Source organism: Gammaproteobacteria bacterium (genome assembly GCA_029882975.1).
In the GTDB taxonomy this organism is placed as follows: Bacteria; Pseudomonadota; Gammaproteobacteria; order SZUA-152; family SZUA-152; genus JAJDNG01.
In genome coordinates this window covers 1-52,487 of sequence record JAOUJW010000036.1, presented here as the reverse complement: position 1 = coordinate 52,487, position 52,487 = coordinate 1, and the positions used below count along the sequence as shown (strand labels likewise).

Here is a 52,487-nt window from a genome sequence, read left to right as displayed (position 1 = left end):
TGATCCGCCCGCCCGGTGTTCGTCCCGCCCGGTGATCCGCCCGCCCCCTGGTATCCGCCCCCGCTAAGATTTATCCACGGTTTCCACAGATCCGCACGCAGTGCGGGCCGAGACGACCGAAGCCCTTACAAAAGGGCGTAGGCCAAGCGAGGTGAAATCTGTGGTAACAGTGGGTAAATCGTTTTTCCAGCAATGGTCAACTAAAAAACCAGGACTTGCCTCAAAATCGCCCCCATGCCAAAATCCGAAAAGAGAGCAGAGAAAGAACGAAGGCGGGATAGGGATCGTGTCGTGCAAATGCTTCGCATTTCCCCTCACAATCCCCTCCCGGTCCTGCGGACACCCCAGCCTACGGCTGGCCTCGCTCCGCTCGGATGTTAACGGCAGCGGTTCAGACAGCGATCCGGTGCCAAATGACGGGAGAACACATTGAACAAATCCAGCGCCCTCTACGTGCGCATCACCGAAGAAGAGGCCGAACTGTTTTCACAGTACGCCGAATCCGTAGGCGAAACCCGCTCGCGCATACTGCGCAAAATCGTTCGCGAATTGATCACCGAACAGCCCGACCTGGTGTCGGCTGAATTGGCCGTATTCAAAACCGCCCTGCGTCAGCTTTCCGGTGCCACTACCAATTTGAACCAGCTCACCCGTGCGGTGAACTCAGGCAAGGTGCCCAAACGAATGACCGAAGAAAGTTATTGGAAAGGATTACGGGCGGAGGTCAAATCTTTATCAAAAACGCTACGTCAGGTCATGGATGCGACTGCTACCCGTTGGGTGCCCAAAAAGGATGATGCGTGAAAATAGAACAATCACTCGCTGCACTTGAACAAGCGCTGATTGATGAACATCGCAAACCCAAGCGAGGCAAGGACGACCGCGCTCCCCGATCTCGCGAAGGTGCTCAACGATTAACCAACAAAGCACGCACTGCTTACCACACCATTAATGGGACACCACAGGCCATTCTTCGTATCACCTCATACGGTCGAAACAGGGAGCACGTCACTGAACATGCACTCTATATTTTCCGCCGCGCTGGCGAACTTGAGAACGAACTGGGTGAGCGCATCACCGATCCGGGCCATGTCCGGGATGTTATCAACGAGTGGTCTACCGACTTTGAGGTGTCTGGCGAAGATCAGCAATTGAAATACAAGATCGCGTTTAAGATCAAATTGGGCCAAAACGTTGCTGCATTAAAAGACGAGGTGCGTGAATTTATGCAGGCGAATTACCCCGATCTTGCCGTTCGCCTGGATAGAGGCCGCAGCAAAAACACCAAAAATACGTTGTACGCCACCGTGCGTTGCCGGGAGCCAGACGGGCACTTACCCAATAAGAAGGCAATGGGTGATCAGGTTGCAGAACGATTTCCAAAATCCAAGACCGAGATCACCACCGTTAAACCCAAGGAGCTGCGTGAATCCCTTAACATGATATTGAGCACACCGGAGGGCACCGATCCGGAAGTGCTGAGAGTTGTGGCGCGCGAATTTGCGCGTGAGACCTTTGGTGAGGACCATCGTTATGTGATGGCGCTGCATACCAATACGGCGCACCCGCATGTGCATTTGTGCGTGAAATTGCGCAATGAACAAGGCATTAAACTGGACCCTAAAAAAGCACAGCTTCAACGCTGGCGACTGCGTTACGCCGCTCTGGCCAGGGAACATGGCATTGAGATGGAGGCCAGTTATCGTTCGGAGCGAGGTATTGGTATGAAAGCCCAAAAGTCGCCGCTAGTGCAGGCCCGCCGACGGCTGCGACCGAAGTTGGTAGTCCATATAGAGACGGCACCTGGAGACGATCACCGTACCCTCAATACACTAATCCGGGGGGTATTTCGTCGCCAACATCCGGAACTCACGGTTCAGATCGATCAGGGGCAATACAAAAGCAATCAAAACCAACTCACTGTTTCCTTGCGTACCCAGGAAGCCAATGGCGTTTTGCCGGACGAAAAAATGATCCAGTCATTGTTTCGCGAACGGCTCCCCGGTTTGCCTGTCCGGGTAAAAACCGTGAATCCTAAGGAGCAGCTACAGGGGAATGAGAAAGCCGAAATTATGGTGGATCGCCTGCTGCGTCAGGAAGTGAAACGGGAGTTACAAGGACAAGGCGAGAGTGCGCGCAATCTCCAGCCCTGGAAAGTGGCCATGGTGAAAAAAAATCTCAAGGAAAAGGCGGAGTTTGAGGCTGCTGCGAAAATCCTGCGAAATCTTGCCCACGGCCACAGTGACGACCCGAATAAACAAAAAGAGTATATCGCCTTGGCCGTGATTTCTGAAAAACACGCTCGAACATTACCTGAGCCGAAAACACGAATGGAGAAAATCGTCGAAACGGTGCGCACAAAAAACCGTGGCCAGGAAAGAGATAGCGGTCCTGAATTGGAAAGATAGTTTAGAAGTAGATGGTCACTTAATCCATACTATTCCAGGTACGTATGGCGGCACATATTGCGTCTAGTCGCGATGATAAATCGAATGTCTCGGCGATGTTATCTTTTGATAAATGGGGAATCACTCGCTCTGCTAGTAAGGGTTTTTTCTTTTCGTAATGCTTACCTTTACCCTCTTCCATGCTATCTAAGTAGTCGAAGAAATTCTCGTACAGTTCAACCTGCTGGGGTGTCTGATCTAATCCAAGCAGCTTTTCAACGGCTTTGGCGGGAATATAGTTTTCGATTTCTTTACCAATCGTAACCCATGCTGTACCGTTGTTTTTAGTGACTTCTTCAACAATGCGGCTCTTAGTATCATTTATATCGTCAGCTTCGGTTCTTTTGTCACTGTCTATAATGACAATGGCATTTGAGTTCACGTTTAATATCGACACACTGTCTTTAGCTAATTCTGGTTCATCGCTAGACAGGTGGGATAATAATCGACCGCCGTAAAATACACATTGATAGTGCGTTCCTTCCGACAGTTGGCCGTCTGACCATTGTTCTATCCATCTGTTAAGGTAGATTCGGTCAGAAGGGCCTTCTACCCAAATAACGCCATTGGACTGTAGTATATCGCTGGCTCGAATGTCTAAATCGTCGAGTATGCCCTTATTTTCCACATACGTTTTTACAGATTTACACTTTGCCTGTTTACCATCACGCGTAACGTGAAGAATTTGAGCGTCTTGGTGTTTACTAAACATATCGATTTCGATATTCGAATGTGTCGTCAGGAAAATAGTGCAACCTTGTTCTGTTGCTTTTTTTGAGAGATAGCTGAGTAGCCGCCTTAATAAAGCAGGGTGGAGGTTATTTTCCAGCTCTTCGAAACCGAAAACGTAATCAGATAGATCTTTTTTTTCGACTTCGGGGACAAGGTGAATGTACACAAGGACTAGTATAATCGTTTTTAGACCGCTTCCCTGTTGGGATAGTGGAACTCTTCCGTTCTCTTGGTCAAGGAAAACTTCCCACGAGCCATTACCCCATCGTTGAGAGGTTATGTTGATAAATTTGGCATCTGGTTGAAGTATTTGATTTAGATCGTTAAGCAGATGGACTTGGACAAATTCATGCGGTTGTTCCTGGAGATTGATAAATCCTTGAATTATTCTCGTTGCATTATTTCCATGACCATCAACATCAAATGTATTGGAGTCGGTCTCAGGTATAATATTCCGTTCCGCATATATTCGTTTAAAACTTTTCGAATGAAAAGGATTTGTTATATTTTCTGTGAGCCTAGATAGTAGATTTCCTGCGGTTTTTAAGGAGATTAAAGGTTGATAACGTCCGTTCTGTTCTCCTATATTTATAAATCGGTCATCTTGATTAGTGTGTAAATACCATTTTAGTTTTACCCCAATGTAGCAGCTGCCGTAATTCCAATCGTTACCCGTTGGTATTGAGTCTGAATTACGGCCTGGTACAAATACATTCTTCAACTCAGCTTCTTTAAGTGGTCCCTCTGCAATGATTTCGGGTGATTTGTGGTTGTTCCAAAATGTCTGAGGAAAATCCAATTTGTTGTTTGTTATACGTTCGATGAGATCTAATAAGGTAGATTTACCGGAGTTATTCCGACCAATGATCAAATTATCGTCAAATGACCGTATACATTATGTGAAGGCCAAAATAGCACAAATGTATTTTGTGGAACTGAAATCGCAAAAAGAAATTGCCAACTTAGTTAATAAATCTAAAAGTGCGGTGAATCGAATTATCAATGACTTTAAATCTGGGCAAGATGAAATGGTGACAATTTATATAAATACGCCCAAATGTATTGATTTAGAGCACCAGGTGATGGAGAAGCTAGGTTATCATGTAGAGAAGGTTCGAATTTCAAGTGGAGTTGGGATACGCAAGAATTTGCATAATGTTTCCGTTGTAGGTGCTGAGGCGTTTATAGATGCGTTGCTGGACATGGATAAAGGTGAAGTAATTGATATATATGTCAGTTGTGGATCAACTACACGCGCACTGATTGACTGCTTTTTAATGCATTTGCAGCATGATGATAAATTGAAAAAATCTCTTAAAGACACAAACATCAATATATATCCGACAGCGATTTTTGCTGGGTTTAAAGTTAGCCAGGCCATGCCTATTTACAGTTCGTTAAAATTAGCTAAGGGTATGGAAAGAATATTGAAAAACGATAAGGTTTCAACGTTTCTTTCCGCTTTACCAAATAATTTTGCAACAGCTACCGAGCATGAAAAAAGCATTCTATTGAGGTATCTGGGATACAAAGTATTTGAGCCTAAGCTGAGTAACAATAATATATTCTTATTGGGTGTAGGGTCAGCTAGAGGAAAAGACTACGTAGAACTTGCGACCAGAACGGGCATTTTACCCAAGCAGAATAACATTTTTTCTGAAAAACAAGCCGAAATTAATTACCAACCATTTTTAGAGAACGGTGACTTGTGCGAATACTCTGGAAAAATTGAAGGATTAAGGATGGATCAATTGCGCGAATTTGCAAAGCATGGAAACAGCAAGGTGATTTTGGTGTTTGGCGGAAAAAATAAGAGTATATTAACGCGAAGCGCGTTAGGCCGAAGTGACTTTTACAATGTGTTATGTACAGATATGGATATTGTTCAAGAAATAGTGAATTTTGATGATTCACGAAATCGAATAGAGCGCGTGACTCACTTGTCGTCTGCTTAATATGTATGTTTGGAGGTTCCAATGGAACCTCTTTACTTGCTGCCAATTGGTCCTTCCTTATTTAACTTCTGACTGAATCGACAGGCTACAACCACATATCACTTAAAGTATATTTGAGGTTTTCTTAACCTCTCTAGGCAATATGGTACTAAAAAACACAATATATATTGTATCGTATTACAATATAATATATATTGAGTTTTTTCGTATCGCATATTGAAGAGGTTGTAGAAATAATGATGGCTGATCAAAGACTTGGGCAGCTCATCGAAATGGAAACGTTAAATCAAAGAGAAGTGGCCGCATTGGCCAAAGCGGGTTTGGCTATAAAGGTATATTTAAAGCCAATAAAGAAACGAAGTAAAACATGGTACTGTTGTCATTTTGTGGTTGAGTCTATTCGTTATAAGAACAACAAGCAGACTCAGTTGGTCACAATGAGAGGGGATACCTGGATGATGTTCGATTTGAATCGAGCTATCCAACATATAATGAAGATATTTCCGACAACGGACTCAATTGAGTTGCAATTGCCTCGCAATATGGAAACAGGAGACGGGAAAGAAGAATGAAAAAGGCCATAATAACAACAATATTAACCACAGCCGTGTTGTCGCAAAACGCGTTTAGTGCGCAACCGCAAAGCACGCGATTTGGCGTGGGTGTCAGTGCTGCTAATTTTACCGTTAACGATCCTGACGGTTCCACGGGGGATACTAGTTTGGGATATTTGAGCGGCTTGATGGTTACACCGCTCAGTCGTAACCATCCCTACATCCGAGTATTTAGCGAGTTAAGCTACCGTCGTTTTACTCTAGAGCCTGGCGTTAATACCGTGGGCCAGCAAGTCACCAGCTTGTCACTGAGTGGTATTGCTCAGCACGCCTTTAACGTTTCGCAGACGTATCGACCCTGGGTCGGTCTCGGTTTTCAGGCGGGTCTCAATGATTATAAAAACCGCCACACGGTCGATGGCGGTGGTTTTTTGGATCAGCAATACGCTGATCGCAGTCAGACCTCATTCAACATCCTGTTGAATGCCGGTTTATCGTTCAAGCATGTTGCTTTCAATATCACATACCATTCGCCGCTCGATGACGGCATTGAGGGCGTTCAATTACAAATGTTCTATCTGTTTAAAGGGGAGATGTTTCGATGAGTGTACGGTCGCAGTTATTGTTGTTGAGCCTTCTATTGATCCTGCCGCAGTTTGCTTTTGCGGCGGATGTAATCAGCAGTTTTTTGGATCGCATCGTGGAGTGGTTGACCGGCACACCCGGTAAGGCCTTAGCTACCATCGCACTGGGGGCGGTGTTTATTGTCACCATGTTTACTCAGCATTTGGATTGGCGCAAAGCGTTGTGGGTTTGTGTTGGTGTGGTGGGATTGATCGGTTCGGCACAAATGTATAAGTGGACCGTTGGATGAAATCGGATCCACTGTTCAAAGGTCTGACACGCCCGGCGCTACTGTTCGGCATGCCGTTTCAGTTTGCCCTTACGGGTGTGTTTCTAAGCATCGCGATTGGGGTCATCAGTGGTTATCTTATTTTTCTGCCCGTTGGCTTGGGACTTACTTGGCTGATAGGCACAGACTTGGGTTCACGCGATAAGGATTTGATCAATATTGTGTTGGTCAAGATAAGCAAGACCGAGCGTGGCGTTTTTTCGGGCCATTCTTCTTATAAGCCGGATTAAAGAGGGTTTTCATTTTTTGCAACGGGGGCTGTATGTTGTTTCACAAGACACGTCAAAGCAAAACTAAGAATTACGAAATTGACCAATCAGAGAAAACTGCTTCGACCCATATTCCTTATACCCACCACTATGACCCCTACACAATACAGGCGACAGGGGGTCAGTTGATCCAGTTCATTCGAGTCCAGGGTATTCCTACGGATACCCTGGATGATGAATCGATTGAGCAGAAAAAGGATTTTCGCAGCACCTTACTGCAAAACATTGCAGATGATTCTATTGCGGTTTACAGTCATTGTGTACGGTCACGTTCGGATGAATATCCCGATGGCAACTATACACCTGGCTCTTTTTCAGATCGACTCAATGACAATTGGCAACAACGCTTAAGGGATCGTACCAATTACGTCAATGAATACACCCTGAGTATTGTGATAAAAAACGACAGAGGCTTTGTTTCGCGTGCCCTGTCTTTTGGTAAAGATCGTAAGAGCCGACGTGAACACTATCAACGCTTGGCCAAGAAGCTGGATAACGTGACTCAACTGTTGGTTTCCGGGTTGCAGAGTTATGGCGCTGAACGCCTTAAAGTCGTTGGTGATCCGATTAGCGATAACACCTCTGAGCCTTTGGCGTTCCTGCATACATTGATCAACGGTTATTCCTGGCCGCTGGCTCTGCCACACATGGCATTGAGTCAATACCTGCCTACGTCCCGATTGTTCTTCCAGGGTGAAACCATGGTGTTTCGCTCTCCGGTGCAGGATCGCTACGGCGCACTTCTTTCGGTGAAAGAGTACAGCGAAAAGACATTCCCAACGATGATGGATCAATTGTTGCGCATTAAGCACGAATACATTCTGTGCCATAGCTTCCAGTTCATTGAGCGCCAAAAAGCGCTAAAGATGATGGATGAGCAGCAAACGTTTTTCGAGCAAGCCGAGGATTACTCCGAATCCCAAAAAGAAGAAATTTCCCTGGCCATGGACGATGTACAGTCGGGCCGTGTGGGGTTGGGATACCAACAATTTTCGATTCTGGTCTTAGCAGACAACGAACAAGGCCTGAGCGATGCGATCACAGAGGTACAAAAGTCTCTGGCTGGGTTGGCGTTGGTGCGCGAGGATATGAATTTAGAGGCCGCGTTTTGGGCGCAATTACCGGGCAACGCTTCGTACCTGGCCAGACGTAATCCAGTGACTACCAATAACTTTTCCAGTTTTGTGTCCTTGCATAATCAGCCCATTGGGCGCTTGGACGGTAATTTTTGGGGTGCGGCAGTGTGCCAGTTAGAAAGCATCAGCGGTGCGCCGTACTACTTTAATTTTCACGAGAAAAGCAGTTCATCGTATCAACCGGGCGAACACCTGATTGGCCCGCCCAAAGCGAACACCAATATCTTTGGGCAATCCGGTGGTGGTAAAACCTTGTTGATGAATTTCTTGGTCGCCATGAGCCAGAAATACAAACCTCGCACTATTTACTTTGATAAAGATCGAGGCGTGCAATTGCTGATCGAAGCCATGGGCGGCGATTACCATATTATCAACCCAGACCAACCCGGTTTTATGAATCCGTTGCAATTGCCCGATACGCCGTATCACCGGCAGTTTTTAGCTCAATGGTTAGCGACCCTTTTGACCAGCAACGGGGAAACATTAGGGGCAACCGACGTGGATCGAATCCACAACGCCGTGGAAGGCAGCTATAAAATGCCATTGGAAAAACGGCGTTTGAGTTTGGTCGCGCCTCTGTTTGGCACAGGCACCGCCGAGTCGTTGGCCGGTCGGTTACGGCCTTGGTACGGCAATGGACCCAAAGCTTACTTGTTCGATAATGCCACCAACCACGTGTCCATGGATGGTTGCGTGGGTTTTGATATGACCTATCTATTGGAGGACGCCAGCGTGCGTTTGCCGGTGAATCAATATTTACTGCACCTAGTCAAACACAGCTTGGACGGTTCACCGACGATCATTCCAATCGATGAAGGTTGGGCGCACTTGAAAGATCCGTATTTCGCGCAAAATCTGGAAGACGATTTAAAAACCATCCGTAAAAAAAACGGCATGATTATATTCACGACTCAAGACCCGGACGACGCAGCCGGATCAGGGATATTACGCACCGTCATTCAGCAGACGGCGACGAATATATTTCTACCCAATAACCGGGCGAACGAACAGACCTATAAAGCGTTTGGTTTGACCGATCACGAAGTGGCGTTAATTAAGCAGCTCAACCCCGAAGAACGCACGTTCCTGATTAAGCACGGTAACGATTCGGTGATTGCCAAGCTGGATCTAACAGGGATGGAAGAGGTGATTTCTATCCTCAGCGCCAGCGAACAGAATCTTCGCAAGTTAAAACAACAGGAGAAAACCCCATGCGTGGTTTAGTTTTATTATTTTGTTTGATGTCGATGTCGGCTCAAGCGGGCGGTATGCCGGTTTTTGATCCATTGAATTGGATTCAAAACAAATTGAACGCATTAGAGAACACGTTAACTCAAATGAATACACGAATAAACAATCAGACTCAAATTATACAGATCCGCCAAAAAATACGTCAGTTGGAACAAATGGAACGCCAGTGGAAACAGGTTCAGCGCCAGTATGAAGCGCTTTCTGGGAAAAACGGTTACGGCCAATGGCTGAATGGTCCAGCGCGTCTGCTAGACCCTAGTTATAAACCAAAAGACATCAACGATTGGCGACGTATCTTATCTACTGGTAAAACCCACAGTAAGATTACCAAAGGTAATTCCGATAATGATTGGAATGGACCGGCCTACACTAACCCTTACTCGGTGCTCCCCAGAGACAAAGCGTATCCACGCAACCCAAATTCGCGCCGTGCCTGGCAAGAGGAACAACACGCTTACAAAACCGGCGCGGTGAATATGACGGCGCGACAAATCTACGCAACAATAGAAGATCGGCAAGAAGCGATTGACGAGATATTGAAGCTGGCAGATAACGCTGAGACCATGAAACAGGCGATGGACATCAATAACGTATTTTTGTCCGAACTCAACCGCAACATGATTGAAATTCTGCATTTGCAAGCGACTTTGGCGCAAATGCAGTCGGCGGGACAGCAGGGACAAGTGGAGCGGGAGCGTGGTGATGCGTTGTTTAATCGTTATTAGTCTTGTAGCGAGCGTACTCTACGGTTGCGGTTTTCAGGATTTGAAATCACCGGAGTTGAGCGGTCCTCTGGTCCCTGTCAATGATCCTTGGGAGCCGGTACATAAGCCACAACGTCCCAATTCTTTGCAACCGGGCGGTCACTCATGACCAAGGACGGTCAATATTTAGCGAACGTCAAAGCTGCCGAAGGCCCATTGCAAGCCGTGTTGAACGATCTGGACGAAGGATTGCACGAATACGTATTCAACGTGTTTACGAATCTTGTTAACACCTATGACGGTGTGATCACCGCTTGCGGTATATTGTATTTAGCTTTTTACTTTGCCGGTATCATGCGGGGTGTCATTCAGCCGTCTGTTAATGCAGCCACCATACATATTGTCAAATTCATTCTGATATTTAGCGTGCTCCAATACTGGGAAGATTGGACCGAAGAGTTGTATTTGTTGTTCACCAACGGACCTGGTCAAGTGATTTCTGCCATCACAAGTTCTATCGGGTTTCGTTTTCAGGGTACGTCCAACATCAATGCCGGAGCCGATATTCTTGCCGTAAAAGGTTTTCGTACCTCTACCATATTGTTCGAAAAAAGCGGATTTACCCCCTTGTTAATGGGGGCCGTGGTGGCTGGTTTTACGGTCGTTGTCGTTGGGTATTCGGCGTTACTGATCGTGTCTGCTAAATTGGTTGTTGCCGTACTGTTGGGTACAACACCTATATTTATGCTTTTTTTGTTATTTGAGAATACGCGAGGATTTTTCGAGGGTTGGTTACGGAATTTGATGACCTATATATTCATTCCCATACTGCTTTATGCGTTGCTGGCCGTGTCGTTGCTTCTTATGGAGCGTCCATTAGATGCAATTCAAAACGATGTTAATGCATCGGCACTGACGTTTGGGTCACTGTTAGGGTTTGTTTTTGTGGCATTTATCACTATTGGTTTGATTCGACAAATTAAGGGTATTGCTTCATCTATTGGCGGCGGTTTTGTTATGGGTTCCATGAACCTCAGAGAATATACCAGCGGTTCGGCTCACGGCATTACTAAAACTTACAATCGGTGGAGAGCCAAAAAAGATCAAAAAAAGGATAACTAATGAGTAAATCATCTCCCTATTATAAAACAGCAAACGACTGGAATTATGATGTTTATGAATCGGCGTTGGTTACACGTAATCGATACTATTTTCTCTCCATCCTTTTCGGTCTCATTGCCTTGGCCTCTGTGTTGGCTGTGGCCGCCTTGTTACCGTTAAAAGAGAAAGAACCGTATCTTCTGGAACGCGATAGTTCTGGCATGGTAAGAGAGGTGCGACCACTCGACATGACCCAGTACACGCCAAACGAAGCGATGATTGAATATTTTGTGTCTCGATACATACTGGCCCGCGAGCGCGTGGATGCACGCGACCTGGAATCCAGGCACAAAGAAGTCCAAGCGTTGAGCGACGTTGAGGCATCGAACGAATACGTACATTGGATAAAGAAATCACCACGCAGCCCATTGCGAACGTATAAACAGGGCGAAACACGGACCGTGTATATCACCGCCTTGAACCATTTGAACAAAAAAGCGGTGCATGTGGAGTTTGAGACAACGGACAATCTTCACAAAACCACTAAAAAACGCTATTGGGCCGCGGTATTGGACTTTGAATTTGTGAACTTGCCGGACGACAGCGAGTTTCGGTTTGATAACCCTTTGGGTTTTCAAGTCACCAAGTATCGGAAAAATCAGAAAGTAATTAAAGGTAGGGAGATAGAACAATGATAAGCAACACAACGTGGAAATACCTGTTATTACTGGTTTCCATTACTTTGGCCTTACCCGTTTACTCGGGCAGTGATCCTATAGCGGGAGGGGCAGATCACCGTGTGAAAATAGTTCCCTATCACCCCACTGATGTGACCCATTTGCTAGGACATTACAATTACAACATCATTATCGAGTACGCCCCGGATGAATTGATAACAAAGGTCGCTGTGGGTGATTCGACCGGTTGGCATGCCGAACCGCTGGGCCATAGGTTGTCACTTAAGCCTTCAAGACCGGATAATACGACCAATATGTTTGTTGCAACAAATAAACGCAATTACAACTATGAACTTATTGCTCGCAAGACAACAAATCCTCGTGATAAGCGCATTACGTATTCAGTGAAATACACTTACCCGGAAGAACAGTTGGCCAAAGCATCTAGGCAACAACAATTATTACTCCAACAGCAAAAACGCCAGAAAGTTAGACATACTAAGCAAGGCCTTTCCGCAACGAATCTTAATTTCAATTACCATTTTAGTGGTGATCAAGAAACCGCACCGATTCAAGCATTCGATGATGGTACATTCACCTATTTTAAATTTGCCAAGAACAAGCCGTTACCCGCCGTGCTTACTGTCGATAAACAACGCAATGAAGAGGTGCTTAACTTTCGCATGGAAGGGGGTTACATGGTGGTCGAACGATTAAGTGATCGATTTTCGTTGCGTCATGGAAATTTACAAACGTCAATTGTCAAATTGGATGCGTCTACACAGAGACCACCACCTTCGGTATCTCGTAAGCGCAAAGAAACGTCCACCGCTTCTGGCGAACCTTGGCAAGAACAGTGGGCCGGTTGGTGAACGCTATGGACGAACAGGACATCCCTATATTAACAGAGCGCACCATTTCGCCGGTAACGTCCAACAGTGCAAACAATGTTGCGAGGCCAGTGGGCATACTGGGCGTCGTTGTTGTTGTCGCTATCGTATTACTGTTTATTTTCGATGAAGAGAAAACAGAACAAGTTAAGGAGGCTAAAAACTACGGAACCGGTTTTGAATCAACGCCCAAGATAGCGCCGGACTCAGAAATACATGTACCGTTTTATACGGTTGTGGATGAGGAAGCGTCAGTAAGTAACAAACCTAAGCGAACAGCAAAACCACGTAAGCTCGATACTCTGGATGCTATTGATCAGTCGGGCAGTCAGAGCGCTATTGGTCTTAACACCGTAAAGACCGGTTTCGGAGCGCCGGGTGGCGTCAACGGTGCGCATAATACCGGTGTTAACGGACACCGTAGTCCTTATCAAGGGCCGCCAAGCTATGGACGAGCACGGCCCTATGGCGGTGTTGACCCCGCCATGCGACCTGGCCAATCAAACGAAGATCGTGAACAATTGGAGCGCTGGGCTGCATCGCCGGTTATCTATGATTCGAATTCATCAAAAAGTACGGCGCCAGCATCTAACGGATATTCAGATGAATTTGCGATGGCCATGATGCAGCAGCAAATGGCGGGACAGCAAGGCGCTGTCCCTGGTTTAATGGCGGAGATGATGGGACAAAGTGGTCCTTCTAACCCGAATCTTAAATTTGCTGAACAACAAAAACGTGAATCGGTACAGACGGTGCGAGCGATGCCCACTGGCAATACGGATTATCGAATCGCGCAAGGCAAAATAATTACCGCGACTTTAGAGACCGGTATCAACACCACATTACCGGGTATGATCCGCGCCGTAGTGAGTTATCCGGTCTACGCGGAAACCGGTCGCAATGTATTGTTACCTCCCGGCTCTCGGTTAATCGGTGTTTACAACTCCGATGTGCAAAACGGCCAAGCGCGGGTATATGTTATTTGGCAGCGAGCCATTCGTCCGGATGGCATTGATATTGAGCTAGGTTCGCCCGGTATTGACGGTTTGGGCCGCGCCGGTGTGGCCGGACAGATGGATAAGCATTTTATTGACCGTTTCAGTAATGCCGCTTTACTGAGTTTGATTGGTGCCGGTGTCAGTAACCTAAATCCGGGTGAAGGGGCTACCGCCAGTGAGTCGTACAAAGAACGCATGGCCATGGCGTTTCAGAATCAAGCCTCCGCCGACTTAGCCCAAGGAACGGATATACAGCCCACCAACTTCATTGACCAAGGGAGTTTGATCAAGGTGTTTTGTTCACGCGACATGGATTTTTACTCTGCGTTAGCGAATGCGGAGCTGGGTTCATGAACCACGACGTTCTCAATGTTTATCTGGAACCGATCCGGCATTTGTTAACGGATGAGTCGGTTAATGAAATCATTGTGAATCGACCGGGTGAGGTGTGGGTGGAGTGGGATCGCAAGTTTGAACGAATAGACAGCGATGAGTTCTCTGCGGAACATTTACGCACCCTGGCCGACCTGGTGGCCAGCAGTACTCATCAAACCGTGGACGAATCCACACCGTTGTTGTCGGCCACGTTGCCCGACGGTTGCCGGGCGCAGTTCGTGTTACCGCCGGCGTGCCCATCGGATGCGTTTGTCATGGCGGTGCGCCGACACCGACCATTGAACTTTACTTTGGAAGATTACGAAGCGGCGGGTGCGTTTGATTCTGTGGGTAAACGCACTGCCAAAGAAAACGACGTACATGGCCATCTGAGTACGTTATACAAGGCCGGTAATATCAGTGGCTTTATTCGATGTGCTATTGAAAATCGGGTCTCTTGTCTCATTTCGGGCGGCACAAGCACGGGTAAAACGACCTTTCTACGCACCTGCTTGTCATTGATTCCGTCTAAAGAGCGTTTGGTCTTAATAGAGGACGTGCCCGAGATATTTATTGAGCATGATAATGTGGCCAGTTTATTGTACTCGCGCAATGACCAGGGTGTGGCCAATGTGACTCCACAGCAGTTGCTTGAGGCATCACTACGTTTACGTCCTGATCGGATTATACTCGGTGAGCTGCGCGGCAACGAGGCCGCAGCGTATTTGAGTGCGATCAATTCAGGGCATTCCGGTTCCATAACCAGTGTCCATGCAGACAATCCTTATATGGCGTATGACAAGGTTGCCCAGCTCGTGATGCAGTCGGGAATGCTCATGAGTAAAGCTGAAATCATCGAGTACGTAAAAAATATCATCCCCGTGGTGATCCAGTGGGATCGCGAAGATGACCGTCTGTATGTGCAGGATATATATCATGCCTATGCCTGATGTTAGAAAGTGGCTGATATTGGTATTTCTCGGAATAGGGATTTATCTGTATTTGTGGGGTGTTGTCTATTATGGCTGGTTTACCCATTCACTGGAGGCGTTCGAGCAAGCACCTTGGTTCATACTACAAGTACTTTTTGAAGGTAACGATAGCAGTAAGATCCCACTGTTTAACACAGGTCTAATCACATTATTGTCTATGGCCGTTATCGTTATTTCAGCCTTGCATGCTAAATCACAACGAAACTTATACGGTGATGCGCATTTTGCGCGAGAAAACGAAATACAAACCGCCGGACTTCGTGCCAAGCAAGGTATTTTGTTGGGTAAATACCGATGGCGCTTTTTAAGCCATGACGGCGACGGTCATGTGCTTGCGTACTGTCCGCCTGGTTCCGGTAAAGGCGTCGGACTGGTTATACCGAATTTATTGAATTGGCCTGGATCTGTCGTATGTCTGGATATAAAGAACGAGAATTTTAATAAAACGTCCGGGTTTCGCCAACAACATGGACAACAATGCATCTTATTTAATCCGTCCGATCCAGAGGGAAGGACGTTCTCTTACAATCCATTGGACGTCATTGATCCGGGTAGTCCAACCCGCATTAATGACGTTCAGAAAATCGCATATATTCTATGGCCACGCCACAACGATAAGGGTGATATTTGGAACCCAAGCGCTCGATCTTTGTTTATCGCTACCGTGCTTCTCCAGTTTGATCGAGTGCCCGGTGACACCTGTATCGGTGATGTTCTGCGTTTCTTCAATTCAGCGACCGACATCGTTGGCACCATTGAAGAAATCGTCGATGTCGATCACGATCTGGATTCGTCGTGTTTGCGTGGATTCCGTGGATTCCTGCAGAAATCTGAGAAAGAACGATCCGGTGTTCTCTCATCACTGCGAGCTGGGCTGGAATTATGGGAAAATCCGTTGGTGGATGCGGCCACGTCTCGAAGTGATTTTGATTTAACGCAGCTACGCACAAACCCTATGTCGGTTTACGTCGGTGTGACACCCGATAACATTGAGCGCATGGAACCGTTGTTGAATATGTTCTTCCAGCAGGTTATTGATTTGCTGACACGCAAAGAGCCTGGTGATAATGAACCACACTCGGTACTGATGTTGTTGGATGAATTCACTTCACTGGGTCGCCTGAGCATTGTTGAGAAAGGTATTGCTTACCTGCGATCCTATCAAGTGCGAGTTATGCCGATCATCCAAGGAATTACACAGTTGGATGATAAATATGGTGTAGCCGCTGCGAAAAGCTTTCGGCAGAATTTTAAGATTAAGTACATATCGGCACCCAATGACCTGGAGACCGCACGAGAAGTCAGCGGTATGTTGGGGTTCAAAACCATGCGCACGACCAATAAAAGTCGGCAGTATCCCAGCGGCCATAGCAGTGTGTCCACCAGTTTGGCCAAACGTGAGCTCATGCTGCCGCATGAAGTGATGCAGTTGAAAGCCAAGAAAGCGATTGTGTTTATAGAAGCCAGTTCCCCGGTGTTGGCGGACAAAATCGTTTATTACAAAAGTCGGATATTTAAACAACGTTTATTAGATCCCGTATCCATTCCGACCGTCAGTTTACGCACGTTATCTGATCGGCGTACTCGATTGGAAGAACAGTATCCCGGTGACGCTGGTACAACCAATGAGGCCAGTGACGCGGAAATAGAAGAAGCCATGGAGGTGTTTCAGTGAGTCTTATTAAGGCTAAGTATTGTTGTTGGCTGCTAGTACTAGCAGCGTTGGTTGCTTGCGACAACGACGAACCGTACCAACCACCGCCGCCCGTCGATCCACCGCCTGTGGTTAAAACGACAATTTCCGGTGGCGTTTATTTGGGTGCCATTCGTAATGCCGTTGTTACCGCATATTCGTTCGATAATGGTAGCCGGGGAGATGTGCTGGCTACTGGGCGCTCGGATCTCCAGGGTACTTACACTTTGAGTGACGTAGATAGTGATCAGATGGTTTTGGTTTGCGCCAGTGGTGAGGCTGGTAATAGCAATATTGCTTATACAGAAGAGTCGAGCGGTGTAGACGTAGTAGTCAGCGCAAATGACGAACTGTGCGCGATGGTCGAGGCCTCCGGAGAAACCTCTCATACCGCACAGATTACACATTTTACCCACCTGGCTTACAGTCGAGCTGCTTACTTGATCGGGACCGGCATGCAGCCCAATATTGCTTTGTCCAATTCATTACAATCGGTTTACCGCGTCATAAACACCAACCCGGTTGAGACGCCACCTTTGGATCCAACCGATATTGCCAATGCAACCAGTCGGCACAGCCAGGGATTATATTACGGCCAGGCCTTGGCCGCTGTTTCGCAATACACGCAAACGGTCAGCGAACAAAACCAAGAATCGCCAGTTCACCAAAACTACCACTCGCTACGTTATTCACAAACGGCATTTGAGGATATTCGTTACGACGGCGTGCTTAATGGTCAAGGTGAATCCGGTTTGTTGAGCTTCGGCCAGGTGCCGATTGATGTGAGTTCTTACCGGCACCATATCGCCATGCATTTGTTTGTGTTTGTATCATCGGACCGCAATGTGTCGGGCCTGGATGCGATTGACTATAAGGGATTTGGTGAGCGAATTAATAGTGCAACCGATGACATCTTTGGCGGTGCGCCGGTAGTGCCTTTTAGTGGTACAGAACCGATTATTACCAATGTCTCAGTCTCAGACGGACAAACGGTATTTCAGACGACCACAATCAGTGCCGATGTGACCGCAATTTACGGTTTGGATCGTGTTGAGTTTCGCTTGGACGGTGCGCTACTGGATGGTCTGCTGCCAGGTGAACCGTTATCGTACGACCTGGATACCACCCAATACGCCGAGGGCGATCACACGTTGGTGGTTCGCGCTGTCAGCCAGTTCGGGGATGAAACCAACCAGACGATTAACCTGGTGTTTGATAACGAACAAACCGTCGTGACCAACATCTTACCCATGAACGGTACTCATGTGAGAGGGACGTTTGATTTTTCGGCGACTGTTTCCGATCCATTTGGTATCAATAACGTGCATGGAATCATAAACAATTCCGTGCGCTATCCTAATATCGGTACGACCAGCCCATCGGTTCCGTTTGATAGCACGTTGAATGCTGATGGCTCGTATCTATTCGGATTTCGGGTAGTGAATGGACTGGACTTTACGTCAGACCATGAGGTGACTTACACCATCGACAATACCTTGCCTGATGCTTCATTGATCAATGTTAATAATATGGATACGTTGATTGGTTCGCCAAGTATTCAATTTGCTGTCAGTGACACGTATTTGAGCCAGGCGAGCGTTTTATTGGATGGTGAAATCCAGCAAAGCTTTACTACTTTTAGTGATCCTATGGCGTATTCATTGGATACAACGGCGTTTCCCGATGGCGAGCATGTGTTGGCGGTTACGGCCAATGATCTGGCGGGAAATAACCGCATCGCATCTGCCAATGTAGTAATCGATAATAATCCGCCGGTGGTGAATATCACTAATCCAGTGACTAACAGCGTGGCCACTGCCGGTTTCACTGTTACTGCGAACACGAGTGATACCGTGGGCGTGGTTTCTACCGAGTACTACGTGGATACCACTTTACTGTCCAGTGCGACGGTTGATCCGTCTCTGTTTGCAGACGGTGGACATAACGTGACGGTCAAGGCCTTCGATGATGCTGGGCATGAGGGTAACGACAGCATTGCGGTAACATTTGATACCACGCTTCCTACTGTGTCGATTACTAATCCGACGGATGCCAGCTTTTTAACCAGTAATTTTACCATTACCGCCGATATCTCGGACTCACAAGGTATCGCTTCATCATCGATGACCATTGATGGCCAGGCCTTAGCGTCTCCAGACATTGTGTTGACGGATTACGCGGATGGTAATTACAACATCGAGGTTCAAGCGACCGATACTTCCGGTTTGCAAAACAGTGATTCGGTGACGGTGTTTATCGACAATACTTTGCCGTCGGTTGAAGTCACAGCGCCAACCGAAGGTAGTGTTATCAGCGGTACTCTTTGTATTAGAGCTGCTGTTTCTGATCTTGCTGGAATCCGAATAGTCGAGTATTTGATAGACGATCTACATCTGAGTTATCCGCCGAACAAAGATATCCCTTTCATGTGCTTTACTAGCGACTCATTTTTTAACGGGCCACATGTATTTACGGTAAAAGTATGGGATAACTCGGATTTAGTCAATTCCGCAGATGTGAATGTAACGATTAGTAACTGATTTCAATATACGTAAAAGGATTTGATTCATGGATGATGATTTCAATAATAGTGGGGGAATAACAATGAAATGGTTAGTTTTTCTTAGTGCAGTCATTCTATTAATCGCCGGTTGCGATAGTGGTGGGGATGGTAATGTGTCACCAGAGAGACCTGTTGTAACGCTATCCGGTACAGCTTTTGATGGTCTGATACTTGATGGAGAGGTTTCTGTTTATGCGTTTGATGGTGGTATTCGTGGGGACCTTATAGGATCTGGTACTACGGATCAGGCAGGATTGTATAGTCTAGATGTGCAATCGCCTAACGGTCCTATTATGATTTGTATTAGTGGTACAGACGGGAATAGTGGTGCTCATTACATTGAAGAAGCATCAGATGCTAATGTATTTTTGGGTCAAAATGATGAATTATGTGTGGTTCAGATGTACGCTGGCGAACCAATCACCAGTAGTATTACATATTTTACAAATATAGCACGTGGTTTAGCAGAATATCTGATTAGTACTGGTATGGGCGTAGAAGAAGCGATTAACAGAGCTAATACTAGGGCTGGTACTTTACTAGAGTTAGATATTCTGAGAACTACACCGATTGATATTACTGCAATACAGAATGCTACGCCGTTCACCACTCCTGGACACCTTTACGGTTTTGCAACAGCATCAATCTCGCAATATACCATGTATATAAGCGAAATGAACTCTGAGCCTAGTCCTCATGATTTTTTCAATAGCATTCTTTTTGCACAAAAAGCGTATGAAGACATTAGGTATGATGGTGTTTTGAACGGACAAGCCGAATCCGGTATGTTAAATATGGGTTCGATCTCGATGACTACAGAAACATACCGACATGTTCTTGTGGAAAATATGTTTACTATTGCTAACTCTACTCGCAATTTGACCGGACTGGATTCCTCAGACTTGTTTAATATTGGGCAAGCCTGGAACAATTCTGGTGACACTATGTTTGGCGGGACACCTCCGGTCGCTCTTAATACAACAGAACCAACGATTACGAATATTTCCATTAACGCAGACCAGGTGCTATCAGGTGATGCGGTTGTGTTCAGTGCGGACGTATCCGATGTATTTGGCCTCAATAGCGTCGTACTGCAAATCGACAACAATGACTTACAGGTGTTCACCAACGGCGATCCTGTGTCGCATACATTAGACACCACTTCGTATCAAGATGGTGGTCATACGTTGTCTATCGTTGCTACGAATGCGTTTAATGGTGAATTTACTGTCGATATTAATGTGACGTTCGCTAATCGTCGAACAACGATTTCGAACATTAATCCTGTTGACGGTGCCTATGTGCGCGGCACTTTCAATCTCACTGCCGATGTCAACGACCCGTTGGGCATTAACAATACATCGTTGTATGTTGATGATTCCCTACATTCGACCGCGACCAGTGCGACTTCACCATTATTTGAGGTGAACAGCAGTGCATTCACTGATGGTGTGCATAATTTCCGGGTATTGGCTACTAATGGCGTTGGTTTTGACACGCCAAGCGCGGTCAATTACACGGTCGATAATACCAACCCGACCGCTAGTATCCCGAATGTGGCAAACGGTGCCTATTTAAGCGGCCAGGCCTCTATCCAGTTAGATGTCTTCGACAATATGCAGCTAAATCGAGTTCAGCTATTACTCAATGGTTCAGCGCTAAACACGTATACGGATTTCAGTTCACCATTGCCACCGTATAATTTCAATACAACGGCGGAAAGCGATTCGGCAGCTACTTTGGCTTTGAGCGCGACCGACTCGGCGGGTAATAATACGGTGCATTCGTTGGATATTAGCATCGATAATAATCCACCCACGGTCGTTATTGACTCTCCGGAGGCTAACAGTTATCACTCAGCGGATTTCGACATACTGGCGACAATTACCGATGCAATTGGTGTTGAAACTACGGAGTATTTTGTCGATGGAGAATTACAGTCATCGAATACTATTGCATTAGGTGGAGTGACAGATGGTGTGCATTCCATTTCCGTGGCTGCAACAGATTTCGCAGGCCATCAGGATAGTGCGGCAGTGAGTATCACAGTTGATACCACTCGACCCGCAGTGAACATCACGAACCCGGTTGTCGATTCGATTCATACACTGGATCTGTTGATAGCTGCTGATATCACAGACACCACACCTATTGTTTCCACTACGTATATGGTTGATGACACGGTGCTTCCGACCGCATTGGTGAATGTCCAGCCGTTAACAGACGGCCCTCACTTGGCCAAAGTCGTTGCGGTTGACTCCATGGGCTTTGAGACCGTGGCAGAGGTTTCGTTTATCTCTGATACAACACCGCCCGAACTGAGTTTGAATTTGACGTCTGGGCAATCTATTTCAGAGTTGTTTGATTTGATACCTACTGTGTCGGATTCATTAGGCGTCGAGTCTTTGGCATTATTTATTGATGGTAACCTACACGACACCATTATTAATTTCACTGATCCAATATCCACCATATTTACAACATCGTACGATGATGGTGATCACACGCTACGTGCAGTGGCAACCGACACGTCCGGTTTGACGACAGAGTTAATTGTACCTTTTGTGATATCTAACCCAGCGCCTGGTATTGCAGATTTCACATTTACTTACGTTAATACGACAACCTGTCGTGTTACTGGAGAGTTTTCTGGCAGCTTGAGTCGGATATCGAAAGTCGAGGTTTGGCGTACAACGGTTCTTCCAGGTCCAAACCAGTTGCTGGGCGATATTACAACATCACTGTCTGATAACGCTTCGAGTAATGCTGCCTTTGATATTCAGACTATAGCGTCCACGTCAGAACGTGACCCAGTATTCGCGGTAGGTTCTCAGATCTACTTTAGAATATATAACTATGCGAACGATGTGACTTTCTCACCGGCGTACTGGATGTCCGGTTCCTCCAATAACAGCGGTAGAATCGACTGTTACATTCTACCGCCGCAAGACGGCTCAGTTATTATTCCTTAACTTTTCTTGGCAGGGTGTTTTACACCCTGCCTATTCGGGAGGGTTTCTATGTTTCGGGTAGTGGTAGCAATGTCTATTTTACTAGTACTAACGGGTTGTTTTACATTACCTATTTTGCAGTTTGGAGAACCTTCGGTTTATTCTAATGGTATACGAATACTGACTCCGGATGAGGTAATGTACGCCTATGAATCACGTGTCGACAAACCAATGGCGTATACTTCTTTCGCTTACTATCTGTCGAAGGAATATCGTCGTTCACGCAATGAATTTCGACGACACGATATTCTGGGGCAAATCATTCCGGTTGTCGATGCACGCTTGGATGAAGCGGCGAGTCGTAAAGAGTATGTATTGCGATTTGAACGTGATATAGGTGAGTATCATTTTCGGACCGGCGCTTTCCATACGGGTTTTGCTAGAGTTGGCTATTTGCATTATACGGCGAATTACGGTATTTATTTTGTTAACGGTAAAGAGTGGGATATGTTTTCAATGCCGGAGGATAGGGCCAGAGACATTATTCGTAGAGGAACCCGTACAGTCCAGTGGGAAGCCAGGGTTCGGGTAACATCGGTCGGTCGGGACAAACTGAGTTATGGTCCATTATCATTCCTTGCAAATAATCGTAAAGTGGTGAATGTGGCCATTAAAGATTTGAAAGTCTACTGGTGAGCGCTTGGAGTCCATTAAATTGAACCTCAAAAAGCTATTTCTGTCTTTACATGCGCTTTTCGAAACTCTGAGCCTGGTCCATAAATGGAAAAAAGGCCGGAAAACATTTGAATAACCCACATGGAACTTATTGTATCAATAGTAGGGCTTTTTCTATTATTTTGGGCGTTGTCTGTACTTATTGAATTACTAGGGAAAATAGTAGCGTTTTTCAAACCGTCTCGCCCTCCGTCGCAACCGAATCCCCGATCAAGAGTATCTCAGCAAACGCATTCTCGTCACTCGTACCCACCTGGACATCAAGGTACAGGTAAAACAGAGCGTAATTCCACCGTATACCGGCCTAATTCGTCGCGCTCTAACAGTGCATCGAAGATAGTTTTCACTACACCTGACATGTCCTCAGGCACAGGATCTATTGTCCCTGACGACGAATTAGAGGGATTACACGACGCATTCTCGGGCGAACCGGTGGATGAAAACCGAATCCTTTTCCAGTGTATGAAATGCAGTGTTTTCTACCACGAGGAAAGTTTTCTCGTAGTAAAGGAAATGAACGAATCCAAGTGCGTTTGTTGTAATACCGTTAACATCGCTCGCTTTATTCGCAGTAATTCCACCGGTGGTACAGACTTTACACCGGATGTTGTCACTTTGAGGAATTACAAGAACTATATTGGATCAGTGGTTACCTTTGAAGGCTTGGTCCATGAGGTGAAGGAAAGCAAAAGAGGTAGTGACTATGCTGTTATGTTTGAAAATAAGTCGTGGACAAAAGGGTTCAAGTTGGTATTTTTTTCCGGATCCATAAAACATGTCGGGGGTGTAGATTATATTAGGTCACTCAAATCAAAAAAGGTTAAAGTACGTGGGTTGGTGGTTAATCACGAGATATTTGGGTATGAAATTATTGTCTATCGAAAATCTATGATTCTGGGTGTCAGCTAATGATTAAATGGAAGAAATTAACTCCGGATTACGAATCTAACATTGAGAAAATGCGAAATATGTCGCCTTTTGAGCTATTAGGAGTGACGAAAGATTCATCACTAGATGAGGTAAAGCGGATGTATCGGAAAAAAATAAAGCTGTACCATCCGGATAAAAGTGATGAGTTCATGAAGGATTATGGCGAAGAGATTTCTAAAATTCTCAATCAGGCTTATAAAAAGCTTCTGGACTACTACAATGGATGAAAGGTACAACCGGCATAACCTTATTGATTGGTTTTCACAAGAGAAATTGCACTCACTGACCGTTGGCGTTGTGGGTTGTGGTGCCATTGGCAATGAGGTAGCTAAAAACCTTACGTTACTGGGCGTAGGTAAAATCGTTCTATTCGACTTTGATACGATAGAGAAACACAATTTAACCCGTAGTGTCTTATTCCGCGACTCGGACGTTGGGCAGAGTAAAGTCCATGTCGCTGCACAACGAGTCCGGGAATTAGATCCTAACGTAACTGTCGTGGAATATGAGGGAGATTTTTGGGATACCCTCCCTATTAAGGAACTTGCTTTCTTTGATGTTGTTATATGCTGCGTCGATAATTTTGAAGCCAGAATACGGCTGAATCAGCTTTGCATGGTGGCGTCTGTTGATTTGGTCAACACGGCAATAGATAGCCGTTTTGCTGTTTGTGAAATCTACCCTTTTTCTAAAGGTGACGATTCTGCTTGTTATGAATACACTCTACCGGATAGTGTTTATCAAAGGGAAAGCGAGCGATATTCGTGCGGATGGCTGAAGAAAGTGTCTTTTGAGACCCGGACTATTCCTACTACTGTTGTTACGTCCAGTATGGCCGGTGCTTTGGCAACATCTACAGCGTTGCGTTTGGGCGATGGTGACGACAACTCCACGGCCAGGCGTGTATTACTTGACAGTATTACCGGCGTATCGTCAGTCAGTGAAATTACTAGGAATAAAGCGTGTTTTTCCTGTAGTTCCCGTGACAATAAAGCTATTTATCTTACGTCAAGCCGAACGATTGATGAGACCCTGACCGGAAGTTTGGACATTTCGAATAGTGAATTGTATTTGCAAACCAGCGACCCAATTCTCACCAGCCATTATTGTGAGAACTGCAATAATGAGCACGGTGATGACGTTAAACAATTGTCTCTTGCAAGCGACTATGATTCGAGTCTACTAGTTTGTAAACATTGTACCACGGCATCCGTTGTTGTGGATATCAAGGATAGTTTTTCAGTGGAAGAATTGCTTCAACATCATAGAGGACAAATTATGCCTTGTAAGTACCTGACGTTAGATGCAGACGATATACACTTTATAATTGAGCTGGAGGATTAGTTGTGAGTGAGATAGAACTGATAGTAAAAAATGCCGATAAAACCAAAAAAGATGGAATGGTAGTGGCGGATGAGTTGACCGGCGCGGATATCCTGCAGGCGATCATTGATAAGTGGGAGTTGCCCACGGATACTGATTATAGTCTGGTTGATACGACAACAAGCAAGACTATTGTTCCTGCGAACACATTAAATGCGAATGGCGTTAAGGACGGAGCAGTGCTTGAGATCCAGCCCGTATTGGTGGCTGGTTCATGAATGGCCTAAGTAATCGTTTGAAACTGGATATTTCAAAAATAGAGGATCTCGGGCGTGCAACGAATGGAAAAGTTCAATTGTTGTCTACTAGCGGTAGCCCGATAAACAGAATATCTCTACGGTTGGACTACCAGACAGCGCCATCCAGTAGTTATCCCAAGAAGATTCAGGATACAACGGAAGTGGATATTAGTATTCTGGGGCGGTATCCGTTTGTTGAACCAGCGGTGACGATAAAAACTCCAATATTTCATCCGAATGTTTACGGCACTGGAAAAATATGCTTTGGAACAAAATGGATGCCATCTCACGGTATGGATTTGTTGATAAAAAGGATAATCAAGATTCTAATATTCGATACGACAATATTAAATAAGAGTTCGCCTGCAAACGTTCCTGCATTGAAATGGTACGAACGAGCAATTAGGCAATACCCTACGTATTTTCCCACCGCTTCTTTTGTGGAAACTCAGGGAATCAATAATTCCGTAGTTTGGAAAAGTGATACCAATGACGGTAAAACTCTTGTGTCATGTGATAAGTGTTCCGCTTCACTGCGTGTACCCGCTGGTAAAACTCTTAATATCACATGTCCTAGCTGCGGTTCGGTTTTCAGGATGGCAACATGATCCAATGGAAAACGATGGAACCGGACTTCCGAGCAATAGATGTTACCACTAGACTGAACAGTTTGCCTGTTGTAGATGTTGCTCGAATTGCCCGGATGTTGGTATTTGCACCGCTTCCTATCGTGTACCACAGTGTCAGGGACAAGATACACAATCATTTAAAACAAGATTCAATGGAAATGGGTGGTTTACTTGTTGGGAAGGTTTATGAGTCTCACATTTTAAAACGTGACTATGTTTTGGTGGAAATAACTGAATCTGTCCCAAGCGATGAATGTCGCTCTACCAATGTCTCCTTGGAAATGGGGACCGATGTATGGAATAAGGCAAGAGAATTATTAGTGGACGGCAATACTATTGTTGGTTGGTATCACAGCCACCCCAATCTCGGTGCTTTTTTTAGTGGTACTGACCGGTATACACAAAAACACTTCTTCCACCATCCCTATAGTCTTGGTTATGTGGTGGACTATATTCGAGATGAAGAAAAATGGTTTGTAGGAAAAGAATCGGAAGAGTTGAAACAAGTTATTATTTTGAATGACTGTTAACACATTTTTTACCTACCTCTATGTGGTCTTTAAACTGTAATTACGAGTGTTATTATGCTAGATAATTGTAGACTATCGGATGGTGACCTTTATATTGGCCGTGGTGCTGGCCGCGACATACTTAACAGTATTCAGTCCGCTAAAGTTTCAGTCAAAATAGTATCTCCGTATATATCCAGTGATTTCGTCGATTTGTTACACAGAAAAGTAGAGGATGGCGTAGATGTTCGGTTGATTGTCAGTTCGGATCTAACAGGGGAGCGCAATGTCGATAAATGTCTTAGAAAATTAATCTACCAAACGCAGCATACTAAGGAATATCTTAAATCTGCGCGTGACAGGTGGCGTTGGATTTTGCTGGGATTGGTGTTCCTTGTCCTAATTGTATTAGCGATTGGTTTTAGTTATAAGCTTTACTATTTTTACTACTCAGTGATGCTGCTCCCATTTCTCTACGTAGGATTGCGGATTCTGAATTGTTTAACAATATATTGGTACACGTACGGTTCGAAATTCTGTCTAAGTATACCGATGTCACCATATTCTGGGAAAGGCTTCAATTCCAGACATTCTCTCGTTCATGCAAAGATATTCCTTATTGATGATAATGAAGCCTACTTAGGGTCTGTTAATTTTACAAACGCAGGTTTTTGGAAAAATTATGAATCACGAATTAAAATTACTGACGAAGAGGCTATAAACAAACTGCACAACGAATTCCAGTTTTTGTCCTACAATAATATTTACGAGTACATGGATATCGATATAGCGGGTAAATCACTATACGCAGAACCGTCTAATTGATCTGTGCTAAGTTAACTAACTTCTGGTACTCGTGATAGTGGGTCAGGGGATGAGTTAAATAGTTGGGTTTTACCCTTTGCTATTAGCAATATAGAACAAGGATTAATCACATGATGTCTAGCGAGAAATACGAGATAATAAAGGGATATATTGCGGAGTCAGTTGCAAAGCAGGATTCCAGCTATCTTGTGGACAAGGTGAGAGCGATGAATTTGGTAATTAATGGAGAAGCGAATTACATGCGTCTAAATTGTACCTTTAGCGCACCTGACGGTAGCGCGATTGTGTTTACCTTTAAGTCTTATGACCCATCAGGTCCATGTCAAAATCTACCTGACATTAACAAAATAAACTTACAGCTTCTTCAAGATCAAAAAGTCATATCAGAAATTAGCGAAGTATTTGACGACAGATTATACTAATCGCTTGATCGAACCACTGTTTGATTAACTATTCTTCGATTTATTTTTTGTTTCCAAGATTTTTGCTTATCAGAAAGTTTTATTTTTCGCTTTGTCTGCATTAAAAAATGATATTCTTTTTCGTAGATATATCCCAGATTATATGCGTGGATTATTAAATCCTCATTAGCATTAGCTGTGTCATTTTCTGCAATACGTTTAAGTCCTGCGAATAAATTACCGGTATCTATTCCTATAAAACGATTAACGCACACATTCCCTACATATGTTTTTGCACCATTCAGTTGATTTTCCAAATAACATCTTTCTTTTATTTTCTGTCCGCACGGACAATGGCTCCAGCTTTGGCGTAGTTCCACGCCCACAAGTTTCCATTCGTTCCTGGCTGACTGGAATGTATTGGCGTTAGAGCGTGGTAATATATGTGCCTTTAGTCGCTCAAAATTGTGTTCCATGCTTTACCTTGGCTATTTCTTTGAGTCGCTACAGTTGTTGTTTGTGTTATTCGTATTATCATCACCTTGAGTATCAGTTGGTGACGTGCCAGGTACTTGCTCCATCGTTGGTATATTCGCGCTTTCTCTTAGTGGTGTTCCTTCTAATTCTGTAATTTCGATATTTTCTTTAGTCATTGGGTTATCCATATTATTAGTAACGAAATAGATAATACTGCACCTGACCCGAACAGAAAAGTCAGGTGGCAAGGAAAACCAATAGTTATCTTCTAATACATACTAGCGGGTCGAATTAGGATGTCTATTTTTTTGGCTTTTTACCACTATTGTTTGTTTGGTTCCCATTATTGTTGCCTTGAGGATTGGGAGTAGTTCCTGGCACTTGTTCCATCGTTGGTATGTCTGCACTTTTCTTTACAGGCGTTCCTTGTATATCAGTTGTATCGAATTTATCTTTACCCATGTCGGTTTCCTTTTTGATGTTAACAGTTACGAATATAATTATAAGAAAAAGAGCTGACAAAAATGCGATGCCAGTAAATATATTTAGGTACTTGTTTATTGTTGTATATATGTTTTTCCTGTTTAGCGCATCTTGTTCACCCTCAATGTAGTAATTCCTTGCGTTCTCCAATTGTACGTCGATTGCTTTGTTGCCGATGAGGGAGGCGACTAGTGAAGCTGCAATACAAGTTGGTAGCATAAACCAGCCCAGTTGAATCAAGTATGTGTATTCCGCCGATTCTAAGGGTACAACATATCTAATTGCAATCATTGAAAAACCCAAGGTTGCCGCAGATAATGTGATAATTGTTTTATCATAGTTTTCCGTGTTCGATAGGCTCCTGTTAAGGAGGTCGCTACGATAATTATCGTAGACTTGACTTGCGTGGCCCTGTTGTTCTGGAGTGCGGATAATTTTATTTGATTGCGTATTCATTTCTTCAAAACCCGTTTCCCATACTCCCGCAGTTGCCCTTTTGGGCCAACGTATCGATAAAGTGTAGCACGTGTGACACCCATTTCCTCAGCGAGATCCGCCACGACCGTATCCCGTCGTTTCATGGCTGCTTGCAAGTAACGCACTTGAGATTTACTGAGTTCGCACTTACGCCCACCTACCCTGCCCCTTGCACGCGCTGCGGCCAGGCCAGCTTTGGTTCGCTCTACAATCAACTCTCGTTCAAACTCTGCAAGAGCCGCAAATATGCCGAAAACCAACTTACCACTTGGCGTGGTGGTGTCGATCTTAGCCCCCTGTCCGGTCAACACCCTAAACCCGATCTTCCGTTCCGTCAGATTCTCGATGGTCTCCAACAAATGCTTAAGGCTTCGTCCAAGTCGGTCCAGCTTATAGACCACCAATATATCTTTGGGCCTGAGCGCCTTCAAACAGGCCTCAAGGCCTGACCGGTTATCCAGTTTGCCAGAGGCCTTGTCCCGGTAAATGTTCTTAGGTTTCACCTTGGCTTTCTTCATGGCGTCCAATTGCATGTCCAGAACTTGGGAACCATCAGTTTTTGAAACACGGACGTATCCTACAAGCATATAGGTTTCCTTTTTCTTATTCGATTATGCAGGGCCGATTACAACGACATCATCCGATAAATCAGAATATTTGTCTTCTCGACAGACCCACGGTACGACTTTACCCGGAGGGCTTGGATTATTCTCAAATGCGTCGAATATTAATTCGTAGTTCTCGTTGCTGGTAACGGCATTGCGGATCATATCCATATTGTGGTGAATCCCTAGATAATCTCCTTTGCCCAGTTCCGATCGGAAGGTCACGGCCCTTTGACTGGGATTAATCACTATGAACAGATAGTCTTCATTCTTAACCATGAGTTCAACGGTTCGTTTGACGACTGGGTTGCTGGGATTAACGAGTCCGTGGTAAACACCGTAATCGTAAAAAGCGAAAGACAGTTGGATGACACTTTCTTTGGCATCGGCTCCGACCATTCTGTTACCCAATTGAAAGCCTTGGTTAGTAACGTTCTCTGGAATGTCTTCATCAGGTCTTAAAAGAATGAAACCGACTTCTTTTTTTCGCTCTTGAAGTATGCCAATCGACAAACATGGAGTGGGTTCGTCCATTAAATTATCCAAGTATTTTTGGTTGAATGTCAGTTTGTTTAAGAATCTATGTACATTATCCGTTGGCATACCGCTTTCCCCATAACTATGTTTTAGTGTCGTTGAATGATACCCATTCTGATGCAACGTTGCTCCAACACGGCCAACAGTAATTGGGCGTCTTTCAATGCTTCCAGTGGATCACGCTGTCTGGTTTCTTTAATCTGGATTCGCAACCAATATTGTACCGTAGGATCTGCGATGAGTTCATGCTCGGTAAAGACTACATCGTTGCTTAACTCGAAAGTGGTTTTTCCATCTTTCAGTCCGTGTGCAATGCACCGTTGTTCCAGTACCATGATTAATAGCTCAACATTGTGGGTGGCATCAATAATGTCCGCTTGTGTAGTTTCGCTAATTTGTTGTTTCACCCAGCTGCTAACGTCCATGTCGTTAAGCAATTGTTGCTCTGTTACTGTAATAGTAGTGCTATTTCGTTGCGTCATGTTGACCTCCTTTCTACGAAATCAAGATTCCTGTAATTGATGGATTTGTGCGTGGTTATTTAGCGTACAGTGTTATAGTGTAAAACGTATGTATCACATACCATGGTATACGATACACCCTAAAAACGGTCCAAAATGGGTCTAAATAGTGTAATAAAATCCGTCTTAAAAACAAAGTATAGCAAACGGATACAATAGTTACATTATAGCACGGCTGTGCTATAATGAATACTCTACTATTACAGAGTTTTGGTGATTTTCGATGGATAACAAAAAACCCCAAGAACAGTGGATCGTGAGAAGGTTCGAACACTCCGAGAAAAAAAGGTACTACCAGATTTTCCTTCAACGCGGATTGCTTGGTTGGGAAGTTTTTCGTTGTTGGGGTGGCATCAACCAAGCGACAGGTAACAAAATGGTTATGCCTTGCGATTCCTACCAGGAAGCTGTCTCAAAACTGGCTCTTGTTGTGGATCAACGAGCCAAGAAAAATTATAAGGAGGTTCGCTGTGACAGATGAGTTGGAGAAAAAGCGTTTGGATAAACAGGCTCAGGAAGAGTATGACCTAGCATTTTCCAAGTTATCGGATGGCCAACAGTTATTTTTTCTCATGCTCTATCGTGTACCACGAATTGATCACTTGTGGGATGTTAAATCTAAGAGTTTGGATGTAGAATTGTTTGAACGTGAAATTGCTGTCATGTCGCCAGGAGAGGTGCACATAGCAAAGTTTTTTGCGTCAGTTTGGTTTCACAGCAACAAACGGTATGGGTTCGACCTGGTTGATGCGGTATCATCGCTCGATGATCCGGAGCGTGAATTAATACGTGAATGGATTGCTGATCCTTTTTGGCCATGAACGTTTTCCATATGAACATAAACAATGCAAGGGGTTAAGTGATATGTTTGGTGACTCTAATCCTATTTTAATGTTAGTCATCCTAGCTATATTGGTTGTTGTGTATTTCATACCAACATGGGTTGCTTCTGCCCGGAAGCATCACAACGAAAATGCGATACTATTTACCAATCTATTACTTGGGTGGACATTCTTGGGGTGGGTCGCATCCCTTATATGGGCGCTCACTAGTGTAAGACAAGAGAAAGAAATACACACTGAACCGGTTGGCACGGAGGATACAAAGAAGTGCCCATATTGTGCTGAAACCATAAAATATGAAGCTAAGATATGCCGGTTTTGTAATAGAGACCTTAACAAGAATTCAGACACATCTATAGGCTAGAGATTTGTAATCCATTATGTGTAGTAAGTAGTGTTTCATTGGTTGTGCACCCCTACTGAGATATTTCTGTTTAACACCACGCTTGTCTTCTCCCTCCGCTGTACGGTTTAGCATGTCCTGCCCTAATTAGTTCCTCGCCCAGATCCAGTTCGCCCTTTTTTATTTTGCCCAGGGCACGGCCAGCGTATTTACCTAACTTGACTTCGGTGACTATGATTCGATTGATACCTTTAACCCAGCGTTGAGTGAAGTTCGTGGCTTTTTGAGCGGCTTTCTTTTCGCACTGGGAGACGTTTCTTCCGCGTTTCTCTGGTGTGTTGACTCCGCTTAAGCGTAGTTTGATGTTTTGGACCAGGCCTGGCCAGACATGGACGTTAAGTTCAATGGTGTCACCATCGACGACTCTTACGACTTCGGCTTGGTAAGGGCCATACAGTTGTTTTGCGTTTGCAGATAATGAAACCAGTAGACTGATGATTAATAGTATTGTTCTCATTGGATGGGTCCGTCGCTATGGTTTTACGGCGCTTGTATTGCGCCTGATTCCAGGCCTTCGGCCAATCGTTCCAGTATTTTTGTATAGTGATAGAGACCATCGTATTTGTTGGCCAGCTGGTCAATGTATCCAGCATTCATCAGCTTTTTGAATTCCGCCATGTCGTCCCAGTAGGGGAACAGCTTCTCGCCTACGTGGTTGAGGTACGCCTCTAGTGTGAATGCTGATAGGATCATTGTAGTCATGGCTTGGTAGAACTGCCCCTCTTCTTCTTTCAAGCGGCCTTTGGCGTGGTGTGCGGCAGACATTAAGTAACCATAAGTATTGATGGTGCTGTGTTGTTTGATCGTTGCTTTTGGTTTTATGGTTTTCTTTATAGTTTTCTTTTTGGGCATCGTTTTGTTCTTCGCTTTGGTGTTTTGCCTTTATTATAGTTGTTTGTTGTCAGGAGCCAAAGTTGAGTTTTGCAGGCTGCTACGCAACGCGCTGTCGTAAACCAAGCCAGGTGAATACTTGTCTTGGCCCTGCGGGCTTCCATCACTGCCTGGTGCTAAGGGGCGCTGCCCCTGGCGCCTGTCAACAAAAAATTGGGGTTTCCCCATTCTTCCGCGTTCTCTTCGTTCACTTGTGCAGAATGGGTGATTCCCCTCCCCTATTTTTAATTGACAGTTGCCTCCCCGTACTTCGCCAGTCGGGCAGGAGCGCGACGCGCTCAGCGCCGTATTTTTATATCTATTAACGATGAGGGGTTTTATTAATGATTACGAATATTCCATTTGAGCAGTTATCAATTTCTGGGGACAATGTGAGAGTTGTGTCTACGGCAAAAAATAGTGACAAACAATTGATTGCCTCGATGCAGGCCAGGGGGATTTTGCAGAATCTGGTGGTTAACAGGACGGAGTCGCCGGATCGGTATGAGGTCATTGCCGGTGGTCGCCGCTTTGCGGCTGCCGGTGTTTTGGTTAAAAAAGGTGTTTGGGATGAGGACGTTGAGTTGCCGTGTCGAATTAATGAGGATGACGATACCACGGCGGTTTCTTTGTCTGAAAACTTGCACGAAGCCATGCACCCTGCCGATGAGTTCATGTCCTATCAGGCCATGGCCAACAATGGCTTGTCGGAAAAAACGATTGCGTTGGAATTTGGCGTTTCGTCTGCACACGTTAAAAAACGGCTTCGCCTTGCTTCGGTGGCTCCTAAAATCGTTCAGGATTTTCGCAAGGGTAAATTAGGTATTGAGGAAGTGATGGCGTTTACGGTAGAGACCGACCAGGACAATCAATTGCATTGTTATAAGGAGCTGGGCAATCATTTGTATCCGCACAGTATACGTAACTTTTTATTGCATTCGTCTGAGGCCAGTGATTCGCGCCTTTGTCAGTTTGTGGGTTTGGCGGCGTACAAAAAAGCCGGTGGTTCTGTTAGTACGGATTTGTTCGAATCTCAGACGCATTTGCACGATATGGATTTGTTGCAGGATTTGGCCATGCAGAAGCTTAAAAAAAGTGCGGCGACGATTGAAAAAGAAGGTTGGAATTCGCTTGAGTGTAGCCTGGACGGTTTTAGTGCAGGTTCTACGTATTGTCGGGCTGAGCCGGAGCTGGTCGGAGTGCCTGCGGCTTTGGAGAAGAAAATCAAATCATTGGATTCGGCAATAGCCAAAATGGAAGATGATGATGAGGATTGGACTGACGAGAAAAACAAAAAGTTTGACGACTTGGAAAAGCAATTGGATGAGTGCGAGTTAAAAAAAGAGAGTTATCAGCAATACACGGAGGAACAAAAATCCAAGGGCCATTGTATTGTGACATTCGATCACAAGGGTGAATTGCTTGTTTTGCGAGGTTTGTTGAGTAAAGCCGACAACAAAAAACTACAAAATAGCAGCAGTGGGCAAGGTGTTGACCAGGGTGATGATGAGCTTAATGAAACCAGCCCATTGCCGCGAACTTTGTTGTCCGATCTGGCTTTGTACAAACGTCAAATTGTGCAAGCTGAGTTAGCGCGTGATACTAAACTGGCCTTGGATCTGTTGCATTTTAGCTTGTGCGCTCAAGTGCTTGATGAGTTAGGTTATTTGGATTCCGCTATTGATGTTCGTGCCACAGTCACGAGTGAGAATACCACGCTGATGGATCTGGATAACACGGTGGCGGCGGTCAAACTCAATGAGCAGTTTGCTAAGTTGGATACGGCTTGGTTGAGTGTGGATGATGATACCGAGCGATTTGAATTATTCCGACAGTTAAGCGCTAAGGCAAAGGCAAGTCTGGTGGCTTACTGTACGGCGCGAGTGTTTGCTAATGGTCGCTCTGCTAATGGCCAGTATGTGAGTGAATCAATGGAGATTGATTACGCTGCGTATTGGCGTCCAGCCAGTGATAATTTTTTTAAACGCCTGACCATTGATGCCTTGTTGGCACTTGCAAAAGACTGGTTTGGTGATCAGTGGGTTGATGATCACAAGAAGAATAAGAAAACAGAGTTGGTTCAACACTTCCACGATTTTTTCAACGGTGGCCAGGATAAGAGTTTGTCCGATGATTTGGTTCATATTCGAGACACTTGGTTGCCTGTTGAATTCTAGATATGACAAACGGCTCCCGCTTTGGAGCGGGAGTTTCTTTCTCTGATTTGGAGCGAAATAAATGGATAATGAATTACCACTCTTTGATTTAGCAGATCACATCTATCGTGTTTTGTCAGTGCAGCAACAAAACGTTTATTTAAAACACATTTTGTCGGCGTTGGTTTACAGTGCGCCCCTCGATGGTGAATCATCCGATGCCTTGGAGGTGTTCGGTGATTATCAATGGGAACCACGCCCTGGTGTGGATTCGGGTCTATTTGATGATTTGCTTGAGAAAGGCCATAGCGGATCGATGGACCCAGGCCAGTTGGACCAATTCATGGACATGGTAACTGCAACGGGCCAGGTGCATTTGTATTTCTGGATTCGTAAAGCGTTGGGTGTTTTGAAGGAATAGCGTTTGATCTATTTGGTGCACTCCCAGTTTGATAGCTGGGAGTGTGCTGAGTGGTGGTGTAGGTGTGGAATATTTCTCGGGTTAATGTCGCTGCTGTCATTGGTCTTGTGGCCCAATGCCAGCGGCGTCTTTTTGTTGGTCGCTCTACCAGCTCGCAGACTGCGCTCGCTCGTGCCGCTTAGGACAGCGGGCAGGCTCTGCCGGTGCGGTGGAGCTTGGTTCGTTGTTTCACTATTTGTATCTCGCCACCTCACCGGCAAAGCCTGCCCTTCCCTGTCCATTGCGCTTCCACGTCCGTGTGAAAGCGCTCAAGATTAAATCCTAGATCAAAATCAAAGCCTAAGTTCAAAACACTCTTTCGGTTGCGCTGCGCGCAGTTTATTTACCTATCACCCCTGGGGCGGGACTAAAGGGTAGCATAGAACCTGGCTTCGGCAAGGCCTGCTCCGTTATCTTCCGCGCTACATAAAACCCATTCCGCTTGTGCAGACACCGTTTCAGGCCTGGCCTACGCCAGAACCTATGCCTAAAACCCCTTTTTCCCTTTAAGCCCCAGGGGCGATGTTTTTTTAAAGATCAATAAAAGATGGAAACAATGGAGGGTTAGAGCATGAGTACAGTGACAAATTTGCAGACTTTTAAGTTAGAACGAATTGCCCAATTGAATGATGCGTTTCGTCGTTCGTTTATTGGTGGTCGTGTGGTGTTAACCCAGGGCGTTTATGCCTTGGATCAAAAAGTACAGGACGAAATATTTCAAAAGGTGATGACGTTCGGTGATTTTAATGAGGATAACGATCCCTACGGTGAACACGATTTTGGTTGTGTTGAGCATTTGGGGCGAAAATATTTTTTTAAAATCGATTATTACGCCGAGGACATGAAACATCGGTCTGAAGATCCAGCCAATGCCCGTGTGACGAATCGTGTGTTAACGATTATGCGCGCAGAGGAATACTAGTGAACCCTCTTTGAGCGCCATGTTAGGCGCTCTTTTTTTTAACAGGTGATAAGAATCATGAAATATTTAAGTCAGCAACAAAAGGATCAATTGGTTAAAGCGACTGTCGATTGTATCGACAAAGCCAATTTGTTATTGCCGGATCAACGCATTGAGCCGGTCGATGTGACGTTTGATATTCGAGGCACAAAAGCCGGTGAATATAGGCCATTGGAATTGCGTATTCGTTATAACCCACATATCGCGGCTAATCAGTTTGATGAATTTGTTGGTCGTACCGTGGTACACGAAGTTGCTCACCATGTGGTTCGCCAGGTGTATTCTCGCAGAGTGCGTGCCCATGGGCGGGAGTGGCGGTCCGTCATGCGGATGTTGGGTGCAACGGATATCAATCGGTGTCATCGATACGATATGTCAGGGGTCAAAGTGAAAAGCCAACGGCGGTTTTTGTATCGGTGTCATTGTAGAGAGCATCAGATTACAACTACTCGGCACAATCGTTCACTGCGTGGAACGGTTTATCGCTGCGTAGCATGCCGGTTGCCATTGGTATTTGTGGGTTAGGGTTACGCGCTGAGTGTATCCAGCCGTGCCAGTCTGGATTCTCTCAGCCCTCATAATAAGTTGAGCGATAGGATAATGGAACAGGAATATATACCACCACTACAAAGGGCGATTCAGCCGACTGAATCAGTACCCATTGCGATTGTCTGGCCGCATCTTCCAGTGCGTACTCGTCAGATATTTTTGAGCATTGCTGGTATTCCGCACGATGGACTGACCGACAAAGCTTGGTTTGATCTGCCACGGCATTTTCGTACTGCGATTGTTAGGGAATTGAGTCAGTTGGTTTGATAGGTATGTATCATTCGGGGTTTCGGATACACCGCCTATTTTTTATACTTTTTAACGAAAGCCTTTTGTACCAGGCTTTCCACTCGGTTCTACCTCTACCTATCCACAATTTCAGTGGATAGGTGTGAAACAATCCACGCCTTTTAACCCGGTACGCTCTTTTCATAATCCTGGACTCCGGCGGAATGCGGCATTGCTTTCAATGCCGCTTCATTTTCCTTACAGTTCCCGCATTATTAGCAGTATAAGTTTTATTATTATTAAGATTATTTTTAATCTTTTCATACTTTTCTCCTTTTTCACCCGTGTTTTTTGTGGGCTAAAGGTATTTAGCTAACTACGCGATAAACTCATTTTTTCTTTAGTCCTTTCTTAGAGTTCCAGAATCTTATCAGTGTGTAATTGAGTAATTGTGTATATTTATTGATTCTGTTATAGTTGTTTCGTACGATACAAATTTGGAGGGCTATATAAGTGACTGTTGCCAGCAAACCCACGGATGAATTCTACGGCGCTTTAACTCGCGCTTACGCGCATTTCAATAAACGCTTGTTCAATGGACAGTTACCAGCGTGCCTAATAACGGCTCAACGGCAACGTAATGTTATGGGCTATTTCTCTAAGAACCGCTGGAATAATGGTGCCGGTGATGTTGTACATGAGATCGCGCTTAACCCCTCGTATTTTGGCAATCACAAAATAATCGAGGTGTTTCAGACTCTCGTCCATGAGCAGTGTCACCTTTGGCAGCATGAGTTTGCTAAGCCATCGAGAGGTGGGTACCACAACAAACAATTCGCCGAACGTATGCTGGCTATCGGTCTCGTCCCAAGCGACACAGGAGCGCCAGGCGGTAAAACGACGGGCCAACGCATGTCGGACTATCCAGATCCGGACGGACTGTTTCTGAAGGCTTGTAAAGAGCTGGCCAGGTCTGACAATGTACTGCCCTGGGTAGATCGGTTCCCGGCATATCGAGAGTCATGCCAGGTTAGAGAGTCGAGCACTGATGGTGAGAACGATAATAATATCCAAAGTGATGTGGAGAATATTTTGTTCGCCGATTTCACTGTCTTGATACCAAGCGTTGAGAATGATACTCCCCCGCCCGTTGCTAAAAACAAAGTGAAATATTCTTGTATTGATTGCGGTATCAATGTTTGGGGGAAAACCGGTCTCAATTTAGCTTGTACAGATTGTGATATGGAGTTGGTAAGTTAAAAGTGAAATGCTTACTCGATTAACTTATTAATGTCGGTTTGCAAGTCTTCGAAGTCGTCCACTCGTATGTCGATCACTGGAAAACCTCGACTATCGGTTTTCTCCCTATGACGTCCAGGATAGTTTGGATGGTAATCGGATTTGGCACCGTTACAACCGCGGCAACTCAATAATAGATTGGTCGGATCATTCTCACGATGTTTTGCGTATGTTCATATTGAAAAATAATGGTGAATTAGGCGCACGAAAAGGGGATCAAATGGAACGCGTAAAATTCAACATCATACGACTGCTTGATTTAAAACAAACGCATTTCATTAAACGCAGAGCAGAGTGCATAGAGTATTACTCTGCATTAGAAGATCTATTGATATACGATGACGGTAGTAACGCCACAAAAAAAGTACAAAATATACTCGTAAGAAAATGTGCCGAGAAATATTCATTTGTTAAAGCATTTGGATTAACCGTATCAAGCCAAGCTTTAGATCTTATATTAGAATATATCGAAACCAACTATAGTGATAACAGCGCAGTAAAGGTCAATCTTCGAGCGAGACCAGAAAACGATGAAATGGTATTATTAACGAAAATAGACGCATCGATCGATATACAAGATATGATTACGTTTGAAGATGACAAAGCGAGTTTTCACAATACTTTATTGCCACTATTTTTGTCTGACTCCCCAACCTAACTGATATGATATCATTTTTCGATTTACTTTATGACTTCATTCGCCGTTTCAATGGCATCATGTTGTTTTGTTGTCATGTTGGCTTTTTAGGCCAATGGCGTTCGCCCTTTTTTTACAAACAAATCATTTATCGCTTCTCTAAATAGTTCCTGGACTGTCGTATCTTCTTCCAGGGCGATCTGTTTAAGCTGTTTCTGTGCTTCCGGCTCGATATATCCTGTCACCGCCTTTTTTCCTACCCTGCTTGGAGGGACAGGCAGTTTATTTACAACGACGACCTGTTCTCTGACTGTTTTCTCTTTCACCGGCTCCACGATTTGTTCTTTTGGAGCCGGACGATTTTTAGCAGCCCCGCTAAGCGCCGACGCTAATGAGGTTTTCTTCGGCATTTTCCGTACTCCTAATTATTGCTTCTAAATCGGTTGGTATGCCAACATGTTGACATGTATACAGGTAAAGCTGTGCGACCTCTTCTGCTGCCTTACCTTCCGGTTCATACTCGATAACACCCTGCCCTGCTGTCAGCGAATGAAAAAATGCGTGGCGGTAGCTTAGGACTGGCGCGATCTCCAACCCCTGAGCGTTTACGACTTCTTTGGCTTCTCCACTTAGGCTTCCTCGGGGTGGCACTGCATTAAGGGCGACAAAGGCATCTGCTTTGGCTATTTTGATTAAATCAATGGTTTTACTGATTGCCAATAAATCGAGAATCGCGGCCCTAGTTGGAATAATGACAGTATCGGCTGCTCTTGCAGCATCTAAGGCGGATTTTTCTGAATGCGGCGCAGTATCAATAAATAAAACCTCGACACCTTGTTCTTTGGCTTCCTGCATAACATGTGGCAGTCGGGATGGCTGCGATGAAATAATAACTGGGTTTTCTGCATCCCTTTGGTCGCCCCATTCTGCGGCGGATGCCTGCGGATCTATATCTATTATTGCCGAGGTTTTTCCATCCATCCCAGCTGCTACCGCCAGATTGATCGTCATCGTGGTTTTCCCTGCACCACCTTTCTGTGATATCACTGAATCGCGATTTTGTGAGTGGACAAATATTCGATCGAAGCGTCAAACAGGAAACGAGGATGCGCCCAACTCGTTGCTTGATTTAGCAGATGATCGACAAGTTGGGATTGATGCAGTTTATCCTTCCAATTGGCATAGCCCAATATCTTAAGAACACGATCATAGACCCGAGACTTCTGATCAGGCTTCAGCTTGAATCGGCGGAACTTAAAGCCTCCAAAGTGCTGTTCTGCAATAAACCTTAAGTCGGGATGCATTTGCAGGTAATTGGGACTTAAAAGGATCGGTTTACACTTGAAATATCCGAGCAAAGCAACAGCGACACATTGAAGCTTTTTATCTCGCAACTGGCTGATTTTATGCCACTCTCGATCGTTCAGAGCAAAATAGAACTGTTGATAACTCTGATTAAAATCCGGTACACCATATAGGTCTTCAATTTCCGCCTGGTTCAGAATTGAAATTCGTTTATTTTTGTTCATTTATCGGCCTAAAAGGCCGGAGAAGATACCCTATCTGGTGTAAAATGAAAACAATTCCATCGCTACAGCCCAATAACGACGGGCGTTTCAGAGGGCTATGCAATATTTGGAGGGAAATTCCCTAGAACCCCTAACGCATTGTTTTTGCTGCACTGAAAATAAGTAAATCGAAAAATACACCGTCAATTATATTTATTAAATATCATAAAGTTACGTGAGAAGTGGCTGCATTCTACGCGAATCGTGGCCGAACCCCCTATTAACAATAATACGGGGCGGATCTGGATTTATTTTCATGCTTGCTTGAGAAAGGCCATAACGGATCGATGAACCGTTTCTGCTTGGGTTGAGGATTTTCACACTTTGTATTCGATATTCTGTGGTTTAGAGGGATCTCTACGCTTTTTTTACATGCACTTTGTCATTTGCATCTATTTCATACCCTTTAATAAACCCGACTTTCACAAGATCATCGAGCGACTTTTTCAATGTTGCTCTGAACACACTCAGTTTCTTGGTGGCCGCTTCGCTCATTTTCATAATACTCTTTACTTCCATTGGTTCTTCATAACTTGTATAAAATGAATGAAGCCATTGGGCAACAGGTTTTTTCAGTTTTAGCCTTTGCTCCCAGTGTAGCTGGCTGTAATCCTCAGAATCGAACAGTTTGATGACTTCCGGCTCAATCCATACGATCCACTCGCGCAGATTTTTCTCTTTTTCTTCATCGAAGTATACGAATTTCCTTATCAATGAACCGTTGTAGTTTATCTTCGGTTTCGAGGATTGTATTTTGAGCCCATTTGCGTTTAACCGATCCATGCATTCGATGAGTCTTTTGTAATGGTTTTGGCCACTGACAGGCCATCCAATATTTTTTAAAAAATCTGAGGGTTTAAAAGTGATGTATTCGCCCCAGGGCTTTAGCCTGGCATAATGTAGCAGTTGGAGAAATACCGTTTCATCATCCTGGCGTAGCTCTTCACCGGTATATAGGATATTCGTTCCTTTTATTGCGGTGACAATGTGATTTTTTAGTTGTCGCCTAAGCGTTTTCTTAAACCGTACGTTGAACAATGCCGATCGTGCTATGGTGTTAGGGATACCGCGTGAAGGTTCTGGCCAGATTGGTAACTGTAAGACAACGGTGTTGTCTGTGTGCACATTTTTGATAGGTTTATCAGATTCCGTACTGCGTTCCAAAAGCTCTGTAGAGCTATCGGTCATCGTCCTACCCCTTAGTTATGTGTTATGAGCAATATATTGCGTTTTGTATCATAGTCAAGCAATGTTTCACCTAACCTGCTGACCGATTACATCCCAGAAGCGGTTTTTAGTCCATTTGGCGGTCGATTCTCTACTGACTTATTACATCCCTTTCCGTATTAAAAGATATTGCTAATCTATTCAAATAGATAGATACTTTTGTGTTTAACATGATCCCATTCTGTCGTTGTTTATCGTATTTCATTCCGTTATCCCGGTGAAATGTAGTTGTTTCCATTTCTTTATTGATAGGTATTTCAATACTTTATGTGGCATGTCCTTTTTTGTAGTCATAATAAGTACTGACACAAAAGATATATATCCCAATTTGTCGTTTCTGACTAATTACTCTAAGCGGTTTTTACTCCAGCGAATTAAGCCGATGTGTATTTAAAACCCCGAATGTTGCTTACTGACTTATCACATCCCTGTCATACTTGATGATAACGTGAGTACTGACCTATCACATTTCGCTTGACTTGCTTTGCGCCCACCGTATATCTTGTGTCAAATTAGTTATAGCAGCACTATATATTGATTATTTTTTAGTCAGAGGACAGAATACGAAGAATTTGTAAGAGCTGAAAAAAAACCCGCTGTAAGCGCAGCGGGTTTTTTAAATATCGTTTAGTTAACTTTTTCCGGGTTTTCTAAACAAGAACACTCAAAACAATCACCTAAAGTGGTGAGGGCTTTTTTGTGCCCCACTATCACGCGATGGATAGCAATAGGGAATAGTTTAATTAACAAGAAAATAAAGTCAATACAATGCGAGCGTATGGCGCATGTTTCTGATTATTTTTCGGAGACTATTGGCTATTCTACCATCAACACGTCAAATTCTCGTGGTTTTGCTCACGACAGCGAGACTATGCGCGCTGCTTTTTCGAAAAATCTGGACCGTTTCAAACAACACCGTGAAACGGTGTACCGATTGCCTCCTCTGGATAAATATCCTCACTACGTCCAAGAGACGATCAATCGTATCGAACGGTTGTTCTGTTCTGGTGTTGGTTGGCACACGAAGTCGTATTCGACGAAGTTGTGGGATCGGTTTCGATACCATGATGACAAACACAATAAAGACGGTCGCCGCAGGAAGGTGCGAGATCAGTTTCTATTGTCAATGGAGCGTGTTATTCGTTGCTTGGTGTTTAAATGCAATATCCAGCCAAACCACCGTTTAACCAATCTGGAAGTAAACGACCTGGCGTTGGTGGATATTGCCCATTGGACCGGCTTATCGTTGACCACGGTGAACGATTGCATTGATAAACTCAAATTGCTGGGACTCTATCGCTCACAACCCATTAAAATCAAAAAACGCGATGAATCCGGAGCGATTTATTATCGTGAAAGTAAATCGAAAAAATGGCTCACGTGGAAATTATTTGATTTGCTAGGGATGAAGAAGAAAATTAAAAAGAATCTGAGTAGCCGGGTCGAGCAATCCAAGTCACACCGTGGTCAGGCGAAGACACCGAGTCAGTTCAACAAGCCGAGAAAATCACACACTGAGAAAACAGCATCGAATTCGCTCAATGAGATACGCGGGTTACTGGGTTCAGCTGACCCGCCTTGATGAGTACCGCCTCCCTCCCCTACTCTTGTTCTAACGAGTTTTCGTTAGCGGTCGCTATTACTCTTCCATTTGCTTCCGTCACTTTATTACGCTTTATACAAGCACTGTAAGCGTCTTTTTCCGGACTTGCTCTGACCAAACCCCTTTCCGAGGCCTACCAGGGTTCCATCTCCCTGGAATATAGTAAATTAAATCGCATTGCGGATAAGTGTGTGTGTAATGATCAATATAAATCGCATTCTTTTTAGAGCATTATTTGAAATAAATCGGATTCGTATTTATCTGTTTAACTAATTCAGTAGATTTACACCAATAATTGGATACTGGTGCTATCGCACCGGTAAACCCCTTTTTACATTACCCGCGCCACAACATCTATAACTGCAACTACATCACTCGACACATCCACCCTGCTATATTCTACAAACCGTTCGAATACATTCAATGGAAATACAGCACTTCCACTCGTTCAACCATCGTGCCAAAACGTTTTTGGTTGTCCAATAAAGGTGTGGGTTAACGAATATTGTATGGCGCTTTATTTTGTTCTTATACTCGTTCCGGGCTATGCATTCGTTCTACTTTTTAACGCTGGCTTCGTTCTACGTATATCTTTACTATGTTGAACAATTCCTGCTGGTTTTTACTATTAATTCTGATCAAATAAACAATAATCGCCAAACACACTATTAGAGTTAATTGAACAAAATCAAAGCGTTCCAATATGGGCCACACTTTGCCTAACGCACTTATGAGTTCATTTTTATCCACTGTTCGCCCCTTTTTAAAGTCAACAGCATTTCTCCGAGTGTGTCGCTCGGATTACAAATGAACCGACAAGAAAATAAGCATTGGATGGTTGATCAACAGATCGCTTTGTTACATAATGCGCTGCCTTGATTTTACGTCAAGCGACTTGGTCAATTGTTAAGCTTTGTGCTTATTTTCGTCGATTCTCTAAGTCAATAGAGAAGGACTTTGGTGGTGCAAAGTCCTTCTCGCCTTCGATCTACTTCATACCGCGTTTCCGTTACTCACGTTTGAGCCATTTAACTTCCAATTTCCGGCTACCAGCGGTTAACGCATCCTTATCCCCCTTAGCGTTTAAGTGCTGTAAAAAGCGGGCTGGAAGCTTAACTGTACCGGGCAAAAAAATCAATTGAATCGCTGATAGCTAGAATCAAGTACTATTATGTATAGTGTTTTCAGTAGGTTGCGGATGTCTGAACTTCCTTAATTGGAGAAACGCTATGTGCCTTGACCACCAGTTTCGAAGACCTGTCTACCAATTCCACCACATAGGTGCGATACAACCGCCAAATATAACGGAAATCTGACTTTCCAAATTCACTTGTTTTCTTTATCTTTTCAGTCGCTTAGTAACTTACAGTTGATGCGCTATGTACAGACTTTGGTGCTTTGGTTGGTAAACAAAACGAAATTGGATAATCCACCATACTAACTTGGTTACCATCACTTGCGAGGATGTTAACGCTGAGAGTTTCCTCTATTTCTAGTGATCCACTCTAATGCGTCTAACACCGGGCGATGTAGAACATTGTTCGATCGAAACTGTAGTACTTTATCTAATCCAATTCGACCTGGATCTGATTTTAATTGCATGAACTTACTTAATTCATTGACGCCTACAATATTAGTGGCTACCATTGGCTACAATGGTTCACTATTCGGTGTACAAATGAAATCATTTAACATGCGTGACGCAAAAAATACGCTTTCAAAAATCGTCGAGCACGTGGAAAGCGAGAAAGAAGAAGTCTTCATTGCAAGGCGTGGTATCCCCTGCGCTCGGATCGCACCGGTTAAAAAAATGGTGCATCGGCCTAAGGGTTTGCTGAAAGGAAAAATTAAAATCAAACAGGATTTGGACACGTTGTAATGCAAGTATTGCTGGATACCTCGATTTTGTTGATGTGGCTGCGAGATGATAAGAAGTTGCCAAAGAAAGTGACTGAGATTATTTCGGATGCGGATAACGACATTTTTGTTAGCGCAGCCAACGTTTGGGAAATTTCCCGAAAGAAAAGAGACGGTGCCATTGATATTGATATGGACGATTTAACCGGCGCGATCAAAAAGAGTGGTTTTGAGATGTTACCGTTGTCGGCGGCGCACACGGCCCAGGTGGATTTATTGCCAGAGTACCACGACGATTTGTTTGATCGCTTGTTATTAGCTCAAAGCGCAGTTGAACCGATGCGATTATTAACACGCAATAAAGTAATGAAAAATTACGGGGGGAACGTCATTTTAGTTTGAATTTGCGCATGCGCAAATGAGACTGGGATTGACCTCCCCTGCCCCTATTTCCTTGGACTTTAAGGTATAAAACGATGGCTAAAATCATTTCGATTATTAACCCAAAAGGTGGGTGTGGAAAAACCACCCTATCCACCAATATTTCGAGAGGTCTGCAAAAACGTAACTTTTCGGTCATTATTGGCGATTGTGATCCGCAAGGCTCTGCGCGAGATTGGTTTGCGATGACCGGTGAAGATAGCGACTATGCGCCTGTGTACGGCATCGATAGGCCGCAATTGGTCAATGGTATCGCCAAGGTTAGCGCCGACAAAGATTTTGTTATCATAGACGGCCCAGCGACCGATATGTCGATCAATGCAGAGGCTGTGAAAATCGCTGATGTGGTTATGATTCCCGTAAATCCTTCTCCATACGATATATGGGCTTGCGGTGGATTGGTGGATCTGGTTAAGACGCGCCAGAGCGTGACCGATGGGCATCCTTACTCTAAGTTTGTTATTACACGGCAAAAGCCCAATGCGTCTTTATCGGAGGAAGTTCGTTCGGCGTTAAGCGATCAGGATATGCAATTTTTTGAAGGTTGCACTTATGATCGAGAGATTTATAAACAAACCGCTGCTCGCGGTGAAAGTGTTTATGAAAGCTCGAATAAAAATGCTAAAGCGGAATTGGATCTTATTATCGATGAAATTGTGGACACGATAAGGACTCTATAAACATGGGAACCAGTATGACGAATTTTAAGGTTGGTGGCGGTTTAGGTAATAAGCCGACGCGTCAATCGGAATTAGATAGTGAGCTGGAAAAAATGTTGGTGGAGGGTGAACACAGCAAAATTTCTGTTGAGATGATTAATCCAGATCCGCAACAACCACGAAAGAAAATGGTGAACTTGGAGAAATTAGCCGATTCGCTGACTAAAAATGGCCAGATACAGCCCATTGTATTACGAAAAGATGCAGTTAATTTGGGTCGTTTTATTATTGTTGCTGGGGAACGTCGTTGGCGAGCAGCGCAAATCGCCGGTTTCGATGCTGTCGAAGCCATTGTTCGTGATTTCTCCAGCGCTGAATTGCAGAAAATTACTCGTTTGCAAATGGCTGAAAACAGAGACAGGGAATCGTTAACGCCTTTGGAAGATGCCACCTGGCACTTGAATTATGTCAACAATTTCTTCGGTGGCGATCAGACGAAGGCCGCAGAGGATCTAGGCGTTTCAGACTCTTATGTTTCCAATCGGTTGATGATTCTGAAAGCGGATGATGAAGTCCTTGAATTTGCGGATGAGGATGTAACCAGAGATATTAATACGATTGTTTATCTCAAACGTTTGTACGAGAAAAATAAAAAGTCGGCCCGATCCTGGATGAAGGATGCTCGCGCCGATAAGGTTCCTGGGTCGTTAAGGACGTCTGTACAGGAAGTTTTGAAGGAAACAAAAGAGAAAACCAAGACTAAGACCAAAAGCAAAAAAATGCTCACCCCAAAACCTGGGCGCGAGGCCGCAGTCAAGTTGCTAGGTAAGAAACCGATTTTATCGATCAGTTTTAATGGCAAAGAAGAACAACGTTATACGCTGGATAAAGCGGATTTGGCACGGTTGACTAAAGAGCTGGCTGCGGCAAAAAAATCGTTAAAGTAATCGCTATTTGCGCATGCGCAAATTTGGTGGATTTTAGTGTTTTTCATTGATGTGAATAGGGAAGGGGTTATTTGTGGCTGTTAAGAAGAAAACGACGAAACAATCAACTGACGATATGACGCGTTTGAATGTTGAAATAGAGTCGGCAATATACGCTCAGATTAAAGCGCGATGCGCGCTTGAAAGAAAGTCTATCAGCGAAGCCACCCGAGAGCTGTGGATTAGTCACTTAAAAACAAATTTGTAATTTGTATCGATTGAGTATTTACTCAAATTTAAAATAGTGTATACTGGTTTCCTCAGTTGCGGTGTTACCGTTCTTCACGGATAAGAAGGAATCAGGAAGGAAGGGGGGGTAATGGTCATTCATCTGTATCGCTCAGCTCACCAGGCGCTTTTTGCTTGTGCCGTGTTCCTTTTTGGCGCTAACTTCTATTTTCTTCTGAATGCCGATTTCTTGTTGCGAGGGGGCCAGAGCTATTGGATCGCGTTGGTGCTCCAGCTGGCCGAGCTGATTTGTGTTCTCGATATGTTTCTAATCAGACAGCCATATTGGCGCGCAGGGATGTTTGTAGCGTTGATTATGACGGGTCTTTATTCGGCACTTTCCATGTCTATTGGCAATTATTCTCTGTTCAGTTTTATTGAGGATGAGGGGATGCAAATCGTTTATACCATTGCCTTTTTCTGTGTTCTTAAGCTATCGCTGTATTCGATGGTGTACCTAACCGTTGCATCCAAACGTCTGGAGGTTGTTGAATGAATGGGTTGAGTCGTTTTGTCGCGTTCCACAATTGGGTGATTGCACTGGGTGCATTAATCATGGTGTACGCGGGCTATTACCTTGTTTTGGGGTTTTCGCAGATCGACGTGGCGCAAGACAGTAAAACGATGTTTGTGCTGTTTGGCGTATTTATTCAATGTATGGAAGCGGTTTGTTTTTTTGGTGCGACGGTGACACGAAACATGGCTTGGCGTTTTGCGCTTATTGCCTTCGGTATCCCGTTGTTTGCGGTGTCTGTTTTCTTCATGACGATTGCACAAATGTCTTCGTTGGAAGATGGCGAGCGCCAGGCCCAGTCTGTTGATATGCGAGCAACGCAATTGAGGGATCAAATCGCCAGCTTAGATACGACCATCGCCGGTTATCGTTTAAACGCTGAAAAACAAAGTCAATCAAAGTTTGCCCAGAGCAGGGCGTTGGGAATGGAAGCGCTGAAAGAGGCGCAGCGTTTGGAGGATCAGAAAAATCAATTGAGTCAGGAGTTGTTTGCACTGACGCAGCAACGCAAAACGACGTCCTCTGATTTGTTCGGTCAGGCAGGCAGCGCCATCGGCGTGTCCATTACCGGATATCATTTTTATTTGCTGCGCTCGTTTTTGCTGGAATTGGGGAGTATTTTGATTTTGTCTTTTGGCGGCTATTTACGGCAAGCGGCTCTACAATCGTCACAACAGGTGTCCAAAGCTAATCAACGGGTGTTTGATGCTCAGACGGCTCCTTCAGCGCCTATGGCCGCTCTGAAACCGTCTACAGCGCCCGTAGAACCGGTTTCAGAGCCTGTTGCGCCTATGACTGCCAATGACCCTGGTCTGGCGGCGTCTGAGCCGCCAGATCCGCATAGGGCGGAAGACGCTGTTACGCCGTCTAAACCCGTGAAACGCAGTACATTGACATTTCAGCGTCCTTCTAAAACAACCTCTGACCAGGTGGTGGTGCCTTTTGGTAAGAAAACGCTCCCGGTGAAACCTCCATCCAACGAGGCGTTGGCGCAAAAGGTCTTGATGGAACTGCAAAAATATGACAGCGAAAGTGAGTTGAAATCGTTGTCTCGGGATTCGATCAAAATTTATCTGGGTATTGGTAGTGGAAGAGCCACTAAGATTCTTCGGATGATCAAAGCAATGGAAAAGTCCGCTGAAATGAAAGAGACATAATCTTTCTGATTATTCGTTTCGTTGAACCTGGAAGAGGGTTGGTTTTAACGTCCCTTGGATAGGCCCTTTGTTTTTTTTCCTGCCAGGTCGTTCCAGTTGTTCATTTCTCCCGGTTTGGTTTAACCCTATTTGTCGATCGGGCGCTTGGGTGCTCGCACCACTGACCTTGCCGCCGGTCGCGTCTTACATCATTACCCGTCCGCAGTCGTGCTCGTTCCATAGTCTGTCGTGGCTAACGCCGCTGAGTAAGGGGGTTCGTTTCCAGGTCCGCCAGGTTGGACAAGAAAGGAATTTCATTGTTTGTGCCAGAATTACTCTGTAAGTCTTTAATATTTCACGTAATTTTAGTCTTTTTTGCTTGTATTATTGGATAATCCAACTATAATTATAATAGTTGAGTAATTACTCAATACTACATTTTCTCAAACAACTACAGGAGTTTTAAACATGTCTAAGTCAGTGAATAAAGTTATTTTGGTCGGTCATCTGGGCAAACGTCCGGCGCTGGAAAAAATGCCGAGCGGGGATTCAGTGGTGAATGTCTCCATCGCGACCAGCAAAAGCTGGACCGATAAAAATTCTGGCGAATTAGTAGAGGCGACCGAGTGGCACCAGTTGGCGTTTTTCAGAGGTTTGGCGGACGTGGCCGGGGAGTATTTAAAGAAAGGTTCCAAAGTCTATATTGAAGGTGAATTGAAAAACAGCAAATGGCAAGACAATAACGGCAATGATCGTTATTCAACATCCGTAGTGGTCAAAGAATTGGTCATGCTGGACGCCAAGCCACAAACTAATCAAGCCGTGAATCACGGTTAATCAAGCGCCCTTAGCTGGTGGTTGGAGCCGCCAGCGAGGGCTAAACACAAAAAACCCTGGAAGGAGTTTAATTATGTCTGGTATCAATATACCCATTAAGCAGTACGTCAAGCAAGTTTCACACGCGACATACACCGAGCAGCAACACTATTTATTCAAAGTGATATTCACAGATCGTCGAGCGTGTAAAACAAAAGAACAGCATATTCACAACGCGAAACGCGCTTTGGACGTTGCGCAAGAATTGTTTTCCATGCGTTGCGACTCTTTGTCGATTGATGATGAAGAAAACACCACGAGAACGCTGGCATTGACAATACGTTATTTTGAACAATTACTCATGCTACTCACGGACAAAACTGGGCCTTTGAACACGCCGAAAGAGATCGCAATGATTCGCGGCTTACCACCTGTTGTGCATAGCAAAACGGAGGCGGCCCAATGAATAACGGTAAAACGATTATGGAACTTGCGCAAGAGCTGCGACGACGCGACCAGGAGAAATCCGATTATTTAGTGGAAACCACCCAGCTCACAATGGAGCCAGAGCAAAACAGGTTAGTTTTAGAAGGGCAAGACCAGGCTTATCCAGTTACGGACCTGGCGCACCGCCAGCTGGCCACCTGGGCGGATATTCCGTACAAATATTATGAAAAGATGCAGGATAATAGCGCGGCTTTGTTGGCCGGTAATGTTAACCACTGGTTGCATAACCCGAAGAAACCAACCCGGCGCATGGTGCGCACATTAGACGGAGACGCCCGAGCGTTTTTGTCGAATCGATACCGACGCATTGATAACCTGGAAGTGGCCGAAGCGGCGTTGCCTATCCTGGCCGAGCTGGACGATTTGCGCGTGATATCCAGTGACGTGACCGACACGCATTTGTATATCAAGGCGCTATTTCCCAGGCTAGAGGGCGAAGTACAAGCCGGGGATTTGGTCCAGGCCGGTGTGGTGATCTCTAACAGTGAGGTAGGGTGCGGCGCTTTGAAAGTCTCCCCGCTGATCTACCGCTTAGTGTGTACCAATGGCATGGTGGCCGATGCGAGCGGGGATTATTCGCTAAACAAATACCACGTAGGCCGCAATGTGGCGGCAGACAGCACCAATTATGAAATATTCCGGGACGAAACCATGCAAGCCGATGACAGGGCGGTATTACTGAAACTGCAAGACACGGTCCGGGCGGCGTTCAGTCAGGATATTTTCAACATCTTACTGGGCAAAATGCGCGAGTCTACCGGCGGCCCAAAAATACAAATACCGACCAAAGCCGTCGAAACGCTGGGAAAAACCTGCGGCCTGAATGAATCGGAGAAAGGTAGCGTGTTGGAAAACTTGATCAAAGGCCAGGACTATAGCCGATGGGGCGCGCTTAATGCGGTCACTGAGGTAGCCAATACAAACTCCAGCTATGAGCGGTCCACAGAACTGGAGAGCATTGGAGGGCGTTTGTTGGATTTGCCGCCGAGCGCCTGGAAGCGGATCGCGGAGGCCGCCTAACAAACATGGGAACCGGGCGGACTCTAGCCGCCCGGTTGTGCTCAGGCCGCGCGGGCCAAACCCGATAAGGGGACAATGCCATGACGATGGACGAAATATTAGAATTATTTGAAAGTGACGCCTTTGATAATGATGTCCACTGCAAAGTGGATTATGTGTTAGCGAAAACGGATTTTGCCTACACCGCCGACGAACTATTGGAAATCTACGATAACGAGCGAAGGAGGGGAGTGGATGCGAACCCAGAACGTTAATTTAATTGATCTGGCCAGCGTCGAGCGGGCGCTCGGTTTGTCTGGCTCGGATTGTTCACTGTTGTTTGGTTATGATTGCGGTCATTGGTCCGCAATGAAGAACAAAAAACAGGCAATACCTAACCGGCTTAAGTGGTCGATTGAAGCCCATTTGAAATTACCATGGGAACAATTAGAGCGGTTAAAAAGTGAGCGTCTTAGTCTCAACTAACCAAAGGGCGGATACCAGTTCACGGTAATCCGCCCGCCCGCTGTTCGCCCGCCCGCTGTTCGCCCGCCCGCTGTTCGCCCGCCCGCTGTTCGCCCGCCCGCTG

General features: G+C 44.9%; 60 protein-coding genes. 46 read left to right on the top strand and 14 right to left on the bottom strand.

The window, feature by feature from the left end; genetic code table 11:
* Positions 1 to 429: 429 nt before the first annotated feature.
* The gene (locus OEY58_19875; GenBank protein MDH5327720.1) at positions 430 to 804 is read left to right on the top strand and encodes a MobC family plasmid mobilization relaxosome protein; all 375 of its coding nucleotides are present in this window, start codon (positions 430 to 432) and stop codon (positions 802 to 804) included.
* Positions 801 to 2,408, top strand: coding sequence for a relaxase/mobilization nuclease domain-containing protein (locus OEY58_19870; protein ID MDH5327719.1), 1,608 nt, complete (start codon positions 801 to 803; stop codon positions 2,406 to 2,408). The genes OEY58_19875 and OEY58_19870 overlap by 4 nt, the downstream gene beginning before the upstream one ends.
* A 19-nt stretch (positions 2,409 to 2,427) precedes the next feature.
* On the opposite strand, the gene OEY58_19865 is transcribed toward OEY58_19870, so the two are convergent.
* Complete coding sequence (locus OEY58_19865) at positions 2,428 to 4,050, bottom strand: ATP-binding protein (GenBank protein MDH5327718.1); 1,623 nt, start codon at positions 4,048 to 4,050, stop codon at positions 2,428 to 2,430.
* On the opposite strand from OEY58_19865, the gene OEY58_19860 reads away from it, so the two are divergent.
* From OEY58_19860 to OEY58_19745, 24 genes are all read left to right on the top strand, one after another.
* The gene (locus OEY58_19860) at positions 4,043 to 5,134 is read left to right on the top strand and encodes a hypothetical protein (protein ID MDH5327717.1); all 1,092 of its coding nucleotides are present in this window, start codon (positions 4,043 to 4,045) and stop codon (positions 5,132 to 5,134) included. The genes OEY58_19865 and OEY58_19860 overlap by 8 nt on opposite strands.
* Positions 5,135 to 5,370: 236 nt before the next feature.
* Positions 5,371 to 5,706: a hypothetical protein gene (locus OEY58_19855; GenBank protein MDH5327716.1), complete on the top strand. Its 336-nt coding sequence runs from the start codon at positions 5,371 to 5,373 to the stop codon at positions 5,704 to 5,706.
* On the top strand, positions 5,703 to 6,293 hold the full coding sequence (locus OEY58_19850; protein MDH5327715.1) for a porin family protein: 591 nt from the start codon (positions 5,703 to 5,705) through the stop codon (positions 6,291 to 6,293). Before OEY58_19855 ends, OEY58_19850 begins: the two co-directional genes overlap by 4 nt.
* On the top strand, positions 6,290 to 6,562 hold the full coding sequence (locus OEY58_19845) for a TrbC/VirB2 family protein (GenBank protein MDH5327714.1): 273 nt from the start codon (positions 6,290 to 6,292) through the stop codon (positions 6,560 to 6,562). The genes OEY58_19850 and OEY58_19845 overlap by 4 nt, the downstream gene beginning before the upstream one ends.
* A complete protein-coding gene (locus tag OEY58_19840; protein ID MDH5327713.1) occupies positions 6,559 to 6,831 on the top strand; it encodes a VirB3 family type IV secretion system protein in 273 nt (90 codons plus the stop codon). Before OEY58_19845 ends, OEY58_19840 begins: the two co-directional genes overlap by 4 nt.
* 32 nt (positions 6,832 to 6,863) lie before the next feature.
* A complete protein-coding gene (locus OEY58_19835) occupies positions 6,864 to 9,230 on the top strand; it encodes a VirB4 family type IV secretion/conjugal transfer ATPase (protein MDH5327712.1) in 2,367 nt (788 codons plus the stop codon).
* Positions 9,218 to 9,982, top strand: coding sequence for a hypothetical protein (locus tag OEY58_19830; GenBank protein ID MDH5327711.1), 765 nt, complete (start codon positions 9,218 to 9,220; stop codon positions 9,980 to 9,982). Before OEY58_19835 ends, OEY58_19830 begins: the two co-directional genes overlap by 13 nt.
* Complete coding sequence (locus OEY58_19825; GenBank protein MDH5327710.1) at positions 9,960 to 10,130, top strand: hypothetical protein; 171 nt, start codon at positions 9,960 to 9,962, stop codon at positions 10,128 to 10,130. The genes OEY58_19830 and OEY58_19825 overlap by 23 nt, the downstream gene beginning before the upstream one ends.
* The gene (locus OEY58_19820) at positions 10,127 to 11,083 is read left to right on the top strand and encodes a type IV secretion system protein (GenBank protein ID MDH5327709.1); all 957 of its coding nucleotides are present in this window, start codon (positions 10,127 to 10,129) and stop codon (positions 11,081 to 11,083) included. The genes OEY58_19825 and OEY58_19820 overlap by 4 nt, the downstream gene beginning before the upstream one ends.
* On the top strand, positions 11,083 to 11,757 hold the full coding sequence (locus OEY58_19815; protein ID MDH5327708.1) for a VirB8/TrbF family protein: 675 nt from the start codon (positions 11,083 to 11,085) through the stop codon (positions 11,755 to 11,757). Before OEY58_19820 ends, OEY58_19815 begins: the two co-directional genes overlap by 1 nt.
* Complete coding sequence (gene virB9, locus OEY58_19810) at positions 11,754 to 12,611, top strand: P-type conjugative transfer protein VirB9 (protein ID MDH5327707.1); 858 nt, start codon at positions 11,754 to 11,756, stop codon at positions 12,609 to 12,611. The genes OEY58_19815 and virB9 overlap by 4 nt, the downstream gene beginning before the upstream one ends.
* 5 nt (positions 12,612 to 12,616) lie before the next feature.
* The gene (locus OEY58_19805) at positions 12,617 to 13,981 is read left to right on the top strand and encodes a TrbI/VirB10 family protein (GenBank protein MDH5327706.1); all 1,365 of its coding nucleotides are present in this window, start codon (positions 12,617 to 12,619) and stop codon (positions 13,979 to 13,981) included.
* A complete protein-coding gene (gene virB11 / locus OEY58_19800; GenBank protein MDH5327705.1) occupies positions 13,978 to 14,952 on the top strand; it encodes a P-type DNA transfer ATPase VirB11 in 975 nt (324 codons plus the stop codon). The genes OEY58_19805 and virB11 overlap by 4 nt, the downstream gene beginning before the upstream one ends.
* Positions 14,939 to 16,669, top strand: a complete 1,731-nt coding sequence (locus tag OEY58_19795; GenBank protein ID MDH5327704.1) for a type IV secretory system conjugative DNA transfer family protein — start codon at positions 14,939 to 14,941, stop codon at positions 16,667 to 16,669. Before virB11 ends, OEY58_19795 begins: the two co-directional genes overlap by 14 nt.
* Positions 16,666 to 19,227 carry an Ig-like domain-containing protein gene (locus OEY58_19790; protein ID MDH5327703.1) on the top strand — a complete coding sequence of 854 codons (2,562 nt, stop codon included), beginning with the start codon at positions 16,666 to 16,668 and terminating at the stop codon, positions 19,225 to 19,227. The genes OEY58_19795 and OEY58_19790 overlap by 4 nt, the downstream gene beginning before the upstream one ends.
* A gap of 28 nt (positions 19,228 to 19,255) precedes the next feature.
* A complete protein-coding gene (locus OEY58_19785; protein ID MDH5327702.1) occupies positions 19,256 to 22,222 on the top strand; it encodes an Ig-like domain-containing protein in 2,967 nt (988 codons plus the stop codon).
* Positions 22,223 to 22,291: 69 nt separating this feature from the next.
* Positions 22,292 to 22,897 carry a hypothetical protein gene (locus tag OEY58_19780; GenBank protein MDH5327701.1) on the top strand — a complete coding sequence of 202 codons (606 nt, stop codon included), beginning with the start codon at positions 22,292 to 22,294 and terminating at the stop codon, positions 22,895 to 22,897.
* Between the two features lie 552 nt (positions 22,898 to 23,449).
* Complete coding sequence (locus OEY58_19775) at positions 23,450 to 23,845, top strand: hypothetical protein (protein ID MDH5327700.1); 396 nt, start codon at positions 23,450 to 23,452, stop codon at positions 23,843 to 23,845.
* Positions 23,845 to 24,093: a J domain-containing protein gene (locus OEY58_19770; protein ID MDH5327699.1), complete on the top strand. Its 249-nt coding sequence runs from the start codon at positions 23,845 to 23,847 to the stop codon at positions 24,091 to 24,093. The genes OEY58_19775 and OEY58_19770 overlap by 1 nt, the downstream gene beginning before the upstream one ends.
* On the top strand, positions 24,086 to 25,210 hold the full coding sequence (locus OEY58_19765; protein MDH5327698.1) for a ThiF family adenylyltransferase: 1,125 nt from the start codon (positions 24,086 to 24,088) through the stop codon (positions 25,208 to 25,210). The genes OEY58_19770 and OEY58_19765 overlap by 8 nt, the downstream gene beginning before the upstream one ends.
* A 2-nt stretch (positions 25,211 to 25,212) precedes the next feature.
* On the top strand, positions 25,213 to 25,467 hold the full coding sequence (locus tag OEY58_19760; GenBank protein MDH5327697.1) for a hypothetical protein: 255 nt from the start codon (positions 25,213 to 25,215) through the stop codon (positions 25,465 to 25,467).
* A complete protein-coding gene (locus OEY58_19755) occupies positions 25,464 to 26,096 on the top strand; it encodes a hypothetical protein (protein MDH5327696.1) in 633 nt (210 codons plus the stop codon). Before OEY58_19760 ends, OEY58_19755 begins: the two co-directional genes overlap by 4 nt.
* A complete protein-coding gene (locus OEY58_19750; protein MDH5327695.1) occupies positions 26,093 to 26,647 on the top strand; it encodes a Mov34/MPN/PAD-1 family protein in 555 nt (184 codons plus the stop codon). Before OEY58_19755 ends, OEY58_19750 begins: the two co-directional genes overlap by 4 nt.
* Before the next feature lie 914 nt (positions 26,648 to 27,561).
* A complete protein-coding gene (locus tag OEY58_19745) occupies positions 27,562 to 27,873 on the top strand; it encodes a hypothetical protein (GenBank protein ID MDH5327694.1) in 312 nt (103 codons plus the stop codon).
* Here OEY58_19745 and OEY58_19740 read toward each other — a convergent pair.
* The 6 genes from OEY58_19740 to OEY58_19715 form a co-directional block, all read right to left on the bottom strand.
* Positions 27,870 to 28,328 (bottom strand): hypothetical protein, encoded by a 459-nt coding sequence (locus tag OEY58_19740; GenBank protein ID MDH5327693.1) that lies wholly within the window; start codon positions 28,326 to 28,328, stop codon positions 27,870 to 27,872. The two genes, OEY58_19745 and OEY58_19740, sit on opposite strands and share 4 nt — an antisense overlap.
* A 12-nt stretch (positions 28,329 to 28,340) precedes the next feature.
* Positions 28,341 to 28,505 (bottom strand): hypothetical protein, encoded by a 165-nt coding sequence (locus OEY58_19735; GenBank protein ID MDH5327692.1) that lies wholly within the window; start codon positions 28,503 to 28,505, stop codon positions 28,341 to 28,343.
* 124 nt (positions 28,506 to 28,629) lie between these two features.
* Positions 28,630 to 29,268 (bottom strand): hypothetical protein, encoded by a 639-nt coding sequence (locus OEY58_19730; GenBank protein ID MDH5327691.1) that lies wholly within the window; start codon positions 29,266 to 29,268, stop codon positions 28,630 to 28,632.
* Positions 29,265 to 29,876, bottom strand: a complete 612-nt coding sequence (locus OEY58_19725) for a recombinase family protein (GenBank protein MDH5327690.1) — start codon at positions 29,874 to 29,876, stop codon at positions 29,265 to 29,267. The genes OEY58_19730 and OEY58_19725 overlap by 4 nt, the downstream gene beginning before the upstream one ends.
* A 24-nt stretch (positions 29,877 to 29,900) precedes the next feature.
* Entirely contained in the window at positions 29,901 to 30,497 is a 597-nt protein-coding gene (locus OEY58_19720) for a hypothetical protein (GenBank protein MDH5327689.1), read from the bottom strand.
* 23 nt (positions 30,498 to 30,520) lie between these two features.
* Entirely contained in the window at positions 30,521 to 30,913 is a 393-nt protein-coding gene (locus OEY58_19715; protein MDH5327688.1) for a hypothetical protein, read from the bottom strand.
* 509 nt (positions 30,914 to 31,422) lie between these two features.
* Between OEY58_19715 and OEY58_19710 the strand changes: the two genes are divergently transcribed.
* Positions 31,423 to 31,773, top strand: a complete 351-nt coding sequence (locus OEY58_19710; protein MDH5327687.1) for a hypothetical protein — start codon at positions 31,423 to 31,425, stop codon at positions 31,771 to 31,773.
* Positions 31,774 to 31,843: 70 nt separating this feature from the next.
* A complete protein-coding gene (locus tag OEY58_19705) occupies positions 31,844 to 32,158 on the top strand; it encodes a superinfection immunity protein (protein ID MDH5327686.1) in 315 nt (104 codons plus the stop codon).
* Between the two features lie 70 nt (positions 32,159 to 32,228).
* Here OEY58_19705 and OEY58_19700 read toward each other — a convergent pair whose 3' ends face one another.
* Positions 32,229 to 32,654 carry a thermonuclease family protein gene (locus OEY58_19700; protein ID MDH5327685.1) on the bottom strand — a complete coding sequence of 142 codons (426 nt, stop codon included), beginning with the start codon at positions 32,652 to 32,654 and terminating at the stop codon, positions 32,229 to 32,231.
* Between the two features lie 23 nt (positions 32,655 to 32,677).
* Positions 32,678 to 33,049 (bottom strand): hypothetical protein, encoded by a 372-nt coding sequence (locus OEY58_19695; GenBank protein ID MDH5327684.1) that lies wholly within the window; start codon positions 33,047 to 33,049, stop codon positions 32,678 to 32,680.
* A 362-nt stretch (positions 33,050 to 33,411) separates the two neighbouring features.
* Between OEY58_19695 and OEY58_19690 the strand changes: the two genes are divergently transcribed.
* The 4 genes from OEY58_19690 (at position 33,412) to OEY58_19675 (ending at position 37,169) form a co-directional block, all read left to right on the top strand.
* On the top strand, positions 33,412 to 35,244 hold the full coding sequence (locus OEY58_19690; GenBank protein MDH5327683.1) for a ParB/RepB/Spo0J family partition protein: 1,833 nt from the start codon (positions 33,412 to 33,414) through the stop codon (positions 35,242 to 35,244).
* A 61-nt stretch (positions 35,245 to 35,305) separates the two neighbouring features.
* Positions 35,306 to 35,644, top strand: coding sequence for a hypothetical protein (locus OEY58_19685; protein ID MDH5327682.1), 339 nt, complete (start codon positions 35,306 to 35,308; stop codon positions 35,642 to 35,644).
* A gap of 610 nt (positions 35,645 to 36,254) precedes the next feature.
* On the top strand, positions 36,255 to 36,605 hold the full coding sequence (locus OEY58_19680) for a DUF3768 domain-containing protein (GenBank protein MDH5327681.1): 351 nt from the start codon (positions 36,255 to 36,257) through the stop codon (positions 36,603 to 36,605).
* A 57-nt stretch (positions 36,606 to 36,662) separates the two neighbouring features.
* Complete coding sequence (locus tag OEY58_19675; GenBank protein MDH5327680.1) at positions 36,663 to 37,169, top strand: SprT-like domain-containing protein; 507 nt, start codon at positions 36,663 to 36,665, stop codon at positions 37,167 to 37,169.
* Positions 37,170 to 37,212: 43 nt separating this feature from the next.
* On the opposite strand, the gene OEY58_19670 is transcribed toward OEY58_19675, so the two are convergent.
* Positions 37,213 to 37,413, bottom strand: coding sequence for a hypothetical protein (locus OEY58_19670; protein ID MDH5327679.1), 201 nt, complete (start codon positions 37,411 to 37,413; stop codon positions 37,213 to 37,215).
* Between the two features lie 521 nt (positions 37,414 to 37,934).
* On the opposite strand from OEY58_19670, the gene OEY58_19665 reads away from it, so the two are divergent.
* Complete coding sequence (locus OEY58_19665; protein ID MDH5327678.1) at positions 37,935 to 38,681, top strand: SprT-like domain-containing protein; 747 nt, start codon at positions 37,935 to 37,937, stop codon at positions 38,679 to 38,681.
* A 208-nt stretch (positions 38,682 to 38,889) separates the two neighbouring features.
* Complete coding sequence (locus OEY58_19660; GenBank protein ID MDH5327677.1) at positions 38,890 to 39,378, top strand: hypothetical protein; 489 nt, start codon at positions 38,890 to 38,892, stop codon at positions 39,376 to 39,378.
* 86 nt (positions 39,379 to 39,464) lie between these two features.
* Here the strand turns inward: OEY58_19660 and OEY58_19655 are convergent, their stop codons facing one another.
* The 4 genes from OEY58_19655 to trfA all read right to left on the bottom strand — a co-directional run bounded on the left by OEY58_19655 (position 39,465) and on the right by trfA (position 42,113).
* Positions 39,465 to 39,767: a hypothetical protein gene (locus OEY58_19655; protein ID MDH5327676.1), complete on the bottom strand. Its 303-nt coding sequence runs from the start codon at positions 39,765 to 39,767 to the stop codon at positions 39,465 to 39,467.
* Entirely contained in the window at positions 39,733 to 40,368 is a 636-nt protein-coding gene (locus OEY58_19650) for a ParA family protein (GenBank protein ID MDH5327675.1), read from the bottom strand. The genes OEY58_19655 and OEY58_19650 overlap by 35 nt, the downstream gene beginning before the upstream one ends.
* Positions 40,369 to 40,400: 32 nt before the next feature.
* Complete coding sequence (locus tag OEY58_19645; protein ID MDH5327674.1) at positions 40,401 to 40,886, bottom strand: DUF4158 domain-containing protein; 486 nt, start codon at positions 40,884 to 40,886, stop codon at positions 40,401 to 40,403.
* Between the two features lie 396 nt (positions 40,887 to 41,282).
* Positions 41,283 to 42,113, bottom strand: coding sequence for a plasmid replication initiator TrfA (gene trfA, locus OEY58_19640; protein MDH5327673.1), 831 nt, complete (start codon positions 42,111 to 42,113; stop codon positions 41,283 to 41,285).
* Between the two features lie 817 nt (positions 42,114 to 42,930).
* Between trfA and OEY58_19635 the strand changes: the two genes are divergently transcribed.
* The 12 genes from OEY58_19635 (at position 42,931) to OEY58_19580 (ending at position 52,384) form a co-directional block, all read left to right on the top strand.
* Positions 42,931 to 43,734, top strand: coding sequence for a hypothetical protein (locus OEY58_19635; GenBank protein ID MDH5327672.1), 804 nt, complete (start codon positions 42,931 to 42,933; stop codon positions 43,732 to 43,734).
* Between the two features lie 1,699 nt (positions 43,735 to 45,433).
* On the top strand, positions 45,434 to 45,634 hold the full coding sequence (locus OEY58_19630; GenBank protein MDH5327671.1) for a type II toxin-antitoxin system prevent-host-death family antitoxin: 201 nt from the start codon (positions 45,434 to 45,436) through the stop codon (positions 45,632 to 45,634).
* The gene (locus OEY58_19625) at positions 45,634 to 46,014 is read left to right on the top strand and encodes a type II toxin-antitoxin system VapC family toxin (GenBank protein MDH5327670.1); all 381 of its coding nucleotides are present in this window, start codon (positions 45,634 to 45,636) and stop codon (positions 46,012 to 46,014) included. The genes OEY58_19630 and OEY58_19625 overlap by 1 nt, the downstream gene beginning before the upstream one ends.
* Positions 46,015 to 46,088: 74 nt before the next feature.
* On the top strand, positions 46,089 to 46,733 hold the full coding sequence (locus tag OEY58_19620) for an AAA family ATPase (protein ID MDH5327669.1): 645 nt from the start codon (positions 46,089 to 46,091) through the stop codon (positions 46,731 to 46,733).
* Between the two features lie 14 nt (positions 46,734 to 46,747).
* Positions 46,748 to 47,659, top strand: a complete 912-nt coding sequence (locus OEY58_19615; protein MDH5327668.1) for a ParB/RepB/Spo0J family partition protein — start codon at positions 46,748 to 46,750, stop codon at positions 47,657 to 47,659.
* A 358-nt stretch (positions 47,660 to 48,017) separates the two neighbouring features.
* Positions 48,018 to 48,422: a hypothetical protein gene (locus OEY58_19610; protein ID MDH5327667.1), complete on the top strand. Its 405-nt coding sequence runs from the start codon at positions 48,018 to 48,020 to the stop codon at positions 48,420 to 48,422.
* The gene (locus OEY58_19605; GenBank protein ID MDH5327666.1) at positions 48,419 to 49,597 is read left to right on the top strand and encodes a hypothetical protein; all 1,179 of its coding nucleotides are present in this window, start codon (positions 48,419 to 48,421) and stop codon (positions 49,595 to 49,597) included. The genes OEY58_19610 and OEY58_19605 overlap by 4 nt, the downstream gene beginning before the upstream one ends.
* 447 nt (positions 49,598 to 50,044) lie before the next feature.
* A complete protein-coding gene (gene ssb, locus OEY58_19600; protein ID MDH5327665.1) occupies positions 50,045 to 50,413 on the top strand; it encodes a single-stranded DNA-binding protein in 369 nt (122 codons plus the stop codon).
* 73 nt (positions 50,414 to 50,486) lie between these two features.
* Positions 50,487 to 50,858, top strand: a complete 372-nt coding sequence (locus OEY58_19595; GenBank protein ID MDH5327664.1) for a hypothetical protein — start codon at positions 50,487 to 50,489, stop codon at positions 50,856 to 50,858.
* Positions 50,855 to 51,919, top strand: a complete 1,065-nt coding sequence (locus OEY58_19590) for a DUF945 domain-containing protein (GenBank protein MDH5327663.1) — start codon at positions 50,855 to 50,857, stop codon at positions 51,917 to 51,919. The genes OEY58_19595 and OEY58_19590 overlap by 4 nt, the downstream gene beginning before the upstream one ends.
* Before the next feature lie 80 nt (positions 51,920 to 51,999).
* On the top strand, positions 52,000 to 52,173 hold the full coding sequence (locus tag OEY58_19585) for a hypothetical protein (protein ID MDH5327662.1): 174 nt from the start codon (positions 52,000 to 52,002) through the stop codon (positions 52,171 to 52,173).
* Entirely contained in the window at positions 52,154 to 52,384 is a 231-nt protein-coding gene (locus OEY58_19580) for a hypothetical protein (protein MDH5327661.1), read from the top strand. The genes OEY58_19585 and OEY58_19580 overlap by 20 nt, the downstream gene beginning before the upstream one ends.
* Positions 52,385 to 52,487 lie beyond the last annotated feature (103 nt).

What these genes read in the sequence shown, in the direction of transcription:
- OEY58_19620 (MDH5327669.1), top strand. Translation starts at nt 46,089, where the DNA reads ATGGCTAAAATCATTTCGATTATTAACCCAAAAGGTGGGTGTGGAAAA.
- OEY58_19840 (MDH5327713.1), top strand. Translation starts at nt 6,559, where the DNA reads ATGAAATCGGATCCACTGTTCAAAGGTCTGACACGCCCGGCGCTACTG.
- OEY58_19660 (MDH5327677.1), top strand. Translation starts at nt 38,890, where the DNA reads ATGTTCATATTGAAAAATAATGGTGAATTAGGCGCACGAAAAGGGGAT.
- OEY58_19775 (MDH5327700.1), top strand. Translation starts at nt 23,450, where the DNA reads ATGAACGAATCCAAGTGCGTTTGTTGTAATACCGTTAACATCGCTCGC.
- OEY58_19780 (MDH5327701.1), top strand. Translation starts at nt 22,292, where the DNA reads ATGTCTATTTTACTAGTACTAACGGGTTGTTTTACATTACCTATTTTG.
- OEY58_19835 (MDH5327712.1), top strand. Translation starts at nt 6,864, where the DNA reads ATGTTGTTTCACAAGACACGTCAAAGCAAAACTAAGAATTACGAAATT.
- OEY58_19730 (MDH5327691.1), bottom strand. Translation starts at nt 29,268, where the DNA reads ATGAATACGCAATCAAATAAAATTATCCGCACTCCAGAACAACAGGGC.
- OEY58_19595 (MDH5327664.1), top strand. Translation starts at nt 50,487, where the DNA reads ATGTCTGGTATCAATATACCCATTAAGCAGTACGTCAAGCAAGTTTCA.
- OEY58_19720 (MDH5327689.1), bottom strand. Translation starts at nt 30,497, where the DNA reads ATGCCAACGGATAATGTACATAGATTCTTAAACAAACTGACATTCAAC.
- OEY58_19740 (MDH5327693.1), bottom strand. Translation starts at nt 28,328, where the DNA reads ATGGAACACAATTTTGAGCGACTAAAGGCACATATATTACCACGCTCT.
- OEY58_19795 (MDH5327704.1), top strand. Translation starts at nt 14,939, where the DNA reads ATGCCTATGCCTGATGTTAGAAAGTGGCTGATATTGGTATTTCTCGGA.
- OEY58_19830 (MDH5327711.1), top strand. Translation starts at nt 9,218, where the DNA reads ATGCGTGGTTTAGTTTTATTATTTTGTTTGATGTCGATGTCGGCTCAA.
- OEY58_19805 (MDH5327706.1), top strand. Translation starts at nt 12,617, where the DNA reads ATGGACGAACAGGACATCCCTATATTAACAGAGCGCACCATTTCGCCG.
- OEY58_19755 (MDH5327696.1), top strand. Translation starts at nt 25,464, where the DNA reads ATGAATGGCCTAAGTAATCGTTTGAAACTGGATATTTCAAAAATAGAG.
- OEY58_19855 (MDH5327716.1), top strand. Translation starts at nt 5,371, where the DNA reads ATGATGGCTGATCAAAGACTTGGGCAGCTCATCGAAATGGAAACGTTA.
- OEY58_19635 (MDH5327672.1), top strand. Translation starts at nt 42,931, where the DNA reads ATGGCGCATGTTTCTGATTATTTTTCGGAGACTATTGGCTATTCTACC.
- OEY58_19745 (MDH5327694.1), top strand. Translation starts at nt 27,562, where the DNA reads ATGATGTCTAGCGAGAAATACGAGATAATAAAGGGATATATTGCGGAG.
- OEY58_19650 (MDH5327675.1), bottom strand. Translation starts at nt 40,368, where the DNA reads ATGACGATCAATCTGGCGGTAGCAGCTGGGATGGATGGAAAAACCTCG.
- OEY58_19590 (MDH5327663.1), top strand. Translation starts at nt 50,855, where the DNA reads ATGAATAACGGTAAAACGATTATGGAACTTGCGCAAGAGCTGCGACGA.
- OEY58_19680 (MDH5327681.1), top strand. Translation starts at nt 36,255, where the DNA reads ATGAGTACAGTGACAAATTTGCAGACTTTTAAGTTAGAACGAATTGCC.
- OEY58_19715 (MDH5327688.1), bottom strand. Translation starts at nt 30,913, where the DNA reads ATGACGCAACGAAATAGCACTACTATTACAGTAACAGAGCAACAATTG.
- ssb (MDH5327665.1), top strand. Translation starts at nt 50,045, where the DNA reads ATGTCTAAGTCAGTGAATAAAGTTATTTTGGTCGGTCATCTGGGCAAA.
- OEY58_19785 (MDH5327702.1), top strand. Translation starts at nt 19,256, where the DNA reads ATGGATGATGATTTCAATAATAGTGGGGGAATAACAATGAAATGGTTA.
- OEY58_19705 (MDH5327686.1), top strand. Translation starts at nt 31,844, where the DNA reads ATGTTAGTCATCCTAGCTATATTGGTTGTTGTGTATTTCATACCAACA.
- OEY58_19770 (MDH5327699.1), top strand. Translation starts at nt 23,845, where the DNA reads ATGATTAAATGGAAGAAATTAACTCCGGATTACGAATCTAACATTGAG.
- OEY58_19825 (MDH5327710.1), top strand. Translation starts at nt 9,960, where the DNA reads ATGCGTTGTTTAATCGTTATTAGTCTTGTAGCGAGCGTACTCTACGGT.
- OEY58_19610 (MDH5327667.1), top strand. Translation starts at nt 48,018, where the DNA reads ATGGTCATTCATCTGTATCGCTCAGCTCACCAGGCGCTTTTTGCTTGT.
- OEY58_19850 (MDH5327715.1), top strand. Translation starts at nt 5,703, where the DNA reads ATGAAAAAGGCCATAATAACAACAATATTAACCACAGCCGTGTTGTCG.
- OEY58_19765 (MDH5327698.1), top strand. Translation starts at nt 24,086, where the DNA reads ATGGATGAAAGGTACAACCGGCATAACCTTATTGATTGGTTTTCACAA.
- OEY58_19860 (MDH5327717.1), top strand. Translation starts at nt 4,043, where the DNA reads ATGATCAAATTATCGTCAAATGACCGTATACATTATGTGAAGGCCAAA.
- OEY58_19655 (MDH5327676.1), bottom strand. Translation starts at nt 39,767, where the DNA reads ATGCCGAAGAAAACCTCATTAGCGTCGGCGCTTAGCGGGGCTGCTAAA.
- OEY58_19675 (MDH5327680.1), top strand. Translation starts at nt 36,663, where the DNA reads ATGAAATATTTAAGTCAGCAACAAAAGGATCAATTGGTTAAAGCGACT.
- OEY58_19630 (MDH5327671.1), top strand. Translation starts at nt 45,434, where the DNA reads ATGAAATCATTTAACATGCGTGACGCAAAAAATACGCTTTCAAAAATC.
- OEY58_19695 (MDH5327684.1), bottom strand. Translation starts at nt 33,049, where the DNA reads ATGCCCAAAAAGAAAACTATAAAGAAAACCATAAAACCAAAAGCAACG.
- OEY58_19750 (MDH5327695.1), top strand. Translation starts at nt 26,093, where the DNA reads ATGATCCAATGGAAAACGATGGAACCGGACTTCCGAGCAATAGATGTT.
- virB11 (MDH5327705.1), top strand. Translation starts at nt 13,978, where the DNA reads ATGAACCACGACGTTCTCAATGTTTATCTGGAACCGATCCGGCATTTG.
- OEY58_19725 (MDH5327690.1), bottom strand. Translation starts at nt 29,876, where the DNA reads ATGCTTGTAGGATACGTCCGTGTTTCAAAAACTGATGGTTCCCAAGTT.
- OEY58_19845 (MDH5327714.1), top strand. Translation starts at nt 6,290, where the DNA reads ATGAGTGTACGGTCGCAGTTATTGTTGTTGAGCCTTCTATTGATCCTG.
- OEY58_19690 (MDH5327683.1), top strand. Translation starts at nt 33,412, where the DNA reads ATGATTACGAATATTCCATTTGAGCAGTTATCAATTTCTGGGGACAAT.
- OEY58_19700 (MDH5327685.1), bottom strand. Translation starts at nt 32,654, where the DNA reads ATGAGAACAATACTATTAATCATCAGTCTACTGGTTTCATTATCTGCA.
- OEY58_19605 (MDH5327666.1), top strand. Translation starts at nt 48,419, where the DNA reads ATGAATGGGTTGAGTCGTTTTGTCGCGTTCCACAATTGGGTGATTGCA.
- OEY58_19735 (MDH5327692.1), bottom strand. Translation starts at nt 28,505, where the DNA reads ATGACTAAAGAAAATATCGAAATTACAGAATTAGAAGGAACACCACTA.
- OEY58_19585 (MDH5327662.1), top strand. Translation starts at nt 52,000, where the DNA reads ATGACGATGGACGAAATATTAGAATTATTTGAAAGTGACGCCTTTGAT.
- OEY58_19815 (MDH5327708.1), top strand. Translation starts at nt 11,083, where the DNA reads ATGAGTAAATCATCTCCCTATTATAAAACAGCAAACGACTGGAATTAT.
- OEY58_19580 (MDH5327661.1), top strand. Translation starts at nt 52,154, where the DNA reads ATGCGAACCCAGAACGTTAATTTAATTGATCTGGCCAGCGTCGAGCGG.
- virB9 (MDH5327707.1), top strand. Translation starts at nt 11,754, where the DNA reads ATGATAAGCAACACAACGTGGAAATACCTGTTATTACTGGTTTCCATT.
- OEY58_19685 (MDH5327682.1), top strand. Translation starts at nt 35,306, where the DNA reads ATGGATAATGAATTACCACTCTTTGATTTAGCAGATCACATCTATCGT.
- OEY58_19820 (MDH5327709.1), top strand. Translation starts at nt 10,127, where the DNA reads ATGACCAAGGACGGTCAATATTTAGCGAACGTCAAAGCTGCCGAAGGC.
- OEY58_19615 (MDH5327668.1), top strand. Translation starts at nt 46,748, where the DNA reads ATGACGAATTTTAAGGTTGGTGGCGGTTTAGGTAATAAGCCGACGCGT.
- trfA (MDH5327673.1), bottom strand. Translation starts at nt 42,113, where the DNA reads ATGACCGATAGCTCTACAGAGCTTTTGGAACGCAGTACGGAATCTGAT.
- OEY58_19645 (MDH5327674.1), bottom strand. Translation starts at nt 40,886, where the DNA reads ATGAACAAAAATAAACGAATTTCAATTCTGAACCAGGCGGAAATTGAA.
- OEY58_19625 (MDH5327670.1), top strand. Translation starts at nt 45,634, where the DNA reads ATGCAAGTATTGCTGGATACCTCGATTTTGTTGATGTGGCTGCGAGAT.